We start from the raw sequence: 57,671 nt of genomic DNA, 5'->3' as shown, positions 1-57,671 counted from the left end.
TTGGCAAACACCGCTCCCAGCACCTCCCGATCGACCCGATCACGGTCGAGACGGGCCAAGACGCGAACGATGTGGGCGGTCAGTTTGGCCCAGGACCGGAAGTTACCGTGACCGGTATGGGTGTCGGCGAACCCGATGACCTCGGGGTCGAGCTTCTCCCAGATGGGATGGAACGCCGGGATCACCGTCAGGATCTGTGCGGGGGCCATCCGCCGGAACTCCTGCCACACGTATATCCGGCTCGAGAGCATCGGTTCGCGGGAGAGCGCGTGGTAGCAGTCCCCGCTGCCGACGAACACGATCGCGATGTCGGTGCGCTGGTCGTCCCACAGGTGCCGCCAGTATTCGAAACACTCCCGCGACATCCAGTGCGCTTCATCGCAGACCAGGATTCGGAACTGTTCGGAAAGCACATCTTTGAGCAGTCGGTCGAACTCGATCGGCTTCGGTGGCGGCGCACCACCGATCGCCAGTGCATCGAACAGGGTGTAGCGGATGTCCCGCGGTGTCGGTCGCGCCCGGAACTGCACCCGGCACACCGTGTCCGGTGCGAGCTCACGCAGCGAGGCGTTGACCGACAGGGTTTTTCCCACTCCGGCGTCGCCGTGCACGCACATCATCGCTTTCGCGTCGATCACGTCGGCAAGGTTGTCCTTGGTCGCCATCAGCGCGTCGGTGGCCACGATGTGCGCTCCGGACAGCCCGAGAAAATGATCGCCTGCGGCCTCGTCGGCATCCGGGCGGGGAGTGCGTGGGGTTTGGCTTATCGCGAGTCCTTCGCTCGATCGCCGTGTCGGTCTGCGTGGTCCCGCTCGACAGGACGCCGCCACAACGCCGGCGGCGGCCCCATCGGGATCAGGTCCGGACGGGCCCACCGCGCCATGTCGACATCCTGTTCCTCGGCCAGGGCCGCCGCGACCTCGGCCGCGGTCATCGCATCGAGCCGTGTTGCGGGTTCGGACACCGTCGAGGCCGCGTAACGTATCCGACGCGCTTTCTCGGCGGCGACCAAGTTGGCCCGTACCTGGCGGGACTGGCGGGCGCGGGCCTGCAACACCCGAGCACGGTCCTCGGTAGAGGCGGAATCGGCGAGTACCGCGGTGCCTAGATGGATGCCGGTGGCGGCATCGAACACTTCGATCTCGCCGGTGTGATGTGGCATGTACCGGATCCGCACGCCGGTCCCGACCAGTCTGACCATCCAGTCGGCGATGTAGTGGCCGCCACGGCGGAACGCCACCCCTTTGGTAGTGATCGTGCGGTGGCGGCGGTCGTCTTCGAGGGTGAACATCCACAGTCGGGTCTCGTCGGCGTCGTGGATCGGGGTCGGATCGTCGTCCCAGGACTGCATCGGGGACCGGTCACCGAGGTTGGTGAGGGTGTGTTCGGTGTTCCACCACCGCACCCACGCCAGGACTTCGGCGGTGAACGCTTCGAACGACAGCGGCGGCTGGTCGGGATCGACCGGGGCGCCGTTGATCTGCTTCTGCCGGTGGGTGTAGCGGGGCAGGGCCGCGAACAGCAGCTTCTCGGCTGCACCGTTGATCGTCTCGACTGTGCCTTTCAGGTGCGCACGTAGGCGGGTAGGTCGGGCGGTATGTACGAGGGGCGCGGACAGGTTGCGTTGGTCTTCGACTATGCGCGCCGCTCCTCGGCGTAAAAACGCCGCGCCGACGCGCGATCTCGGATCCCTGTATCTCAGACCGGACCTCACCGGAGCCGTGGTGATGTCCACCCGATGACCCACGGCGTCGATCTGCGCGCAGTCGCCGCCGCATTCGGCCACTCTCGCGCGGTTCAGGACCGCGCTCCGCTCACCCACCCCGAGCGCTTCCGTCACGCCTGAGGGTCTGTCTTTCGAACCCCCGCCTTGCCACCGCTCTGCCAAGCGTTCGCTCCGGACGCTGACACCCAGGGGTCCGACCCACGTAGTCGGGGATAAATCGCAAGATTGCCGCGCGACCTCGCCCGTCCCGGGCATCGCCAGCCCCGTCGGCGTCCACCCATCCGGAAGGCACGCGCTGGGCGGAACCAGGCCTAACCCATCATCGGCGGCACATGTTGGATCGGCTTGCCGATTTTCCATCAGCAGGACTGCTGCCACTCGTAACATATGGCCTCCACTCGGTAGGGTTCGAGCCAGGTCGAGACCTCTTCTGCCACCCGGTCGGCGGTGCCCGCGAGTTCATCGAAATCGGCCGAATTGTCTGCCGATGGGATGCTTGCGAACGACTCCCTGCCGGGCGCAGGTGACGTCCAGTTGGTCTCGTTGTCCTCGGCGGGTGTGGTAGTCGCCCAGGTGTCGCAGGAACATCCGGCGCAGGGGAGGGGGCAGGAAGTCGTGGCCTGTGCGGGTGCGGCTGCCGATTCCTACCAATGGGTACGACGCGGCCGATCTGCCAGAGGGCGATGGTGCTGTCGAGGAACACCTCGTCGACGACGGTGTCCTTGAGACGGTCGAGGAAGGCGTGTGTTGCGGCGATGGCATCGGGTTTGTCGGCGATCAGCGCGGTTTCATCCGCCACTGTGGAACTGCGCGAGGCGCTGGTCGGCCCGACGATCACCTTCTCTGCGGTGATGATCAGGCCGGTGTGCAGGTCCGGGTGGACAGCACCCGCACTACTCGCCTAGAGGAAGTGTGCGAGGGCGGTGGGGGAAGGTGACATGTGCGCGCACTGCCGCGCGGGCGGCGTTGACGATCAACTGGTCTCCGGCGCGCAGCGGTAGCAGGTGCGGGGCGGTGTGGTCGAGGTAGACGAAGGCGACCCGGCGGGGGCCTGGACGGTGCAGGACCGCGGTGATGTGCGGCCAGGGGTGGGATGCCTGCAGGATCGTGCCCATGGTCGGCACGGTAGCGAACAACGACGCGGTTCACGGCGTAGATGACCACCATCGTGTTCCCTGCCGGCGCCGTGCTTTCGCCCCCGGCGGTGGTCAGCCGCTTCGATAATCGCGCGGTGCATATCCGGCCACCGCCCAGATCGCTGCGATCAGCCAGTAGCTATGAGGCAGCAGGCTTTTGAAACACGTCCTAGCATTATCGGTATGCACGCAATCACGATTTCCCAATATGGAGGACCTGAAGTGCTGTCTTGGACGGAGGTTCCCGACCCCGTACCAGGGCGCGGAGAGGTGATCGTCGAGGTGGCCGCCAGCGCGGTCAATCGCGCCGACCTGGCGCAGCGGCAAGGGCAGTACCCCCCCGCCGCCGGGGGCCAGTGACATTCTGGGTCTCGAATGTTCTGGGGTGATCGCAGAGTTGGGACCGGATGTTCACGGTTGGAGGGTCGGCGACCGGGTCGCAGCGCTGCTGTCTGGCGGCGGGTACGCAGAAAAGGTAGCCGTGCCCGACAGTCAACTACTGCCCGTCCCGGAAAGCCTGGACCTGCGGGCTGCGGCGTCGCTGCCCGAGGTGGCATGCACCGTGTGGTCAAACCTGGTGATGGAATGCGGGCTACACGCAGGTCAGGTGCTACTCATCCACGGCGGGGGCAGCGGTATCGGCACTCACGCCATTCAGGTAGGAAAAGCCCTCGGAGCGAGAGTTGCGGTCACCGCCGGATCCACTGACAAGCTCGCGCGCTGCGCCGAGTTGGGCGCTGAGATCCTGATCAACTACCGCAAGGAGGACTTTGTGGAATCACTCCGCAAAGCGACCAGCGGGCACGGCGCCGACATCATCCTCGACAACATGGGTGCCTCCTACCTGGATCGCAACCTCGATGCGCTTGCCATCGGCGGGCAGCTCATGATCATCGGGCTGCAGGGCGGCGGTAAGGCAGAACTGGACATCGGCAAGTTGCTCGGCAAGCGGGGCCGGGTGATCGCGACGGGACTGCGGGGTCGCCCGCTGACCGGCCCATCGAGTAAAGCCGACATAGTCGCGGCGGTAAGAGAGGGACTGTGGCCGCTGATCACTGTGGGCATTGTCCAACCGGTCGTCCATGCGGAGCTATCGATCACCGAGGCGCCACGCGCGCATGAAATGCTGGATTCCCACGACACCGTCGGGAAGGTGGTCCTCAGGGTACGGGGGGAGTAAAGCTGAAGCTTGGACCAAGGCGGACCACTCCGGTGTGAAGCACCTCGGCGAGTCCGGGACTGTCCCCTGGGGACGGGCGGGGCCCGAACCTGCCGGTGATTCAGTCGTGTCCGAAGCCGGCTACGGTGGTCTGCTGTGTGCCAGACTCCTGTCAGCAACAGGAGTCTCGCGATCTTGTCACCATCCCCGACCTAGCTGGCCGCAGCACCCCTCCTGACCGATACGAACTGGGAAACTCGCAGGTCGATGCGCCGTGCCACTGACAGGTCCGGTGGGAGCCCACAATTTTCGAGCGCATCGGGTTGGCGGTGGCCGGACGAGCCGCAGCACACCTCACGGCCGCTGGGGCGTTCGATCTCGCTGCGGCTGGTGCGCGCGACCTGCCGGATCCGCCGGCGCGCTCCGTCGAGGCACTCGGAACGGACGACTTCGCCCTGCGTGAACGGCATCGCTACGGCACCGTCTCGGGAGGCCTGTCACCTGCGCCGGCACTTGGTCGGGCTCCCGGTGGAGGCCCCGGACACGACAGGGCTCTCCACCAGAAACCGGAGGCGATTGCTATTCGGGCCCAACGTTTTTCAGGCCGTCTTCATGATCAGCGAGGAATGACGGGAAGGTGCAGACGGCTCGGGTATGTGCGGTCACGGTGAATCCGATAGGACACTGTCTCGCCGGCCATGATGTGGTACGAGAATTGCACGCCCGGGCGGTCGCCGCTGCTGATGCGCAGCACGAGCTCCTTGCCCTTGACGAACGTATGCGCGATCGGGTACAGCTCGAGGACGTACTCGTTGATCTCGCCCGGAACGACTGGTGTCTCGCTGTCGCGATCGTGCTTGTGGAACGGCTGGTAGTGCTTGGTTCGCGACTCGTCCAGTGTGCGATGGCTGCAGCGCAGATGGCCGTGCGTGACTTCCCACTCGCTGCCGTTCATCGGGTCACGCTCGAAGATCTGCGCCTTGAACCACGAGTCCGTGGCAGAAATGTCAGCGTGCAGGTGCAGGGTGATCGGTCCGGTGACCTCTATGTCGGCCGGCAGTGGGCCTGTGGAGTAGTCGAGCGATGCGATCTCGCTGGTGACGTAGAGCGGCGCCTGAACGTATCCGTCGGGCTCGATCGTGTCGAATTTGGGTGCGGTCGTGGTCAGTCGGGCGTGTGGCGCGAGGTGGAAGTCGGTCCATTCGGTGCGGGCGAGCGGCCACTCGTACTCGTCACGGTACGTATCGTCGCCGCTGACAAACAGGCGGATGGGTGCCTGTCCGTCGACACCGTTGTCGATGCCCTTGATGTAGTGGTCGAAGAAGTCGAGGACCTCGTCGTGGTACTCGTGGTACGGCCGGTCGAGCCAGCCGGGCTTATGGAAGCCGAGCTGTTTCGGCCCCTTGACGCCCTCGAAGATCATGAAAGGCTCACGGACGAACTTCGGCCCGCAGTCTGGGAACTGGGCTACACCACAGAGTACGGGGATCTCGATCTTGCTGAGGTCCGGCTTCCACCAGTACTCATTGCCGTCCCACGCATTGATCATGATGTCGTGCATCACCGTGTTCTTGGTGGGGCAGTCCAACACGCTGTAGAGCAGGTTGTACTGGTTGACCGACGGATCCGCTTTCAGCTCGGCGATCCGGGCGTCCAACTCGGCCTCGTCCCAGAACCGATCCGACTTCGTCTTCGCATTGGTGGGCTGAAATCCGGACCATCCGAGCGTGGAGTGCCGGCCGGTGAACAGTTCGGAGTAGAAGCCGTCCAGCACGCCGCCGTGGTAGCACGCGAGATATTGGTCAGTGGTGGCTTCGAGCGGCGCGATGGCTTTGAGGCTGGGAGGGCAGGACGAGGCAACGACCAACTGGATGGTGCCGAAGTAGCTGATGCCGATCATGCCGACGTCGCCGTTGCACCAGTCCTGGACGGCCAGCCACTCGACGAGGTCGTAGCCGTCGGTCGATTCCTGCTCGGAGTACATGCTCAGGTACTCGCCCTCGGACTGGCCGGTGCCGCGCGTGCATGCGATCGCGTGCGCGTAGCCACGGTCGACGATGTCCTGCGACCAGCCGGCCTCGATGCAGGCGTCGCCGAGTGCCGACGGCATCGGCTGCGGCAACAGCTGACGCTGGATGTTCTTACCGTAGGCCGACATTGCCAGCAACACCGGAATTGGACCCTCGGTGTTCTCAGGCAGATAGATGTCGACCGCGAGGTGAACTCCGTCGCGCATGGGGACCATAACGTCCTTGAGGACGCGGCCCTCGAACTGAATTTCCATCATCGTTTCTTCTCCAGTTGTTTGCTGTTGAACCGTATCGCTAGGGGGGGAATGTGGTCCTGCAGGTCAGGCCGGCCCTACGGTCGCCTGCGACGCGGCTTTCTGAGCGCGGCGTAGTGATGCATAGGTGGCGTAAACGCATACTGCGGCGGCAACCATTGGCAACCCGAAGAGCAGGTAGACCTGCTCGGGCTGCCAATCCGACTGCAGCAGGGAACCGACGAGGATCGGCGAGACGATCGCGACCACACGACCCAACCCGATCATCAGTCCGAGCCCTGTAGCGCGAGCTTGTGGTGAGTACACGTGTGGACCGAAGGCCTGGAAACCAGCAATACCTCCGGTCGTCAGCATTCCGAGAAGCAACGCCACGACGAACGCTGAGGTCGGCTTGTCGAAGACGAACGAGAAGGCAACGAATCCGGCAGCCGAGGCGACAAGGGTCCCTACGAGCGAGGGGCCCGGGACGAACCGAGTCATCAGCGCAGCGAATAGGAAGCAGCCCACGATTCCGCCGATGTTCGCGACTATACCGATCGTCACGCCCAGACTCTCGTCGTCCGCTGCATCGGCAATGATCTTGGGAGTCCACGTGTTGACGAAGTAGAAGCCGCTGATCAGCAGGCCGTAGCCCAGCCACAGAAGGACCGATCGGAACAGGCCGGACCCACGCAAAACCTCGCGGGCAGTGCTTCCGCCGGCCTGAATGCTCATCTCCGGGGTCGGGAGTGCGTCGAGGGTCGGGCGTCCCATACGCGTGAGGATGGTGTTGGTCTGTTCGAGTGCATTCCGTGGTTGGCGGGTCAGGAGGTAGTCCAGGGATTCGGGCAGCAACTTGAAACCGAGTAGCAGCAGCAATAATGACGCCACGGCGCCGAACAGGAATACCGACTGCCACCCGAAGGCCGGAATCATCGGTCCGGCAACGACTCCTGCGAGGGCGGAACCGATCGGGTAACCGGCAGCTTGGATCGCAGTGAGCATGCTGCGCCGCTTGTCGGAGGCGTATTCGCTGACCACGACGATGATGTTGGCGATCATCGCACCGGCGCCGAGGCCCGTGATTACGCGGTAGGCGAGCAGTTCGGGCGGACTGTCGGCGAACACGGTCAAGCCCATGCCGACGGTCATGACGCCTAGTGCGGTGAGGATGACCCGACGCCGCCCGAACCGATCGGCCAGGGGCGCCAACAGCATCGACCCGATCGCCATCCCGATCAGGCTACCGCTCAGGACGATTCCCAGCTCGGTCGGTGCGATGTCCCACTCTCGCGACATCGCCGGTGCGGCGAAGGCGATCACTGTGATGTCGAGACCATCCATGATCAGGATGGCGATGGCAACGACGGTCGCTCTGACCTGGAACGCGCTCATCGGGGCCTGACGAATACTCTTCAATATCTCCATATGCGTGCCCTTCTCTCCGGCCGGTGTCGGCGGGGACAAATGCACGCTAGGGACGGCGATCGGGCGCGTCGAGAAGACGAAGGGAGATTCCGTGCAGGAGAAAATTCTGGATACGGATATTCCGCATTGCGGAATCTTCTGCCGTGTCCGAGTATCCGCAGCCCCATCCTGGGCGGTGGGTCAGGGGAGATCCCCGAGTCGCGCCCGAAGGTGCCGAGCACCCTCCATCAGCGCAGCGGCATAGCGGGGCGTGTCCGGCCGGCGGTACCGCACCGAGGGCATCGCGACCGCAATCGAGCACACGGGCTGTCTTCCTTCGGCAACAGCGACGGCGAAGCTTACGACACCATGCTCGGTTTCGTGGAAGCTGGACGCGTAACCATCCTTGCGGACCGTCGCTAGTCGGCGTTTGAGAGCCGTGAGTGTCGCCAGGCGGGCCGACGACCATGGCGGAAGTCCACGCCGGTAGAGACTTTCCACCTCGTGGTTGGGTAGGTCGGCCAGCAAGGCGCGACCGCTGGCAGTGCAGTAGGCGGGCATTCGTTGACCGATGCGCAGGCCCACGCGAAGCGCAGTCTCGGAGTACTCGAGTCCCGACAAATAGATGACGTCCTGACCCTCCCGTACCACCAGATGCACGGTGGCGCCGACGCTGTTGTGGATGTACTCGAGTACCGGATCCGCGACGACCACCAAATCGTCCCGGGACACAGACGGCACCTCCGGCCCACGGAGGGCAGGTCCGGCAATGTAGCGGCGGGTGCTGTCTTGAGTAGCGAAGCCGCGGCCCACAAGGGTACTCAGCAGTCGATGCGCGCTGGACTCGGCAACCCCGAGGTCCACCGCAGCCTCTCGTACCGACAACACCCGCCCCTTTTGAAGGGCCAGCACCAGTACCAACGCACGGTCGGCGGATCCCACGGCGGGCCTCGACATCCCGGTCATAACTGTATGATTTCACGCCACGCAAAAGATGAAAGAAATGGGATGGTCCACGCTGTGGCACCACCGGTGCTCGCCCAGTGCAGGGTGTTCTCGACATGGCCGCTGGGGCTGAAGCGACGTGCCTATGGTCGACCGGGCCACCCGCTACTGCAGCGGATGGTGATTTACGCGCTCGAACCGAGCCGCAGAACCGGCGAACGCGTGTGGATCGCCGAGAATGCAGGCAGGGTGCGCGCCAGAGAGCGGGCTCGGTTCGGTCACCCATCGATGCTCCTGTTTCGATGCGCAACATCCGCGGACGTTCGATCGCAATTGACGGTCGATACCGCCGTACTGGCGACGTCAGGTATACAACGTCGCCGCCGACACCTCGAGTGCGGCGGCGCTCTCCTCGCCGTTCTTGCCTTCCGCGGCCAACTGGTCGGCTCGGCGCAACTTACGCCCGATGTCCTCCGCCGAGGGACGTTTGCATCCTGCCGTGATCCCTACCGTCCCTTCGTCGCCCTACCGGGGCGATCAGGACTCCAGTTCAGACCGGGCCTACTCCAGGAGAACGCGCCAGGTCGAGCGCTCGCATCGCATCGACTCCGACGAGTTCTACCGGTTTTTCGAAGGTGAGGTCATCGACGACGCCACCCTGTTCGCCGAGCGTCTTCAGCAGTGGAAGACCACTACAACCACGACCGTCCCCACTGCGTCCTGGCCGACCAGGCGCGGTACGAACGCCTCCGACGGAAGGCACAAGACCCACTGTCAGGGGCCTTCAGTTGCACATCGATGATGCCGGCTTCTCCGAGACATACCCGGCTCGAACTCGGAGAGAATACCGGTGACTTTGCACGACAACGGTATTCATTTTGCGACTCAACCGAGACTGTTTACGCTTCCGGGTCGAGCACGAAGGTGTAGGTCACCTCGGCGACACCGTCGGCGTTCGGCTGCGGATCCAGAATGAGCTCGGGCTTGACGGCCGTCGCGACGTCGTCCTCGACCCACTCGCCACCCTGGAAGTACAGCTGGGTGGTGATGGTGCGTTTGCCGGGAGCCTTCACCATCAGGTGCAGGTGGGCGGGGCGCCACGGGTGTCCGCCGTAGGACTTGATGAACCAGCCGGTGGGGCCGTCGGACGGGATCTGGTAGGGAGCCGGCTTGAGCGTGGTGATCTCGAAGTTGCCGTTCTCGTCCACCTCGACGGTGCCGCGCAGGTTCCACTCGGGGATGCCGGGGGCGAACTGCGAGTAGAAGCCCTCTTCGTCCGCGTGCCACAGCTCGACGGTGGCGCCGGGCAGACCGTTGCCCTCGAGGTCGGTGACCTGGCCCTTGAAGACCAGCGGCGGCGCGACCTTGTCCTTCTCGCGCATCGGCATGGTGCACTTCGACGGGAGCTTGGGGCTGTCCGGGACGTAGTAGGGGCCTTCGATGGAGCCCTTGGTGCCGGTGAAGCCCTTGCGGTTGTAGTGCACCTTCTCGATCTCGTGCTCGAGGAAGACGTCGAGCCACAGCGGCCACTCGCCGTATTCACCGACGTCGATGAGCCACTGCTTGAGCACGCGGTACTCGTCGTAGGTCACCTGGTGCTTGTCGACGATACCGGCGAGGGCGTCCAGCAGGTCCTTGTAGATCGCCGACGCGCGCTCGACCGAGGTGTCGGACGTGACCCGTTCGGACTTGAACTTGTCGGTCGCAGCGTTGCCGGACCCGTGGGCGGTGGGGTTCTCCATGGTGGTCATGGCTCTCCTTCGGGGACTGGGCTTTTCGGACGAGTGAGGACGGTGCGACACGGACCGCGAGGGGCATCGGTCTTCATGTCGCACCGACCTGTGTTTGCACTGCGTACTTCAGGGTTGTGCCGCGTACTTCATACCGGCTGCGAATGAAAGACACCGGCCCTGGCCAGGAACCGGTCCAACAGCCGATCGCAGTCACGCGCAGCGGTAGCGGAATTCATCGCGATGTCACGTGCGAACTGTTCAGAATCCACACCGTGACTGCCCAGGTAGAGTTCGAGATCAGGAATGCTGGACGACCACGCCCTCAACCACTCGGGGCTGGCCTCCGGATGGAACTGCACCCCGAGGTGCGGTCCATATGTGAAGGCTTGCACGCCGGCATCATTTTTCGCGATCACCCGCACGCGGTCCGGGACGGTGATCGTGTCATGGTGGAACTCCAGCCACGGCCCGGCCCCGACAAAGTCGGGATCGGTGGTGTGCACTGTCGTAAGACCGTGTTCGGGGTATTTGCTGAGCGCTACCGATCCGCCGACCACACAGGCGAGAATCTGCGCCCCGAAGCAGACACCGAGGATCGGGATTTCGGAGTCAATCGCAGTCCTCAAGTAGCGGCGTTCCCGGTCCACCCATTCCAGAGACTCGTCGTACACCGACGCGTGCGAGCCCATCACCAGGATCATTCGAAACTCGCTCGGTGGCGGAAGCGGTGCGTGTTCGTCTGCGGACTTGATCTCCACCTGCAATCCCCGGCGCTGCAGTGCTGGAAGCAGCGTGCCGAGCGAAGCGCGCCAGTAGCGCTCTTCGATGCCGTGCACGAGTGCCAGGACGTGACCGTTCATCAATGCGGCTTTCGTCTCGGAGGGGTACTCGACGATCCGTCGTCTGTGAGATCCCGGAGGTTGGGCGTCACGTGAGCTCACTGCGCTGGGTCCATTTCGGTTCGAGAAGTAATCAAGGACTTCAAGGGGACGTCTGGGTTCGTGGCGCTCGCCGGGTCGATGGTCTTGCCGTCGGCGAGGCAACGTTTGGCCGCGAGGTGGTCGCGGGGGTTGTCGACCGTGTCCGCTGCGACGAGGTTGCCCGACCGGTAGTAGAGCGCCGTCAGGCGTTCCGCACCGTCCCTACGGACGACGATGTCGTCGTATCCGTCGGATATGCCGGCGATCTGCAGCTTCACGGCCCCCTGATTGGACCAGAACCACGGTACCCCCCGCGGGGGCGGGGTCCGGTTGAGGAGAGTGTGGGCTGCGGTACGGCCTTGCTCCACGGCATTGTTGACCGACTCGATGGCGATCAGACGGTCCAGGCCGTTCGGGTGTGGCTGCACCGTGCAGTCCCCCGCGGCGACAACCGCATGATGACTGGTTCGCGCATGGACATCGACGACGATGCCGCGTTCGCGGACCAGACCGAGCTTCTCGGCCAGTGCGGTGGCCGGCACCGCACCGACGCCGACGAGAACGAGGTCTGCCGGCAGTGATTCGCCGTTCGCCAGCCCCACCGCACCGATACGACCGTTCCGTTCGGCGAACCCGATCACTTCGGTCCCGAGGAGGAACCGGATGCCTTGGGCGGCATGGCGGTCGAGGATGAACGACGATATCGGTTCGGCGACGGCTCTGGCCATGAGGCGATCCGCAGTTTCGACGATGGTGACGTCGAGTCCCCGTTTCCGCGCTGTCGCGGCCACTTCCAATCCGATGAACCCACCTCCCACGATCACGACACGCCGTGCGTGATCGAGTTCGGTGCGCAAGTGCGTGGCGTCGCCGAGCGTGCGCAACAAGACGACACCGGGCAGGTCCGCACCCGGAACACCGAGCCTGCGCGATACCGAACCAGTCGCCAACGCGATCCGGTCGAAGGCAATCTCGGTTTCGTCGTTCAGCACCGCCAGCCCACCCGAGTCGTTCACCGTGGCCGCGTCGATCGTCCGGTCGAGGATCAGGTCGATGCGATGGTCGGTGAAGAACTCCGGCGCGCGGAGTTCGACAGCGACCGGCTCGCCGTCCGCGTAGAGGAACTCCTTCGACAGCGGCGGCCGCTGGTAGGGCGGTACGGGCTCGGCGCAGACCATGCACAGTTCGCCGTCGTAGCCCAGGTCACGCAGCGTCACCGCGATGCTCAGTCCGGCTTCGCCGCCTCCAGCGATCAGAATTCGGTCTGTCATTGCTCGGCCGCTATCGTCAGAACGAGTCCGTCGAGTTCCTCGGTCATGCGGATCTGACAGGACAGACGGCTGCACTGCGTGGCCGGGGTCACGGCGTCCTCCAACATTTCCTCTTCGAAATCCTCGGCAGCACCGACGAGTTCGATCTGCGCCGGATCGACGAACACGTGGCAGGTTGCGCAGGACAAACCACCACCGCACTCACCGACTAGGCCGGGCACGCCAAGCTTCACAGCGGTCTCCATTGCGGATGCGCCAATCTTGGCATCGACCTCGTGTTTGGTTCCGTCAGGACTGATGAACGTGATTCTGGGCATCGAAACCTTTCTTTCTCTTTCCATCGGACTCAAAAGAGTTCGAAGTACTCGCGATGCTCCCATTCGGTGACGCCGTTGACGTAGGTGGATTCATCGGAGTTGTCGGCGAGCCACGCCTCGTACCGGGTGACTTCGCTGCGCTTGATCGTCACCATGTAGTCAATGAAGTCGTCACCGAACTCCTTGCGGAAGAAGGCATCCTGCTCCAGCACATCGATGGCGTCGGCGAGAGTGGACGGCAACTGCGGCACCTCCGCACTGTAGGGATCTTCACTGAGCGATCCTGGATCGGTGCGGTTGACAATGCCGTCGAGGCCGGCCACGGCCTGCGCTGCCATGTACAGGTAGGGATTCGCCGCAGAATCGCCGACCCTGTTCTCCACGTGTGAGGCTGGGTCGTCGGTGCCTCCGATTACGCGCATCATCGCCGCTCGGTTGTCCTTACCCCAGGTCACGCGATCGGGCGCGAGGGAGTACGGGCGGCGGCGCCGGTATCCGTTGATCGTGGGGGTCGTGAACACCGACGCTGCGATGCCGTGTGCCAGGGTGCCCCCGACGTAATGGCAGCCAAGCTCTGAAAGCGGGGCGTCGTTGCGCGGGACCATCAGGTTGTCCCCCGTGCCCGCGTCCACAACCGAGGTGTGCAGATGCCAACCGCTGGCATAGAACCCCTCAATCGCAGGAGTACACATGAAGGAGGCAATATGGCCGTGGCGTTTTGCGATCTGCTTGGTTGCCGTACGGAACAGTGCCGCGGAATCCGCAGCAGCAATGCCTTCGAGAATGTCGAAGGTCGTTTCGAATTGACTCGGCGCCCACTCGTCGTCGAACGACCGGATGGGCAACCCCATAGCGGCCAGCGCAGTCCGGATGGGGCGGATCATGTCGTCCACTTCATCGAGGTGGTCCAGAAGCAGGTAGTTGTAGCCGCGCCCCACTGGGGCGACCGTCGGGGGGTCTGCAGGAGATCCGGGGGCACCGAGCGATGCGGTACCGAGCCCGTCGTCGACGACCTTGGTGAGATACCACTCCATCTCGATACCAGTGACGAGATTGAAGCCGGCATCGGCCATCTTGGCCAGGGCGTTCTTGAGGATAGTTCGGGGTGCAAGCGGGAAAGGTCGCCCGTCGGCCAGGTAGAGATCGCAGAAGACAAGTGCCGTCTTGTCGGCCCACGGCAAGACCGTGAAAGTCGCGGGGTCGGGCACCATGATGACGTTGGGACTGCCACCGAGACCGTCGATTGTGAATCCGCCGTCCGCAGTGAACGGATCGAGAACGATGGCATTGGCGGTATCGAAGAAGAACGGAGCCATCGTGATGGCATTGCCGGACGCGAGAGCCGAGATAAAGGCGGGGACCGTCAGGGACTTTCCGCGCAACAGTCCGTGCTGGTCAGGCCAGGCCAGACGCACGACTTCGATACCTTCGCGCTTGATGGTCGCGATCGCCTGTTCGGCAGCTTGCTCTTCCGCCGCGCCGTAGATGCCGTGCTTTCCTACGAACTTCGCTGTGGACATGATGTCTCCTGGTAACTGGTGAGGATTCAGAGGGAGGAGTCGAAGAAGCGCTCGGCGCCGACGCCGGGTAACGCGGCGAACCAAGCATCGAGGAGAAGTTCCCCCGGACTGGGTGAAGTCAACGCCGTGGCAATTTCGTTGCGAATCGCACCGACATCTACGCTGAATCGGGCGAGCTTGTCGCCTTCGATGGCCAGCAATTCCTCGATGCCTGCAGTGTCCAATTCTGGGTGGAACTGAACGGCCAGCGAGCCCCCGACCCGCCAACTCTGCAAGTAGCAGCTGCTCTCCGCCAGAAGTTCGGCGTGGGCAGGCGGCACCGCAGTGTCAGAGTGGAACGAAAAGTACCGCCCCTGTAGCGGCAACTCGGCTATCGACGAGGTGACGTCGATGAACCCACATTCGAGACCGGATTCACCGGGTATCGCCCGCCCCCCGAGAGCTTCGGCCAGCAGTTGCGAGCCGAGGCAGATGGCGAGAATCGGGACTGCCCGGCGATGTGCGTCCGCGATGTAATCGATCTCGGTCTTCAGGTATGGGTTGCTTGCGGTCTCGTACGCACTTTGCGGTCCACCCAGTACCGTCAGCGCCTCGAGGTTCCCGGGTTCCGGTAGAGACTCTCCGCGGAACGGTCGAACAACCTGGACCCTCCACTCGGCAGACCGGGCGGAGCTTTCGAGGATTCCCATCGAGGGATCATCGACGTGGGCGATAACAGTCATCGTTCGACTCATAGTGGGGGCCTCGCCTCGAGTCTGGTACGCCAGGGCACCCAATGATCGATGCGCGCCAACGTCGCGAGTAGTTCCTCGGCAGCAGCGCGGTCGACGGCCACCCAATCTGGCCCGGGGTTGACCGTGTAAGGGGTGTAGTCCCAAACTTTCAGGTCACGAACGGCTTTGATGAGAGGTCGCGTGGACTCGAGGTCGCGCTCGAACTTCCTCAGACGAGCGTGTGCTAGCGCGAGGTCTCGTCGGAGGGCAAGGATCTCTTTCGCTTGATCGGAGCAGTCGAGCCCCGGCGCGGGATCACGGTTGTCTGAAAATGAGGCACCCATTTTCAGAACACCAGCGTCAGATTCTCGTGGTACTGCTCGGAATCGATGAGATTGATCGACTTGACCCGGATCCGCCATCCCTCGTCTGCCCTGCGGAGGACATGTCCATACCAACCCGAATACGTCTTCGCCACGCCGGCACGGAATTCATGAATAACAAAGTTGGAACGAATCATTCGGATTTCGTCATCGATGTCGGTGGTCTCGATACCGGTGATCAGACGCCGCGTACGCGAGGCCGGGAGCTGACTGTAGGCCAAGCCGGTGCGCAGCCAGTACACGCGATCCGTGAGTCGCCGGTGATCGTCGAAAGCATGACTCACCTCGGTCCGCGGATCACCCCCGCCTGGGTTGACCGGGACCCAGTAGAGACAGTCACCGGTGAAGAGGTCGAGCCAGTCGTTGAATCGACCATTGTCGATGAGACTCGCTTCCCTGGCCAGGAACGACTGCGCTGCGTACCAGTCCTCGAGCGGTGCCGCAGGCCAGTCGTCCAGGAGGATCTCTCGGTACCGATCCAATTCGTCGTACCAGTCGGAATCGACGTGATACGAGAACGCCGATGTATCGGCGTACATTTCGGGGAGGTCAGTGTTCATCGGTTCTGTCCTTCCATCCGGCGCTGCCACTCCTCGTAGTAGCTGCGCATGTGGAGCTCGTCGGTGACGGCGGTGACGATGACTCCGTCCTCCTTGAGGGACTGCCAATCGGCAACGCCGAGTCCTCGATTCATGTAGATCCATTCCGCTTCCGGCGCAGCAAGTCCTCGCTGCGCCTCCTCGAAATTGGCCTGATCGTCGGGTTCACCGAAGGCCGGAAAGTCCTCCTGCGTACGCATGCGCATCGTGTTCACCGCGTCCGGAACTCCGCCGATGGTGGTGGCATGCCACGTCAACTGGGTACGGTCGACCGCCATCGGTTCGACAACCTGGATCTGGTTTCCGATTAACAGCAGGTTCGGGAAGATGCTCAGGTTGATCTGAGCACCGATGGCGAGATCGAGCAGTCGATCAGCGTCATCCCCATGCTGAGCTCGAATGGACTCCTCGAACTTCTCACGCCCGGGCTGCGGCCTCTGGTTGTTCCAGAAACTGCCGGGACCCTCGTAGACAGGGCGCTGGTCGATGACGCTGTGTCCGTTGCCCAGGGAATAGACCTTCATCGAACCATCGTCGGGGGTCTTGCCGAAGTACGACATGTCCTTGGCGTCGCCCATCCGCGAGGCCATCTCGAGTAGCGACCTGTGCGAGAACGATGGATGGTAGCCATCGCCGGCGTTGTCGAATGCGAGTTTCCAGTTTCCCTTGTAGCCCATGCGATAGGCGCCGGACCGAACGAATACCTCACTAGTGGGTGAGCGATCGATCCAGTAGTCCAGCCAGGGCTTCGCATGGCCGAGCCAATCCTCCACGCTGGGCGCCGAGGCGTTCATCGTGCCGAAGATGAATCCCCGGTAACTCTCCACACGAGTAACCACGGTGAGCCCAAACTTCGACTTGTCGAGGTTCGCGTACCCCTGAGCCCAGGGAACACCGACCAGCTCTCCCGTGTTTCGGAACGTCCAGCCGTGGTACGGGCATTGGAAGCTCTTCGCCGTGCCGGATTCCTCGCGGCAGATCGTGGCCGCCCGGTGCGCACAGCGGTTGAACACTGCGTGCAACTCACCCGCCCTATCTCGGGTGACGATCACCGGACGCAATCCCATACGCACGGAAAGAAATGAATTGGGTTCTGGAACTTGCGACTCGTGCGCCAGGTAAACCCACGATCGTCCGCCGAACACCTTCACCATTTCCTCGTCGAACACTGCGGCATCGGTGTAGAGGGTGCGGTGGATGCGATCAATTTGGATGAGATCCGACCAGCGGTCGCCAGCCGGAGTGGTAGCGGCGCCAGCGTCTGGAACGTGGGTGTTGGCACTGTCCTGCAAAGTCATGAAATGTCCTCTTCAGGCTAGGTATTCGTACCATGTGTTACGGAACACTATCATGACGTAACGTATCCAACGTAACAATTTGAGAACGTCCACACCGCCGCGCCGAGGAGACGAGAGCACCCGGGGAAGGAGCGCCGGCCACGCCCTAGACTGATGACATGACGAAAGCTGACATCATCAACGGCACTGTCGCCAAAAGGATTCGACAGGTTCGTCACACCCTTGCGCGTGGGGAACTCAAAGTGGTGGCTACACTCAACAGTTCGTACCCCACTGCAGGCCTCGTACCGGTGGCCCAGCTCGCCGCGCAGGCAGGAGTCAGCGCGCCGACCGCCTTACGGTTGGTCCACAAGCTCGGATTTCGAGGCTATACGGACTTCCAGGACGCTCTGCGCGAAGAAGTGCAGATGCGGCTGTTCTCACCCGTGACTGTGTATCCGCCCGCTGATGAGGATGAGAACAACTCGGTCAACGAGTCGGAACTGATCACCGCAGCGAACTGGTACGTCGACGGAGTGCACGCCACGATCAACAGCATCTCGGCCGACGACCTCGCCAACGCCGTCACGGCCCTCGCTGAACCTGAGCGGAAAGTAATGATCGTAGGCGGTCGGTTTACGACTGTGCTCGCGGCGCAACTTCATCAGTATCTGCGGATGCTGCGGCCCGACGTCGTGTTCGTGGCTCCTACCTCTGCCGAATACATGTCCTCGATGATCGATGTGGGCGAACACACCACCGCCATGCTTTTCGACTACCGGAGATACCAACGCACAACGATCGAGTGGGGTATGGCAGCCGCCGAACGGGGCGCCCAACTCGTTCTGATGACCGACAACTACCTCTCCCCGCTGGCTTCCCATGCCCACTCGGTTCTGACGACGAGCCACGCGGGTCCCGGCCCCTTCGATTCCCTGGCCCACGGCTTCATGATCACAGAACTACTGATCTCCCTCATTGCCAAGAAACTGGGAGACCCTGCCCGCGACCGTTTAGCACAGTTCGAAGAACTGCATCTCGCCGAGGAACGCGATCGGAACTCGACCCTCAAGAAATAATGAGCGGGACGGACGGGGCAGGTGCTGGGGGAGTGTCCGGTAAACGGTGGATCCGGCCTGACATCGGTTAGGGGCGAGATCGGATTTGTCCGGTATGCCGAATGTTGGCATGTTGTGTGGTGTCTTGGTTTTGATCCTCTCGAATCTCGCGTGCGGGCGAGACAATCTGTTGAAGACATCACGGTCGGTCAGACCGAGAGTCGGGCCGGGGCCGGGCAGCGGCCCACCTGCATCCTCACCGTCAGTCCAGTCGGTACGCGCGAGCGTCCAGACCGGATGCCACGATCACGGCCTGCGCCATTCCGCGGTCGCGGCCGACAGGAAGAACTCGTCGAAGAACCTGGTCCGGATGCCCATGAAGCCGGGGAAGAAGAACGGCGTGTCCTCGAGCGGGAACGGGTCCACCAACAACCCGGTGAAGTGCGACTCGCCCGCGGCTTCCACGAACCACCGCGCGAATTCGTCCGTTATCAATGCCTGCAGGCGGTCCGACTCCAGCGCCCGAAACGTCGCCACCGCCGACGCGGTGCGGTGCGGTCCATGCTGCTGACGATGTCCCGGGTGTCTCCATCAGGGCGCATCATCGACGATGCCTCGCAATCGAGGTTGACCTACTCGGCCCGCGCGAGGACGCAGCCTGCCGACCATCCCCGATCGTACGTTCGTCGCCGATCGAGCATTCTTGTCAATATCCGCCCAGCCGCGGGCATGTCCGCGAGGACCCATACGGTCGGATCGAAACCGTTGCTTTCCAACGACATTCCGATTGCGATCTTCCGTCGCAGGTCGCAACCCGGCCGCTGACAAGGACCGCCGTTCGCGGACTGGGCTTCGGAAGAACGTGCTGCGGTCCGGCAGCGGTGTGTCGTTCCGGACCGCAGCACAATCGACCAACCAGCCCTCTCCTACCGATGGGAGGACGTCGCGCGGCCGATCTCTGCGACCTATCCCCGGGATACCCGTTCGAACCCGTTCAGGGTGCCCTGCAGGTAGTCGCCCTCGGCGGTGATCAGCCCGGCCATCTGGATGGTGTCGTTGAGGGTGGTGCCGGGCAGGTCCGCGGTGGTGCGGACCGCGCCGGTGGCGGGGTCGATCGCCGCGTAGGCGAAACCGTCGGTCGCGCCGCCGGTGCCCTTGCGGAGCACGGTGTAGATGGTGTCGTCGACGGTGGACAGACGCGGCACCGCCGAGCTCTTGACGTCGGTGTCCCAGACGACGGTGCAGCCGCCGGGAGTGACGTCGACGCGGGTCATGCCACCGGCGAACGGTGCCGAGTCGGGCACGGACGGGCCCGCGCTGTCCGGCACCGCGGGGTAGGGGTAGCCGTAGGTGCCCGCGACGAACACGCTGGACCCGACGCCGATCGGGGAGTTCTCGCTGCCCGGTCCGCCCTTGGTCAGCACCGGGGTGCGGCACACCTGCCGGCCGTCGGACTCGCGGTACACCAGCAGCGACACCTGGGTGTCGGCGCTGTCGACGATGGCCACGTACTCGTGTCCGGTGCCGGGGCCGAAGTACGTCGGTGTGGACCCGGTGCCCCAGCTGAGTTGTCCGGGCTTGCGGGCGCTGCCGCGGTCGTAGGCGTTGCGCCAGTCGACGTGCGGGGTGCCGTCCGGTCCGGCCGAGAGTTGGTAGAGGGCGTGGGTGGTGGCCACCGAGGTGCCGGTGGGGGAGGTGGAGATGCTGTTCTCGACGCGTTCGCCTGCGGGCAGGTCGATGGCGCGGGCGACGCCGGTGGCGTCGAGGACTCCGACGCGTCCGGCGCCGGTGGCGAACCACACGTTCCCGTTCCAGTCGGAGGCCAGGCCCGTGACGGCGTCATCGGCGGCGATCGCGCCGGACAGATCGACCGACTCGTCGACCGACAGCGACCACTGGCCACCGGTGTTGTAATGCCCGACCTTGACCAGGCGCCGGTTGCCGTCGACCGCGATCAGCCGGTCCCGGTTGTCGAGGTAGGCGTAGACGCCGCCGAGCAGGCTGCCCTTAGGGAGTTGGAGTTCGGCGAGCGAGGCCCCGGCTTCGCGTCCGCCGGTGGATCCGGCGGCGAGCGAACCGAAGTCCGAGGATCCGAGACCACCGGACGATTCCGACGAGCCTGAGCCGCCGGTGTCGATCAGGTGCACGGTGGGGTTGCGTCCGACCATGGTGGAGCACAGGGCCACCACCATCGAGTCCGAGCCCTGCAGCAGGGTCGGGCAGGCGGACGCGAGTGAGGTCGCTCCGACGTTCACCTTCCCCGAATCCGGTCCGGCGAGGTGTACGGTGTCCGACGATCCGGCGTCGCCGTGCATGGTGGAGGTGCCGTTGGGGCCGAGGAACGGGTTCGGCGGGGCGAGCGGACCCAAGGTGGGCTGCGCGGAGGCGAGACCGCCGCCGCCCAGCGACAGCGCGAGAGCCATCACGGTCGCGATGGCACCGGCACGCGCGGGTCTGCTCGAGACGATCCTTCGGCGCAGCGGTCGCAACGACGACAGCGTGTCCTCGTGGGGGAGACGGGCGATCACAGTGGTCACGGAGGGTTCTCTTCTCGTCGTGGGGAAGATGAGCGCCCTGGCTCTCGCGTGTCGGCGTCAGCGCTGTGCCGGGTGCGCCGATCTGCAAGGCGTGGCACATGAATAACAGGGCACATGAGGCGAATAATCGCATCATGCGATACATGTATTTGAACTACGGTGAGAGTAGGAGTAGACATGGCCTCTGGCAAGGGTGAATCGTCGGTGACGTCACCTCCGACCGACCGAGTCGTGTCGATCATCGAACTGCTGTCCGCGCGCGACACTCCGGCAACCTCCGCGGACCTCGCGGATGCGCTCGGACTGAGCAGGTCCACCACCGGGTCGATCCTCGGCACGCTGCAGCAACGGGGGTGGGTCACGCGCCTGCCCGACCTGCGGTACCGGATCGGGCCGGGACTGGCGTCGATCGCCGGGCGGGCGCACAGCACTCTCGATCTGCCCGCCGACGCGTCGGCGCACCTCGAAGCCCTCGCGTCGCGTGTTCGGTGCGGCGCTGCGCTCGCCCTGATCGACGGATCCGAGCTGGTCTTCGTCGCGATGACCGGCGGACTCGGACACATTCCGGCGGGTATCGACGTGGGGATCAGCCTGCCGATGCAGGCGCCGGCCGGAGCTTCCGTCATCGCGTTCTCCGATCCTGCGGCACAACAGAGATGGCTCGACACCGCGCCCCGGGACCGCCGGGGCCGGTACGCGGACTTCCTGAGGGAGGTCGCCACAATCGGCGTCGCCGTCTGGGGCGCGGAGGCGGCCGACATCGACCGCATCGACGTGTTGTCTCAGGTGGTGACCCATCTCGCCGTCAACCCCGCCAACCATCGACTACGAGAACAAGTGCAGGCCCTCATCGGCGACATCAGTGGGTACCCGTACACGGTGGACGCCCTCGAGTCCCCCGAGGCACTGCCGATCAGCTATCTGAGCACGCCGGTGTTCGACGCCTCGGGCGCACCACGGTGGGAATTGCAGATCGGCCCGCTGCGGCCGGCGGTCACCCCGGACGAACGGCGCACGTACATCGAGGAGTTGACCGCCGTGGCACACGTCCTGTCAGGGCGATGAGTACGCGCGGGCCAACGGGGGGTTCGATCGACGGGACGACGAGCGCGGCGATGCCGCACACGAAGGCCTTCACTATGTCGAAGAGATCGAAGTAGTTGCGCCACCACGTGATACGGCCCGATCGGACTTCGAACGTGGCCGCGGCGGCATGGTTGACGACCTTGACGTCGAGCCCCGGGACGGGTCCCTCCGATTGTCTCGACGCACAGGCCGTCTTGCGACGTCCGGGTGCGGTCGGGAACCTCGCCGCCGGTGTGATCCGCGAGAGTTGCGATCCGCGAGGGTAACGATGCGGACACCGCTTCGACGTCCTGGGCGGGGCCGCCGATCTTCGGGCCTTGCATCCGCGACGTCGAGGACACCGACGCCCTCGCGCGCTCACCGGCCTCGTCCTACCCGGAATCCTCCCCGACCGTGACTGGCGCTCGATTCCGGTGCGGCGCAGCCCACTGCGTCCTCGTGGCGGCGCAGCCCCCGCGGACCTCGGCGAATCCGCTCTTGTCATCGGCCGGCAAAGCTTCTACTGTCGGACCGAATACAGATAAACGCATCGATCTATGCGACTATTCGCATTGCAGTGTTCGTGTCAGCTCGAGGAGTGTCGTGACCACACCATCCGCCCTGGACACCGTCGACATCGAGGGGGTCGACTTCGCGTTCGAGGACAACCCGAACATCCACGCCGTCTTGGAGGACCTGCGTTCGAAGAAGCCGTACGCGATCGTCCCGTTCGCCGGCGTGCGCGCGGTGCTGCTGCTCACCCACGAGCTGGTCACCGCCGCGTTCAAGGACGATGACACGTTCCCGGCCTCGGCGATCTACCCCATGACCACCGGACCGGTCCTGGGTAAGACCCTGCAGTGCATGGCCGGCACCGAGCACCGCAAGAACCGCTCGCTGATCTCGCCGCCGTTCCGCCGCAAGGTGGTCGCCGAATGCATCCAGCCGCTGCTCGAGCCGCTTGCGCACGAGCTGATCGACCGGTTCGCCGACCGCGGCACTGCCGACCTGGTCGCCGAATTCACCACCCGCTACCCGGTGCTGCTGATCAGCCGGCTGATCGGGCTCCCCGTCACCGACGAGGCCCAGGTACACAAGTGGGCCCACGACCTGTTCTACTTCCCGTTCGACCCGGACGCCGCGATGCGGGCCTCCCGAGAGTTCACCGCACTGCTCACCCCGATCCTCGCCGAGCGCCGCGCCAACCCCGGCGACGACCTCATCTCCACCCTGGTCACCGAGACGGTGCACGACGACGAACTCGACGGTGCGACGCTCAGCGACGAGGAGGTGCTCTCGTTCCTGCGGCTGCTGTTCCCGGCCGGGGCCGACACCACCATGCTCGCGCTCGGCAACACCCTCTCTGCACTGCTCACCCACGACGACCAGATGGCGATCCTGCGCTCCGATCTCGAGGAGCACGCCCTGTGGGCGGTCTGGGAAGGCCTGCGCTGGGAACCGCCGGTCGGGCTGCTCCCGCGTGCCTGTCCGGAGGCCACCACCTGGAACGGCATCGAGATCCCGGCCCTGACCCCGATGATCTTCTCGATCAACGCCGCCCACCGCGATCCCGCGCAGTGGCCCGACCCGCACCGCTTCGACATCACCCGCCGCAAGACGGCGATACTCTCCTTCGGGCAGGGCACGCACAGCTGCGCCGGGAACTGGCTCGCACTCGCCGAACTCGAGACCGCCCTCACCGCCCTGCTCGAGCGTCTGCCCGACCTACGCCTGCAGGACGGCGCCGCCGAGCGCGCGAAGGTCACCAGCCAGGTCGGAGTCGCGCTCCGAGGACCCAACGAGCTTGCCGTGCAATGGGACCTGTGACCGACGCCCTCTGCGAGGGCGGCCACCGGATCCCGTCGACCTCGCGGCCGAACGGCCGTCAGGTCGTGTCACCACTTCAGCCGTGACAGCCCACAACACTTCGGTCGAGGTGCCCGTGGCGAACGGCATGTCGATCGAGACGGTGCTGTTCGACGCCACCTGAATATCCCATCGCACCGTGAATCGTGTCCCCAACAGGTCGGACACCGTGCCCACAAGAGGATTCCGTTCGATGCGCTACTCCCGCTACCTGCCCAGTCGGGCGGCCGCCGTTCTGATCACCGCCGCGATTCCGATGGCACTCACCACGATGCCCGCGGCCGCCCAGTCCCGGAACCCGGTGACCGTCGTGGTCGACACCAGTGCGCCCGGCCGCACCATTCCCTCCGACTTCCTGGGCCTGTCGTTCGAGGCCAACCTGATGCACGAACAGTGGCTGGCGCCGGACGCGGGGAACGTCTCGAAGCTGATCGCCAACCTCGGCCACGGCAACCTCCGGTTCAGCGCGAACCAGGTCGACAACACCGCCTGGACACCGGATCCCGCCTCGCCGGTTCCGGCCTGGGCCGAGGGCCAGCGGGTGACGCCGGACGACCTGTCCCGGGTCGGCGCGCTGGCCCGGGACATCGGCTGGAGCGTCGACATGGGCGTGAACCTCGCGCATTTCGATCCGGCCGCGGCCGCCGACCAGACCCGCGTCGCCCGCGACCGCATCGGGTCCGCCCTGCGGTCGGTCCAGATCGGCAACGAACCCAACTTCTACGTCCTCTCGTCCGTGACCGGCGGAGGCCAGCGCAAGCCGTACCTGCCGACGGGTTACGCGGACGACGCCCGCATGTACCGGGACGCGATCGCCGCTGCCACACCCGGCGTCGCCGTCGAGGGACCGGACACCGCGGCGGGCGGGACCGGAAGCACGCTGGCCGAGGCCGGGATGAAGGCGGCGCTGGTCGAACCCTGGCTCGATACCTACATCCAACGTTTCGGCTCCGAAAGCCGATCGCTCAACCAGCACTACTACCCCTTCGTCAACACCGAGCGCCTGGGACTGTCGGGGGGCAGCTCCGACGCCGTCGGCGGCCAGCCGACGGTGGACACGTTGATGTCGCAGGACACCTCGGACCGGCAGACGGCGTTCATCCGCAGCCTCGTGGCCAAGGCGCAGCAGGCCGGCCTGCAACCGCGAATGACGGAAACCAACTCGGTCGCCAAGGAGGGCCTGCCCGGGGTGACGAACAGCCTCGGCGGCGCGCTCTGGACGGTGGACTACCTGATGACCGCCTCGCGCGAGGGCGTCACCGGGGTCAACCTGCACCTGCAGCCGAACGACTGCACGAGCTACCCGGTGTTCTGCTTCCCGGACGACGCCGCCCGCGCCGCCGGCCAAGCGCGCCCCAACCCCAACTACTACGCCGCCCTCGCCGTCAGCAAGCTCGTCGGCGGCCGGATCCTGCCGACGACCGTCGACTCCGGCGGCAAGCGCGTGTCGGCACTGGCGGTCCGAATGCCTGACGGCACCATCAAGGTCATGGTCGACAACCTCGACCGCGGTGCCGATGCCGCCGTGGTGGTCGAGATCAAGGGTGCGTCCGGGACTGCCGGCGTGCAGCGGCTGACCGGCGGCGCACCGGAGTCCACCACCGGCACCACCTTCGCCGGTGCCGTGGTGGCAGCCAACGGCACCTTCACCCCCGCCGCGTCGGAATCCGTTCCCGTCGGCGCCGGTGAGTACCGAGTCGACGCCGGTGCCGCCAGCGCGGTTCTCCTGACCGCACCGGCACCGTGACGGGCGATTCTCCGGAATCGCAGTGGAGCTTCGGGTGACGGTGGGGACTGCCTGCCCCCTTGTCGTTCGTCATGGGTGGCGGCACCTGTCGTTAACGTGATGCCTCGGCCTGGAAGCACCAGGGGGGCATCGAGATTCGAGAAGTCCTTCGACCTCGTCGTGCGCAGCGTCGGCAGGGTAAGTCCGATCCCATACGATGCGTATGCCGCAGCGCAGCAGGCATTATCGCCACCTTCGCCGACGAAATCTCCGTGACCACGGACGCCATCGTGATCTCGATTTCGCATTCGGTCATCGCGGTCGACGGACGATGGTGGGCCTCGGTTGTCACCACGACCGACGAAGGCGGCGATCCCTGACCGCGTCGTTGTCGACCTGTACCCCCTATGGGCTATAAGGAGCTATAGAAGGGGCTGTACCGTCCGCGCCCCCCCATAACGGTCGAGCGGCCGAGGAGATCCATGTTCGGGGCCGGTGCTGTCTGCATCGGCTGGTCCTTCACCTCGCAGGTGCCGGCGCCCAGGGGCCGTCGCGTGTGCGTTGCCATTCGACGGGGCGGCCGTCGACTCGGACCAGGCGCGGGTCGAGCCAGAAGGTAGCGTCGGGATCCCATCCGGCCAGGGCACTGGCCCCGGTGTGGGCGGATAGCGGGAGCGCCAGACCGGGTGTGGTGAGATACCCGAGGACGGTCAGGTGCACCGCGTCGTAGTCGGCGCTCACCGCTGCCCAGTCCGGCAGGTACCACTGCAGATGCTTGCCGGTGGCCTCGTACCAGTCGGAGCGCCGCGACGCCGGCACCGCGAGGGGATACGCGTCGACGAGGATTCTTGACCGAGGCTCGCAATATCGTGCTGCTCGGACCACCGGGAACGGGCAAGACGCACTTGGCAATCGGACTCGGGATCGTGGCTGCCCGGCACGGCGTCCGGGTGTTGTTCGCGACCGCCACCGATTGGGTCACCCGGTTGACCGAGGCCCATCGGCAGGGTCGGCTTCCGGAGGAGGTGACCCGGCTGCGCCGCTACGGGTTGATCGTTGTCGACGAGGTCGGCTATCTGCCGTTCGAGCAGGACGCCGCGAACCTGTTCTTCCAGCTCGTCTCCTCCCGCTACGAGCATGCCTCGCTGATCCTGACGAGCAATCTGCCGTTCTCCGGCTGGGGTGGGGTCTTCGGTGATCAGGCCGTCGCCGCCGCGATGATCGACCGGATCGTCCATCCACGCCGACGTCCTGACCCTCAAAGGTGCCAGTTACCGCCTTCGAGGACGCGGAATCGACACTCTTCGCAGCATCAGAACGGAGAACCAGGCAGACTAGCCACATACCGACACGGTGGTCTCGTTTTCCACCGTCGCATCGGCTCGAATTCAAGCGTTGTCGACACGAGCGGGCCTCGGCTTTCATTTCGATTCAAGACCGAGGCGGTCTCCAAAGGCAGCCCGTTCCTGACGGGGCCGATCAAGACGATCGAGGATATCGAGTTCGCCACGATGGGGTGGGTCGACTGGTTCAACACCCGCCGGCTGCACAGCACCCTGGGCTACATCACCCCTGATGAGTTCGAGGGGATCTACTACGCTCAGCTATCGGCCCTCCAACAGCAGTTGTCGCCAGCATGGGGGCGGCAAGGAACCCGACACGGTTCATTCTGTTCCGCGTCACCGGCGAAGTCCTCACCCGCGCGGGGCAATCGGATCTCGAAGGCGCTTCCCATGCGGCAAGGGCACCAAGACGCCGCCGGAGTTGCCGGGCACGCAGACGAACGCGGTGTCGACGAGTATCACCACAATCGACGTGAGGGATTTCCGCCGTGGCCGGTTCCGCAGGCGATCTCGATGCACGCGGCGCTGATGGTGACCGGACCTTTCGCGATCTTCGCATGGTTCGAGGATCGCATGGACCCCGGTGCGCCGATCGGTTCCGGCCGCTGATGCGCCGGCTGCTGAGGAAGCCTGTTGAGGCAAGGCCCACAAGGGACAGGCGCCCTCCAGCAGTAGGATCCGGCAGCGGCACAACCGAAGTCGGACGGGCTTCGGTGATCTAGTCGACCGTCACGGTCAATGAGGGCTTGTCGCCATCACGGCCGTCGGTCTTGCCGAGGTAATCCCACATGTCGTCGATCATCGGTTGCAGCAGCAACTGGCCGAACTGGCTGACCATCACCCCGATCACCTGTGTCGACTCCGAGCGACGTGTTGAGGCGACACCACGTGCACGGAGCTTGGAGATTTCGCTGCGGCTCAGTTCCGTCAGACGTTCCAACAGTTGGCTGGCCCCGCCTGGTTCGAGAATCGATCGCCGTACGTAGTCCATCACCTCCGGGTGAGTCCGGAGCATCTGTCGGACCGCCTCGTCACGCGCTGCGGCTATCTGCGCCGGGGTGCCCTCGTCAGGCGCCTGCGCGATGGCTTGCACGTGGTAGTCGACGACGAGTTGTTCCACGGCGGCGCGTAGGCCGTTCTTGGTCTTGAAGTGGTGTTGCACCAGACCGACGGTGACTCCGGAGGCGGCGGCAACGGCCCGCATCGAGACCCGGTCTTCTCCGTACTTGGCATACAGATCGAGCGCGGCGTTGCGAATCCGCGCTTTGGCGGTGAGGTCGTCGTCGTTGGCGCGAGGGTTGGTCATAGATATCGGCCTCCTGTCCCGCAAATGATAGCGTGAGACAGTATGCTGTACATTTGTACCGTCCGCGGTACAATCGTACCGTTCCTGCGGTGTCGTCGCAGCACCGCGAAAAGAATGTCACTCGTGGTCCACGCAGCGGAAGTCGGCACCCGTCGAATCGAGTCGGCAGATTCCACGTCTATCCGAAGGAGATCGAGAACATGATCGCAACACATCCAGACGTCGCAGTAGCGGTCGTGGGCGTCTCGGACGAAACACGGGGCGAGGCGGCCCTGTGATGAACGATGAACTGGCCGACTTCACCGACAGTGTTCGGGGCTTGGCCCGCAGCCGCTTCCTGGACGGATACATGGCGCGCACCAAGTCCGACGTGTACTCGCGCGACACCCTGAAGACCCTCGGGAAGAATGGCCTACTCGGATTGTGTGTGCCCGAGAAACATGGCGGTCAGGGAGCAGGCTTCCAGGCTCTCGGCATCGCCTGCGAAGAGATCAGTTACGCCGACTCCGGCTGCGGCTACCAGGTGTTCGCCACCAATGTGATGGCCGACTTGCTGGTCAAGTTCGCCGCACCGGAGGTCGTCGACCGCTGGCTCGCGCCGGTGATCGAAGGCGACGTGGTCTGCGTCATCGCGCTGACCGAACCGGGTTCCGGCTCCGACGCCCAGGCGTTGACCTCGAAGGCCGTGGCCGTCGAAGGCGGCTGGGAGCTGTCGGGCGAGAAGACGTCGATCACTCAGGCGCCCGATGGCGAACTCGCGATCATCGTCGCGAGGGAAGGCGCGCAGATCAGCGCTTTCGTCGTGCCCATGGACTCGCCCGGGGTGTCGGTCCAGCGATTCGAGGACCCTGGCTTCCGCGCAGTCGGCCGCGGATCGATCACGATGGACCGCGTCTTCGTGCCACACTCTCATCGACTCGGGCAGGGCGGCAAGGGTTTCGGGCTGATCATGGGCGAGTTCGATCTGACGCGCACCCTGATCGCCTTCATGGTGGCGGGGATCGCCCAGCGGGCTATCGACCTGACGATCGAGTACATCAAGATTCGTCACAGCTTCGGGCAACCGCTGAGCCACTACCAAGGTGTCACCTTTCCGATCGCCGAGCACCTCACTCATCTCGCAGCCATCCGGGCGCTGGCGCGCGAGGCGCTGGACGCCCGTACCGAAGGCCGGCCGCACACCGTGCAGGCGGCGATGCTCAAGTGGTGGGCTCCGCAGGTCGGTTTCCAGGCGGTACAGGACTGCGTGGTGCTCCACGGCCACCTCGGATGGTCGGAGGAGATGCCCCTGCAGTCGCTCCTGCGTGACATCTCCGGTTTCCAGATCGGGGACGGCACGCCCCACATTCAGAAGCTGATCATCGCCCGAGCCGCCATCGGCAACGAGGTCATGGGCCGACCGGCCACCCGACAAGGACCGACCGAACAAGAAAAGGGCGAAGCATGAAGATCGACAACTCCGTGGCCATCGTGACTGGTGGCGCATCCGGGCTGGGCGAAGCGGCAGCGCGACGACTGCTCGATCTCGGAGCACGCGAGGTTGCCGTGTTCGATCTCGACGACGAGCGTGGAGCCGCCCTCGAGTCCGAGCTCGGCAAAGGCTACCGGTACCACCGAGTCGACGTCAGCCGGCTCGACCAGGTCGAAGCCGCCGTCGCAATGGTTGAGAAGGAGCAAGGGGCCGTTCACATCGTTGTGAACGCCGCGGCAATCCCGGCGCCGGCCAAGTTGCTGAGCAGCCGGGGGCCTCTCCCGATGGAGGTGTTCGACAAAGGCATCAAGGTCAATCTGTACGGGCCTGTCCACGTGATGCGCAGTGTTGTGCCTGGGATGTCGACGGCCGAGCCGACGCCCGACGGTGAACGCGGCGTCATCGTCAACGTGTCCTCGGGTGCGGCATGGGAGGGTCAGATCGGCCAGGTGGCCTACAGTGCCTCCAAGGCTGCTCTCGTCGGTCTGACCATGCCGCTCTTCCGTGAGCTCGCTGCATACGGAATCCGCGTAATGACGGTGGCGCCCGGTGCCTTCGACACGCCGATCTACGACCGGGTCCCGGCGGCGCTCAAGGAGGAGCTTGCCGCCCAGTCGTTGTTCCCCAAGCGGATGGGTGACCCGGCGGAGTTCGCGATGCTGATCGAGGAGATCGTACGCAACCCCATGCACAACGGCCGCTCGATTCGCCTGGACGCCGGCATGATCCTGAACCCGTCGTAAGCCCACCCCCGGCGACCTCGGTTCCACTGCGGGAGAATCTGTCCGGGAGACCGACGCAGGTCCCACGTTGATCGCCGGCTGCACCGACTGCTTCGCCGACGACCACGAGACCCGTAGGCCGCGGGGCGAGAGTGTTCGGGCAGCTTGCTTGCAGTGGCACCGAGCCGCCCGACGGGCGCGCCGATGCGGTTCGAGATCGCCCCCCTGTGACGCGACATACTCGCCTTCCGCCTCCTTAGGGCTCCGAATCGCAGCATCTCGGACGCGGGAATCAGGCCGCGCGTGGGCTGCCGTCGGCTGTGCGGGACCTCGACATTTCCGACCTGCAGTCCCGTGTTCTCCTCGCGGGTCCACGACGCCGTGTCACGAGCCGGACGATCATGGAAGAACTCGGCGTCACGCGCATCGCGACGGTCCACGTGGAGAACGTACGCGCCGGGGGATCGACCGCAATTCGCAGTCTCTACAGGAATATTGCCGCAGACTCCGTCGATATCGGGGTCGTGTCCATGACGACGAGTCCGATCGCCGGGATGCTGATTTCCCTGCACAAGGACGACCTCGACGGGCAACTCGGCTTCAGCATGCCGGTGCCCTTCGCGCTGCGGGGCGCGCGAGCTGACGGCGGCTCACGGTACGTCTCGCCGGATCGTCATCGGTCTCGGATGATCACGACTTCTGACACGCCGATCTCACCACGTTGGGGCTCGGCGCGAGCCGCTCCGGGCCCGGAGCGGACCGGTGTGTCTCCGTCCGATGTTGTCGCGCGAGTTGCACGACGCGTTCGAGCGAAGAGACCGGACATTACGCGGCTCTCGGGCTGTGCGCGGGGGTCGACGACGTCGAGCTGCCTTGCTCCGGTGTCACGTCGCGGGGCGCTCGGGTGCGGGTGCACTTCGGCGGTGGGCGGGTCGCGGAGTCGCCTGCCGGCCGCATCGGGTGTCCGGATCATGTGCGACGTCACCGAAAATTTCCGTCCACCCCTTTACATCCGAATAGTTAGCTGTACGCTCGTATAGCAGGAAGGAGTTATTCATGTCACATCACGGCCCTCTGCACGGTGTGCAGGTCGTGTCGCTCGCAATCAACTTGCCGGGACCCCTCGCTGTCGCACGGTTGCGAGCGCTGGGCGCCGCGGTGACCAAGATCGAGCCGCCGACCGGCGATCCGCTCCAAGCAGTGGTCCCGGCCTGGTACGCGGAACTCGCCGAGGGGCAGCGGGTGATGACTCTCGACCTCAAAGATCCGGGCGATCGGGCGGTGGCGGCACGCGAGCTGGCGAACGCCGACCTGCTGCTCACCGCCCAGCGCCCCTCGGCCTTGGTCAAGCTCGGCCTCAACGAGCTGACTGCGGCCAATCCGCATCTGTCGCACGTCGAGATCGTCGGACACGACGGGACCGCAGCAGAGCAACCCGGACACGATCTCACCTATCAGGCCGTACACGGCACACTGCAGCCGCCGACAATGCCGACCGTCCCGGTGGCCGACCTCCTCGGCGCCGAGCGTGCCGTGTCGGCCGCCCTTCTCTCCCTGCGAGTCGCCTCGGAAACCGGTGCGGGACAACACGAAAGAATCGTCCTCGAACAGGCGGCCGCTGATGCCGGCGCCGCTGTGCGGCACGGCCTGACCGGGGCAGGGGCGCCGCTCGGCGGCGCACATCCCGGTTACCGGATCTATTCCAGCGCCGACGGGTATGTCGCCCTGGCCGCGGTCGAGCCACACTTCTGGGCGCGTACCCGCGAGGGTCTCGGCGTCGAGGGCACCCACGAAGAACTCGAACGGACCTTTGTGTCCCGGCCGACGCGTGAGTGGGAAGAACTCGCGGAGCGTCTCGACATTCCCCTGATCGGAATCCGCAATCCGGCACAACGCAATTCAGTACAGCGAAACGTGGTACAAGGAGCCTTGCAATGACCATTCGTGACGCCGTGATCGTCGGCGCAGTCCGAACCCCGGTCGGTCGCCGCGGAGGGGTGCTCAGCGCATGGCACCCGGTGGATCTCCTCGGGCAGACGCTGCGGGAACTGGTGGACAGGACCGGCGTCGACCCTTCCGCGATCGAAGACGTCATCGCCGGATGCGTCATTCAGCACGACGTGCAGTCGGCAAACCTGGGACGGCACGCGGTCCTCGCCGCAGGCCTGCCCGAGTCGGTCCCTGCGGTGACGATCGACCGGCAGTGCGGTTCGGGTCAGCAAGCGGTCAGCTTCGCCGCGCAGGCGGTGATGGCCGGCTCGCACGACCTGGTGATCGCCTGCGGTGTCGAGTCGATGTCGCAGACGCCGATGCCGGCGGCATTCCTACCCGGCGCACCCCTCGGCCCGCAGTACAGCCCACGCGAACTCGACCGCTACGCCGGCGGACTGGTGGCGCAAGGTGCGGCGTCGGAGCTGATGAACCAGAAGTTCGACCTCAGCCGGGAAGCGTTGGACACCTTCAGTGCTCGCAGTCACGAGCGCGCGCATGCGGCGACCCGGGCCGGAAAGTTCCGCGACCAACTGGTGCCGATCACCGCCGATCCCGCCGACCCGAACGGGCCGACCATCGACGCCGACGAAGGCATCCGCGAACACATCGACCCGGCGAAGATGGCGAGCCTCAAAGCAGTCTTCGGCACCGACGGCCGGACCACCGCAGCCAACTCGTCACAGATCAGCGACGGCGCGGCCGCACTGCTGATCGCCGACCGCGAGTACGCCGAACGCAACGGCCTCACCCCACGGGCCCGGTTCCGGGCATTGTCGGTCGCCGCCGCCGACCCGATCGTCCAGTTCACCGCGATTCTCGAAGCCACCCGCAAGGCGCTGAGCCGCAGCGGGCTGACCGTCGAGGAGATCGACCTGTTCGAGGTCAACGAGGCGTTCGCCGGAGTGCCGCTGATGTTCGCGCAGGAGTTCGGCGTCCCCGACGACAAGCTCAACGTCAACGGCGGATCGGTCGCGATCGGGCACCCGCTGGGATCGACCGGGGCCCGCATGCTCACCGATCTGCTGTGCGAACTGGAACGCAGCGACAAGTCGCTCGGCCTGCAGACCATCTGTGAGGCCACCGGGACTGCGAACACCACCATCATCGAACGCATCTGAGGACGCCATGAGCCACGAGGTCGTGAAAGGCCTGCCCTCCACCCACGGTGATCACTATCAACTCAACACCACCACCATCATCCGGCACGCGGCACGTACCTATCCCGAACAGGAGATCGTGTACCGCACCGAGGGCGGCGGGTGGGATCGCTACACATACGCCGATGCATACGCGCGAATCCAGCGGTCCGCCAATGCGTTGCGCTCCCTCGGTGTCGGTCCCGCCGATGTCGTCGGAGTCCTCGACTGGAACAACAAGCGGCACTACGAACTCTACTGGGCCATCCCCGGCCTGGCCGCGGTGATGCTGCAGATGAACCTTCGCCTGGTGCCCGAGGATCTCGCGTACGTTACCGGGCACAGTGATGCATCGGTCGTACTCGTGGACGAGTCGCTGCTTCCGATCGCCGAGGCGTTGGCGCCGCACACACCGAACGTACGGACGTGGGTCGTCATGACCGACAAGCCGATGGCCGATATCACCACGACACTTCCCGATGCGGTGCACTGGGAGGATGTGCTCGTAGATGTCGAGCCGGAGATCGACTGGCCGGTCATCGACGAAACCTCCACCTACAGCGCGTGCTACACCACAGGTACTACGGGCAGGCCGAAAGGGATCTACTACTCCCATCGCGGTATCTGTCTGCATACCCTCGCCGAAGCCGTCGGACTGGGTATGAGCAGCGACGACGCGGTCATGCTCATCACACCGATGTTCCACGGCTCCAGCTGGGGGTTGCCGCAGGCTGCTACCTACAGTGCCGCGAAGATTGTGCTGCCCGGACGCTACGTCGCCGAGGACACCTCCGTCCTGGTGGACGCGATGATCGCGGAACAGGTCACCGTCGCGAACGGTGCGCCGGCCATCTTCCAGCCGATGATGAACCACATCAAGACACTTGCCGTCGCGCCGGACTTCTCCCGTACACGGCTGTTGTCCGGTGCCACCGAGCCGCCGCTGTCATTGATGCGCGACTTCCACGACATCACCGGGGCCGATGTCATCCACGCCTACGGCGCCACCGAGACAACTCCGCTGGTCGCAATAAACCGGGATCTGAAACCTTCGCTGCGTGGAGTGATCTCCGACGAACAGAAGTGGGATCTCAAGCGGAAGCAGGGTTTACCGGTCAACGGCATCGACATCCGGATCGTCGACGCCGACGGCAACAATCTGCCGCACGACGGCAAGAGCCAGGGCGAGATCCTGCTGCGGGGACCGTGGATCATCGAGAGCTATCACAAGCTCGACGACGACACCGACAAGTTCCTCGACGGGTACTGGCGTAGCGGCGATGCCGGCACCATCGACCCGAACGGCTACCTGAAGATCACCGACCGGATCAAGGACGTGGTCAAGTCGGGTGGCGAATGGATCTCCTCGATCGACATGGAGAACGCACTCGTCGCCCATCCGAAGATCGCCGAGGCGGCGGTCATCGGCGTCCCGCACCCGAAGTGGCAGGAGCGTCCGGTAGCACTCGTCGTGACGACCGACGGGCAGGAACTCCCGCTGGAGGAGATCCACGAATTGCTCGCCGGGGCATTCGCCACATGGCAACTGCCCGAAACCGTCCTCTATCAGGACCGACTGCCCCGCACCAGCGTCGGCAAGCTCGACAAGAAGACCATGCGCGCTGCGCACGCCACCATCTACGAGGACGCCCGATGAACCCTGACAACGCCCCGCTGCGCGCGACCCGCGACGGCCACCTCCTGATCCTCGAGATCAACCGGCCCAAGGCTCGCAACAGCCTGAACGAAGCAGTGCTGACCGCCTTGAACACCGAACTCGCGGCGGCTCGGCACGACGACGACATCCGTGCCATCGTGCTCACCGGCGCCGACGGGATCTTCTGCGCCGGAGCCGATATCACCAATTTCGATGCCATTCGCGACCAGCCGCTACTCGGCGACCGAGCCGCGCTCGGTGGCACCATCTGGGCCGACCTGGGCCGGTTCCCCAAGCCGATCATTGCTGCGGTCGAGGGACTCGCACTGGGCGGCGGCTGCGAGTTGGCACTCGCCTGTGACATCGTCATCGCCGGCGAATCCGCCAAATTCGGCGTCCCGGAAGTCAAGCTCGGCGTGATTCCCGGCGGCGGCGGAACCCAACGGTTGGTGCAGGCTGTCGGCAAGTCCAAGGCAATGGCCCTGCTGCTCACCGGCGACTTCCTGCCTGCACAGCAGGCGTGCGTCGCCGGCATCGTCGCCGAAACGGTCCCGGACGGCACCACCCTCGACGCGGCGGTCGCTATGGCGCAGCGGATCGCCGCCAACTCGCCGCTCGCGGTGGGTCTGGCCAAGGACGCTGCCCTCCAAGCCCTGGAAACTTCTCTGACGCAGGGCCTGGAGCACGAGAAGCGCAACTTTCACGTTGCCCTGCAATCTACGGACAGCCGTGAGGGGCAGGCCGCCTTCCTGGCCAAGCGCGCTCCCGAATTCACTGGAAAGTAGAGCCGATCATGAGTGAACTGTTTCCCGACTACCGCTCCCCGTGGGAGACCGACGATCAGGCGCTGTTGCGTAAGCACGCTGCCGAGTTCTTCCGTAAGGAAGCGACCCCGAACCAAGAACGCTGGGCCCGCCAACATCAGGTCGACCGCGAGTTCTGGACCAAGGCCGGTGCCGCGGGACTGCTGTGCCTCGACATCGCCGAGGAGTACGGCGGCGGGGGCGGCAACTTCGGTCACGAGGCGATCGTCCAGCAGGAAATCGCGTACGCCCACGACACCGCGTTCGGGTTCTCCGTGCACTCGACGATCGTCGCGCACTACATCGCCGCCTACGCCACCGAAGAGCAGAAGAAGCGCTGGCTGCCCCGGTGTGCGAGCGGCGAGAGCGTCCTGGCGATCGCGATGACCGAACCCGGGACCGGCTCGGACCTGCAGGCAGTGCGGACCACCGCGGTGCGCGACGGCGACCACTACGTGATCAACGGGTCCAAGACGTTCATCTCGAACGCGTCGCACTGCGATCTGCTTGTCATCGTCGCCAAAACGGACCCGACGCAAGGTTCCAAGGGCATCTCGCTACTGGTCGCGGAGACGGAAAACCTTCCCGGGTTCGAGCGCGGACGGGTGCTGGACAAGATCGGCCAGCACGGCCAGGACACCCGCGAGTTGTCGTTCACCGATATGCGGGTGCCGGCAGAGAACCTGCTCGGCGGCACCGAGGGCCAGGGTTTCTACCAGCTGATGAATCAGCTGCAGCGTGAGCGGCTGATCCTCGGCGTCGGCGCTGTCGCGGTGGCCGAGGCCGCAGTGGCCGAGACGATCCGCTATGCCAAGGAGCGCCAGGCTTTCGGCAAGCCGATCATGGACTTCCAGAATACGAAATTCGTTCTTGCCGAGTGCAAGACCGAGGTCCTGGCAGGCAAGGCGCTGATGGACCACTGCATCCAGCAGTATGTCGACGGCAACCTCGATGCGGCGACCGCGTCGATGGCCAAGCTGTGGGGCAGCGACAAGCAGTGCGAGATCGTAGATCGCTGCCTGCAGATCTTCGGCGGCTACGGCTACATGATGGAGTACCCCATCGCGCAGATGTACGCGGCGTCCCGCGTGCAGAAGATCTACGGCGGCACCAACGAGATCATGAAGGAACTGATCTCCCGCACGCTCTGAAACTACTGTTCGACAAATCTTCCCGACAGGAGAATCACATGCAGATCGCAGGAACCACCGCACTCGTCACCGGCGGAGCCTCCGGGCTCGGACTGGCCACCGTCACCGCCCTGGCCAAGTCCGGCGCGCGGGTGGTCGTCATCGACCTGCCCACGCAGAACACCGATGCGCTGACCGCTCTCGGCGACGCAGTGCAGTTCGCACCCGCCGACGTCACCGACGAGGCGGCGGTCACCGAAGCTGTGGCCCTGGCCAACAGCGAGCAGTCCCTGCGGATCGTGGTGAATTGCGCGGGTACCGGCAACGCCATCAAGACCGTCGGCAAGAACGGACCGTTCCCGCTGGCCGACTTCGAGAAGATCATCAACATCAATCTGGTCGGCACCTTCAACGTCATCCGACTTGCCGCGCACGCGATGTCGCAGAACGAGCCCGTCGACGGCGAACGTGGCGTGATCGTCAACACCGCATCGGTTGCCGCCTTCGACGGCCAGATCGGGCAGGCCGCCTACACGGCGTCCAAGGCCGGAATCGTCGGCGCCACGCTCCCCATTGCGCGTGACCTCGCGTCCCTGCTGATCCGGGTCGACACCATCGCACCGGGCATGTTCCTGACTCCGATGGTCAACCTGCTGCCCGAGGCCGCTCTGGACTCGCTCGGTAAGCAGGTTCCGCATCCGAGCCGGCTCGGCGACCCCTCCGAGTTCGCTCAGTTGGTCGAGGCGATCGTGACCAACCCGATGCTCAACGGCGAAACCATCCGCCTCGACGGCGCCGTGCGAATGGCACCCCGGTGACAGTCGCCGACGCGACCCACCTCGGCCGTGCGGATCATCTGAAGTACGCAGAGGACCTGACCATCGGTCATGACTTCAGCCTGGGCTCACACACGGTGACGGAGGCGGAACTCGTCGACTTCGCCACCCGGTGGGACCGTCAGTGGTTTCACATCGACAAGCAGGCGGCCGGACACGGCCCGTTCGGTGGCCTGATAGCCAGCGGACTCCACACCCTGGCCATCCTGCAGCGGCTGACGGTCGAGTCTGCGGGCCGGCACTGGGCGACGATCGCCGGCCGCGGCATTCGGGATGTGCGGTTCCGCAGTCCGGTGCGGCCGGGCGACGTGCTCACCGGCAACGTTGTCATCTCTGACATCGTGTTCGACAACCGGGGACGGGCCCTCGTCACCACCGACTGCAGAGTGGTCAACGGCGAAGGCCAGGTGGTGCTGACCGTTCTGATCGATGCCTACCTGCACGCACGCAGATTTCAGTCCTCCACCACCTGAGCATATTCGAATGCGGAGTCATCCATGTCAGAGGCATACATCATCGACGCGGCACGCACCCCGGTCGGCCGCCGCCGCGGCGCACTGTCCACCGCGCACCCGATAGACCTGGCGTCCCATGTGATCGGAGCACTCGTCGAACGTCACGATTTCGACCCCGCATCGGTCGACGACGTGATTCTCGGCTGCCTGGACAATATCGGGCCGCAGGCCGGCGATATCGCCCGCACCGCAGCGCTCGCTGCGGGTCTGCCCGAGACAGTGCCGGGCGTGACCATCGACCGGCAGTGCGGGTCTTCGCAGCAGGCTGTGCATTTCGCCGCGCAGGCCGTGATGAGCGGCACCGCCGACCTCATCGTCGCGGGCGGGGTGCAGAACATGAGCCAGATTCCGCTGATGTCCTCGGTGACCGTGGCCGAGGCGTTCGGCGTGCCCGACCCCTACTCGGGATCGAAGAGGTGGCAGGCCCGCTACGGCGACGAGACGATCTCGCAGTTCCACGGTGCCGAGATGATCGCCGAAAAGTGGGGCATCGAGCGGGAGGCAATGGAGCAGTACGCCCTCGAGAGTCATCGTCGGGCGCTGCAGGCAATCGCCGACGGACGCTTCGTCGCCGAGATCGTCCCCTACGAACAGATGACAACCGACGAGGGTCCGCGCGCCGACACCACACCGGACAAGATGGCTGCGCTGCCGAGCCTCACACCGGGAGGGCGGTTGAGCGCTGCGGTCGCCAGCCAGATCTCGGACGGCGCGTCGGGCATGCTCATCGCCTCTGCCGAGGCGGTGCGCCGCCACGATCTGGTTCCGCGGGCCCGTATCCATCACCTGACCGTGCTCGGCGCCGACCCGATCATGATGCTCACCGCGCCGATTCCCGCCACCGAGCGGGCACTCGAACGGACCGGCATGCGCATCGACGACATGGACGTGTTCGAGGTCAACGAGGCGTTCGCCCCCGTCGTCATGGCGTGGTTGCAGGAGACCGGCGCCGACCCGGAACGGGTGAACCCCAACGGCGGCGCCATCGCCCTCGGTCATCCGATCGGCGCCACCGGCACCCGACTGATGACCACCATGCTGCACGAACTCGAACGCACCGGCGGACGCTACGGGTTGCAGACCATGTGTGAGGGCGGCGGACAAGCCAACGTCACCATCATCGAACGGCTCGGTTGATCCGATGCCCTCGACTGCCATCCGAACCGCCCTCACCGGCCGCGTTCTTCACATCACGATCGACCGGCCCGCGCGCATGAACGCCCTCGGCGTCGACGACCTGGGCGCGCTCGACACCGCGATCGGTGGGGCCGAAGCAGCCGGTGCGCGGGTGATCGTGCTGACCGGTGCGGGAAGAGCGTTCTGTACGGGAGCAGATCTGACCGCGGTTCGGGGCGAGGCTCCCGAGGTGATGATGGATGCTGCGAACCGGGTGATCCGCGCCATCGTGTCCTCCCCGGTCCCTGTCGTCGCCGCGGTCAACGGTCCGGCGGTCGGGTACGGGGTGGCGCTCGCGTGCGCCGCAGACCTCACCTACGCCGCCGAAAGCGCGTACTTTCTGTTGTCGTTCACCAGCATCGGGTTGATGCCCGACGGCGGTGCGACCGCGCTCCTCGCCGCGGCGATCGGCCGGGCCCGGGCTACCGAATCGGCGCTGCTCGGGCAGCGGCTTTCCGCCACCGACGCTGCCCGGGCCGGCCTGGTGGCCCGGACCCTGCCGGATGACCGGCTCGCAGCTCACGTCGAGGCCGTCGCCGAGAGGTTGGGAGCCGGGCGGCGTCGAGCCCTGGAATTGACCAGACGGGCGCTCGCCGCGACCACCCTGGGCCACCTCGATGACGCCTTCGAGCGTGAACGAGCCGGACAGATCGAACTCTTCACCACACCGGATTTCGCCGAGGGCGTCGAAGCCGTCCTCACCAAACGACGCCCCACGTTTTCCTGACATCACTCGCCGACCAGAGGAGAGAATCATGGCAACCCTTGGTGGACAATTGACCCTGAATGCGCGTCGTCACCCGGACCGGCCCGCGTTGATCTTCGAGGGGGTCGAGCGCAGTTACGAGCAGCTCGACCGGGAGGTCAACCAGTACGCGAACGCGTTGCTGTCCCTCGGGGTGCGCAGGGGTGACCGGGTGGCGGTGCTGTCGCCGAACTCCGATCGTTTCATCCTGGCGATGTACGGCGCCTTCAAGGTCGGCGCAATCGTCTCTCCGTTCAACCCGCGGGCAACGGCCCGGGAGTTGACATACCTGCTGGAGGACTCGGGCGCGTCGGTGCTGCTGTTCGGTGGCGATACCGTCACGGCGGTGCGGGGGCTGGCCATGTTGGAGCAGACACCTGCTGCTCAGGCGCTCTCGCTGGACGGCGCAGACGGCTTCGACGATGTCGTCCGGCTGGCGTCCACCATGCCGCACGATGACCCGCAGGTGGAGGTGCGCGAAGACGACGACTGCATGATCATCTACACCTCCGGCACCACCGGGAAACCGAAGGGTGCGCTCTTCGATCACCACAGGTTGCTGTGGGTCGGTCACGCGGTGTCCGCGATCGGCGTCAATTCCTTCGACCGTCACCTGCACGTGGCTCCGATGTACCACTGCGCCGAACTGGTGCTGTTCGTGCTCAGCGGCTTCTCGATGGGCACCACTCACGTCGTGCTGCCGGCATTCGAACCCGCCGCGGTCCTCGATGCTCTGGAGCGTCACCGGATCACGGTCTTCCTCGGTGTTCCCACCATGTATCAGATGATGTTGACGGTCCCCGACATCGCGCGGCGCGACCTGTCGCACTGGCGCCTCGGCTTCTTCGGGGCGGCACCGATGCCGCCGACTGCAGTCACGGCTCTTCTGGCAACCTTCCCGGGCGTCGGCTTCTTCCAGCTGTGCGGGCCGACGGAGGGTGGTCCCACCGGCATCTACTCCACACCCGAGGAGGTCGCTGCTCGTCCCGATGCGACAGGGAGGTGGCCGATCACGAATGCGGAGGTCCGGCTGGTCGACCTGGACGGCAATGATGTCCAGGAAGGGGTGGCCGGCGAGATTCTCCTGCGCGGCGAGACTGTCATGAAGGGGTATTGGAACAAGCCCGAGGCTACCGCCGAGGCCATCCGGGACGGATGGCTGCACACCGGCGACCTCGCCGTCCGCGACGCCGATGGTTTCATCACCATCGTCGACCGCCTCAAGGACATGATTATCACCGGTGGGCGCAACGTCTACTCGATCGAGGTCGAGAACGCTCTCGCCGGCCACCCGGACGTCCAGGACGTTGCCGTTGTCGGCCTGAATCACGACACATTCGGGGAGACCATCGTCGCGATCGTGACGCCGGTTGCCGGTCGTGACGTGACCCTCGATGGGTTGCGAACGTACGCAAGCGAATACATTGCGGACTACAAGCTCCCCCGCGAACTGATCATCCGCGACATCCCCCGCAATCCGTCCGGCAAGATCCTCAAGCACGTTCTCCGCAGTGAGATTCGGGACGACTCCGCGCAACGCGCGTAGACCGGCGGACGACTCCGGCACATTCGAATTCCCGGGAACCTGCCCAGGAACATGGACCGTGTTGCGGAGGGGGAGCTGTGCCTCCGGCGAGGAACCCGCTCGCCGTTCTCGGCAGGGGTTCGGTTCGGCCGCAGGGCTGTGGCTCACCGTCCGGCGTCGACCGCTTCCGCGGTCTTGTCCGGGTTGTTCCAGTACCTGAGCATCACCGAGTGCCCCGGATGCACAGTTCCCCCGGTCTGCCCCCATGTAACGGTCGATCTCGTTGCCGGACAGACGATCGTGACCTCGAGGTGCGGTCCGAGGCGGCCGACGGTGGAGACCAGCCACCGACCGTGCGCTCGCCCGGCGCCATCTTGTCTGACCCTGGTCTCGGGCGCGGTAGTTGGCGATCAACGACTGTCTCGAACACCTCCGCGGCATCGCGTCAGGACTCCGCAGACTCGACCACTACATCTTTGCGGTCACTGATCCACTTCGGTCGGCTTCGGGATCGAATCAACGCGCCTGCAATCCGGAAGTCGCGAACTCGGTTGTGGAAGAGTCGATTTCGATTCGACACAGGAGGCAAGCTCCGGTGGTTCGTGCGTACGCTGAACTAGTCGGGAGACAGGTCTGCAGCCTCGTGAGCCGCCCGCGGCGATCCTTACCGAAGTGCCCATTGACGTCTCTATCGACCGATAGTAGATTTTTCGACCAGCGGTCGAACAGCGACTGTCGACGAAGGAGAGCGGCTTGAACACCCCCATGTATGAGCGCGATCACGAGACCCTGACGGACCGCCTTATCGCGGCGCGAGAGCTCCATCCCGAGCGAGAAGCCTTGGTTTGTTATCAGAACGAGGGCAAGCAGGTTCGACGGCTCACCTACGACCAGCTCTACGTCCGCGCCATGGAGATCGCCAGGGGTCTGAGCGCGCGGGGTATCGAGCATGGGGACCACGTCGTGGTGTGGCTGCCGAACAGCATCGAGTGGGCGTTGTTCCAGCAGGCCACCGCGATGCTCGGCGCAGTCCTGGTGCCGGCGAACTCCTTCTACAAGAAGTCCGAGTTCGAGTATCTCCTGGAGCAGTCGGACGCCGTGGCGCTCGTCTACACGCCCCGGTTCCTCGATCTCGACTACGAGCAGACCCTGCAGAGCCTGATGCCCGAGCTTGCCGAGGATGCTGCCGAAGGTGGATTCCAGAAGTTCCCGAAGCTTCGCGCCGTGCTGTGCCTCGGAGACCCGTCCTTGGCCGGTGCCGAGACACTCGGTGAGCTGGTGGATGCCGGGCGAGCTGTCAGCGAGGATGCGGTTCTCGAGTCGGCCAGGCGGGTCAAGCCCTCCGACACGCTCATGATCATGTACACCTCGGGCACCACGGGAGCCCCGAAGGGCTGCGTGCTGTCCCACGCGAACCTGCTGGAGAACGCGTGGCACTTCGGCGAGGCGATGGACCTCGACGACCACAGCAGATACCTCATGCCAGTTCCGTTCTTCCACAACGGCGGCTCCGTGCTCGGTCTGCTGTGTGCCCTGCAGAAGGGCTCCACGCTGATCTCGATGGACCGCTTCATCCCCACCTTGGCGCTACAGATACTGGCCGACGAACGCGCCACGCACATGGGTGGTGTCCCCACCATCTACATCACGTTGCTGCACGATGCGACCCTGCCGACATGGGATCTGAGTGCGTTGAGGATGGGGTTCATGGCCGGAGCGCCGTGCCCGGTGGATACCTGCAAGGCCGTCGAGGAGGCCTTCGGGTTGACGGTGATTGTCGGGCTCGGCATGACCGAGAGCTCGCCCGTGATCACGATCTCCACCAAAGACGACCCATTCGTGCAGCGCGTCTCCTCGGTAGGGCGCCCCACGGGGTGCGAAGTCAAGGTCATCGACCCGTACTCCCAGCTGGAGGTGGAGCCTGGTGTCGATGGCGAGCTCTGCACTCGAGGGCCCAACGTCATGCAGGGCTACTACCGGATGCCGGAGGCGACGGCGAACGCGATCGACCAGGACGGGTGGCTGCATACCGGGGACATGGTCCGATTGGACGAAGACGGCTACTACTACGTCACCGGCCGTTTGAAGGATCTCTACATCGTCGGCGGAGAGAACGTCGCGCCGGCCGAAGTGGAGGCGGTGATGCGCACGCACCCCGCGGTGGAGGACGCGTCGCTGGTCGGCGTCCCTGATGAGAAGTACGGGGAGGTAGGCCTTGCGGTGATCAAACTGAAGCAGGGCTCCGTGGCGACAGAGTCGGAGTTGATCGCGCATTCTCGTAGGAGTCTGGCGAGCTACAAGGTGCCTCGTTACGTTCAGTTCGTTCCCGAATTCCCGCTGACCCCGGCGGGCAAGATCAAGAAGTTCGTGCTCCGGGACCAGTACATCGATGAACTCAGGATCACCGGACAGTGACCGAAGCCAAGGTCTGTCCACGCGAGCAGGCTCCCGCATGGAGAGACGTCAAGAACGTGTCGTCGTCGGCTCGCGTGCTCTTCCTCGAGGGCGAGGACCCGCGCATGGTGCGGGCCGCCGTCGCTGCGGGACAGGCGGGGATGTGTCGACCGGTCTTGTGGGGGCCCGAGGCGCAACTGAAGGACACTGCCCGTGCCCTCGGCCTGGACATCAGCTCGGTCGAGTTGCTCGACGTGAACGCCGACCTGCTGCGCGACCTCCAGCACGACGCGTGCGGCAACCCGAGCCACGTCGCTGAAGATCCCGAATTCGTGACGAGCCGTGCCTATGCCGGCGCCATGCTCGTCGAGTCCGGATGGGTCGACGCGGCCGTGGGTGGCGCTCGGGCGAGCAGTGCGGACATACTCCGCGCCGCGATGACGTGCATCGGACTCGCGCCGGACAGGAGCACCGTCAGCGGGGCGATCTTCCTGGACACCCAGCGATCGGACATCGGTTCGTCGGGGACTCTCGCGTTCGCTGACGCCGTGGTCACGCCGTTGCCGACAGTGGAGCAACTCGTGGACATCGCGGCGGCCACCGCGAAGTCGTGGCGGTCTCTGATGCTGACCCAACCGCGGATCGCCTTTCTCTCCTTCTCCACCAAGGGCAGCTCCGGCTCCCGGCACGTGGACCGGGTCAGGGAAGCAGTTCGTCTGTTCCGACAGAAGTATCCCGACGAGCTCGTCGACGGTGAACTGCAGTTCGATGCGGCGGTGTCCAGCAGTGTTGCGGCCCGAAAGTCCGTGACAGGGACCGTCGCAGGCTCAGCGAACATCCTGGTGTTCCCGAGTCTCGATTCGGCCAACATCGCCTACAAGGTCGCCGAACAGTTCGGGCAGGCCCACGCGCGGGCGATTCTGCAGGGGCTCGGAAAGCCGTTCGCGGACGTCTCCCGCGGCTGCACCGTGGACGACATCGTGAGCACGGTGGGAATGCTGCTGTACGACGCACTGCACACGCGAGAAATCGACATGCCACAACAAAGAGGAGCCATGAAGTGAAGACGGTGAAGGTCGCGAACGGTCAAGCTTTCTGGGGAGACAGCCCCTCGGCGCCCATCGCTCAGGTCAGAGGCGGTGACATCGACTATCTGACCCTCGACTACCTGGCAGAGATCACGATGTCGGTGCTGCGGAAGCAGGCGGAGCGGGATCCCGATGCGGGGTACGCCAAAGACTTCGTCGTGCTGATGAAAGAGATCATGCGCGAGTGTCTCGAACGAGACATCAAGGTGGTCGCCAACGCCGGCGGGATCAACCCGGAGGCCTGTGCCCGGGCACTGCTGGCCGTGGCCGAGGAACAGGGAATCACCGGCCTCCGGGTCGGCATCGTCACCGGCGACGACATCATGGGGCAGCTGGACGACCTGCGTGAGCGCGGGGTGTCGCTGCAGAACATGGAGAGCGGCGCGGAGTTCGACACCGTCGGAGACCGGGTGGCCAGCGCAAACGTGTATCTGGGGGCCGAGCCGATCGCTCGTGCTCTCGCCGAGGGCGCCAACGTCGTGATCACCGGACGATGCACCGACCCCGGGTTGGTGCTGGGACCTCTCGTGCACGAGTTCGGTTGGCAGTGGGACGACTGGGATCGGCTCAGTGCGGGCACCATCGCCGGCCACATCATCGAGTGCGGAGCGCAGGCCAGTGGCGGGAACTTCCAGGGCGGCTGGGAACAGATGTCCGACCTGGCGCACGTCGGCTACCCGATCATCGAGGCCGGTGCGGACGGCACTTTCGTCGTTACCAAGCACCCCGGCACCGGTGGAGCGGTCACGACCGCGACCGTGACGGAGCAGCTGCTGTACGAACTCGGTGACCCGGCGGAGTACCTCTCGCCGGATGTCACCGCGGACTTCACGAGCATCCGACTGCGAGAGGTCGGCAAGGACCGCATCGAGGTGTCCGGGGCACAAGGCCGCCCGCCGACGGAGTCGCTGAAGGTGTCGATGGCCTACCCGGACGGATTCCGTGGCTCCGCGATGATCACGTGGGCCTGGCCGCAGGCGATCGCCAAGGCGGAGCTGGCGGACTCTATCCTCCGGACCCGCTTGGACGAGCTCGGCCTGTCCTTTCGCCAGATCCGCACCGACCTCGTCGGCTACAACTCCGTGCACGGCCGGCTGACGCCGCCGTCATCGGACCCGTCGGAGGTCGTCCTGCGGGTCTCGGTGTGGGCGGACGACGCGCAGACCGTGAACCGGTTCGCAGCGGAAATCGCTCCCTTGGTAATGGGTCCGCCCGGATTCACCGGGCTGCTCGCCGGCGGCCGGGTCCAGCCCAGCCGGGTGATGGCCTACTGGCCGACCCTGATCCCCAAGACCGTTGTCGAACCGATCGTCACCATCAAGGAGCGGATATGAGACTCATCGACATTGCACACGCCAAGTCCGGCGACAAGGGCGATTCCGTCAACATCGGACTCATCGCCAGAGACCCTTCGCACTACGAGTGGATCGAACGAGTGGTGACCGCAGAGCGCGTGGCGGAACACTTCGAAGGTATCTGCCTGGGGGAGGTTCGCCGCTATGAGCTGCCGAACCTCGGCGCGCTCAACTTCATCCTGGATTCGGCTCTCGCAGGTGGGGGCACGTCCTCGCTGCGGGTGGACGCTCAGGGCAAAGCCATGGGCGAGGCGCTGCTGCTCATGGAAATCGATGCCTGATCGGAGCCGCGCGCACGTGGTGGCGGGGTGTCCTCGATGCTGGTTCGGGACTGTGTCCAGGCGGGAAGGCCGCCTGCGGTCGCCATGAGAACGAGGGCATGACATGAGCGAGGATGCAAGTGGGGAACGCAAGGCGCTGCGACAGGCCCGGCGTCGTACGGAGATTCTGGCTGCGGCTGCAGAGGAGTTCGCCGCCGTCGGCTACCACGAGGCGAGCCTGCGGCGCATCGGTGAAAGGGTCGGTCTTTCCAAGGCCAGCCTCTACTACTACGTGTCGTCCAAGAGCGAGCTCCTGGCGGAGCTGCTCGCGGAGGAGACCGAGTCCCAGCCCATCGAGGTCGAGCAAGGCGAACCTGCGGAACGGTTGCGTACGTTCGTCCACACGCACCTGGACCGCGTGCTCAACACGGTGGCGGGCCGGTCGTTGGCCGAGAACAGCGCAGTGCTGATGTCCAAGTCCGCCGAACCCAGCCTGATCGAGGCGCGGCGCAACTACGAGGTCGTCCTGATGTCGATCCTGCAGGCCGGCATCGACTCGGGCCAGTTCAGAGACGTGCCACTGCGTCCCGCGGTCAAGTTCATCTTCGGCGGCCTCAATTCGCTACCGCAGTGGTACGAGTCCGACGGCAACCTTCCCCTCGACCGAATGGTCGACCAGATCATGGCGATCCTGCTGGACGGTTTCCTCGCCGAGTAGCCGCTGTCGCGCTGGGCATTCTCGGCGATTCACGCGACACGAACGAAGCAGAAATGAGATCGAAAATGATGCACGTACTTCCGGATAGCGTGGATTCCTCCACGAGCGCCTTTCAGCAGAACCAAGAGCACTTGCTCGACAAGTTGGCGGAGGTCGACGAGGTTCTTGCTGCCACGCTCGCGGGTGGCGGTGAGAAGTCCATCGCCCGGCATCGTGCGCGCGGGAAAATGCTTGCCCGCGAACGCATCGAGCTCCTGCTCGACGAGGACACGGCGTTCCTGGAACTGATGCCCTTCGCGGGCTGGCACAGCCAGTTCACCGTCGGGGCCAGCGTGGTGACGGGAATCGGGGTGGTCGAGGGCATCGAGGTGATGATCATCGCCCACGACCCGACCGTGCGTGGCGGCACCCTGAACCCGTACAGCTTCAAGAAGACTTCCCGGGCGATGGAGATCGCGAAGGAGAATCGGCTGCCGATCGTCACGCTCGTGGAGTCGGGGGGCGCGGACCTTCCCACCCAGGCGGAAGTGGCCATTCCAGGCGGCCGGATGTTCCGCGATCTGACCACTCATTCCGCGGAAGGACTGCCCACGATCGCGCTGGTCTTCGGCAACGCCACCGCTGGCGGCGCCTACATGCCGGGCATGTCCGACTACGTGGTCATGGTGCGAGAGCAGTCCAAGGTCTTCCTCGCCGGCCCACCCCTGGTGAAGATGGCCACCGGAGAAGAGTCCGATGACGAGTCCTTGGGCGGAGCGGAGATGCATGCCCGCACCTCGGGGTTGGCCGATTATCTCGCCGAGGACGAGATGGGCGCGATCCGCATCGGCAGGGAGATCGTGCGGCGGTTGAACTGGCGCAAGCTGGGGCCGGGACCGAGTGAACCGGCCGACGAGCCGCTCTACTCCGCAGACCAGCTGCTGGGCATCCCGTCGTACGACCCCAAGGTGCCGTTCGACCCGCGAGACGTGCTCTCCCGAATCGTCGACGGGTCCAGATTCGATGAGTTCAAGCCGCTGTACGGGACTTCTCTGGTGACGGGCTGGGCGTCCATCCACGGCTACCCGGTCGGCGTGCTCGCGAACGCTCGCGGGGTGCTGCTCAACGAGGAAGCCGAGAAGGCTACCCAGTTCATCCAACTCGCCAATCAGATCGACACCCCGCTGCTGTTCCTGCAGAACACGACGGGCTACATGGTCGGCGAGTCCTACGAGCAGCGAGGGATCATCAAAGACGGCGCCAAGATGATCAACGCGGTCGCCAACAGTCGCGTGCCGCATCTCACCGTGAACATCGGTGTCTCCTACGGGGCAGGCAATTACGGCATGTGCGGGCGCGCCTTCGGGCCCCGGTTCCTCTTCTCCTGGGCTCAATCCAAGACCGCGGTCATGGGGCCCCAGCAGTTGGCGGGCGTGATGTCGATCGTCGCCCAGCAGTCGGCTGTCGCCAAGGGCCTTCCGTACGACGAGCAGTCGAACGCGGAGATGCGTGAGTCGGTGCAGGCTCAGATCGAGCGTGAGGAGACCGCCCTGGCCAACAGCTCGAGGGTGTACGACGATGCGATCATCGATCCGCGCGACTCACGCACCGTCCTCGGTATCTGTCTTTCCGTCGTCCATAACACCGATATTCGTGGTCAGCGTGGCTACGGCGTCTTCAGGATGTGAGCGCAATGAATTCCATCAACCTGCTGCTGGTCGCCAACCGCGGCGAGATCGCCCGCCGGATCTTCCGCACCTGCCGTGAGATGGGCATCGCCACGGCCGCCGTCTACTCCGACGCCGACGCCGATGCCCTCCACGTCGCGGAGGCGGACGTGGCAGTGCGTCTGCCCGGCGTCACACCGGGGGAGACCTACCTCGACCCCGATCTCCTCGTGGCTGCGGCCCTCGCCGTGGGCGCGGATGCCGTGCACCCTGGCTACGGGTTCCTCTCCGAGAACGCCGTCTTCGCCCGTGCCTGCGCCGACAACCAGCTCACGTTCGTCGGACCTCCGCCCGAAGCGATCGAGGCAATGGGATCCAAACTCACCGCGAAGGCGATCATGGCCGACGCCGGTGTCCCGACCCTGCCGTGGGCGGACGTCTCCGACCTCGACGAGGACACGCTGCACAAGGTCGCGGAGGACATCGGCTACCCGTTGTTGGTCAAGGCATCGTCCGGTGGAGGCGGACGCGGCATGCGCCAAGTGCGCGACGAGCACGCCCTGGCCGAAGCGGTCGCCGGGGCCAAACGAGAGGCCGAGGCCTCATTCAGCGACGCGACCGTGTTCCTCGAGCGGTTGGTCCTCCGGCCTCGCCACGTCGAGGTCCAGGTGCTCGCCGACTCCCACGGCGGCGTGGTCGCACTGTTCGAACGCGACTGCTCGATCCAACGTCGCTATCAGAAGATCATCGAGGAGAGCCCCTCGCCCGCGGTCGATGATGCGCTGCGCGAGGAGATGTGCAGCGCTGCGGTAGCAGCCGCCCGAGCCGTCGGCTACGTCGGTGCGGGGACCGTCGAGTTCGTGATGGACCGCGATGGCCGCTACTACTTCCTGGAGATGAACACGCGCCTGCAGGTCGAACATCCCGTGACCGAGATGGTGACCGGCCTCGATCTGGTCCGCCAGCAACTGCTGGTCGCCATGGGAGAGACGCTTCCCGACGCGGTGACCTCGGCGGTCCTCAGCGGCCACGCCGTGGAGGCGAGGCTCTATGCCGAGAACCCGGCGCAGCAGTTCCTTCCTCAGATCGGGACGCTCGAGACGTTCGACTTCGACGAGGTCCCGGGAGTCCGGATCGACAGCGGTGTCCGGAGCGGGTCAACCGTCAGCCAGTACTACGACCCGATGGTGGCGAAGGTGATCTCCTGGGCGCCCACTCGTACCGAAGCGATCCGCAAGCTCGCCACGGTGCTGGCCGGCGCCCGCATCCACGGCCTGGTGACGAACCGGGACCTGCTGGTCCGGACGTTGCGTCATCCAGAGTTCCTGGCGGGCGAGACCGACACGGATTTCCTGGTCCGGCACGCGCCCGAAGAGCTGGGCAGGCCGTCGACCGACCCGTCGGCGATGACAGCGCACGCCGTGGTGGCAATCCTGGCGCTGCTGGCCCGGAAGCGGGCGCGCGCGACGGTACAGCAGAACATCCCCGCGGCCTGGCGGAACAACCGCTCGCAGATGCAGACGGTGACGTTCCGGACGGCCGACACGCAGTACACGGTCGACTACGTTCCGTGCGGTAGTGAGCTTGTCGCGCGGGTGAACGGCGAGAAGGTCCCCGCGGTGCGCATCTGCACGCTCGCCCCCGAACGAGTGGTCCTGGAGATCGACGGGGTCCGCACCGCGTTCCACGTCGCCATCTCGGGAGACGCCGACACGTCCTGTGTCGTCCATGTGGACAGCCGGTTCGGCTACAGCAGCCTGGTCCGCGAGCCACGGTTCAGTGCGCCGGTCACGGCCGAGGCTGCCGGCTCGCTCACGGCCCCCATGCCGGGCAACGTCGTACGCGTCCTGGTCGAGGCCGGGCAGGCGGTCGCCGCCGGACAGCCGCTGGTGGTACTCGAGGCCATGAAGATGGAGCACACCCTCGTCAGCCCCTACCCGGGTCTGGTCCGCGAGGTCACGGTCGACGAGGGCGCGGGAGTGCGCGACGGCCGGGTGCTCGTGATCCTGGAGCAGCAGGACGAACGAGCCGAGCCGTCTCGGTGAGGACGAATGTCGAGACCGTAGGAACGACTGTCACAAAGGAGACATCAGGTGGATTTTCGCGAAACTGAGGAGCATCTCGCACTGCGCGAGGCGGTCGGACGGCTGGGACGGTCGTTCGGGCACGAGTACTTCGTCGAAGCGTCGAGGTCCGGCACGAGCACCGAGCTGTGGCAGGCCGTGGGGAAGCACGGCTTCCTCGGGGTGAACCTGTCGGAGGAGTACGGCGGCGGAGGCGCCGGGATCTACGAACTGCAGATCGTGGCAGAGGAGTTGGCCGCCGCCGGCTGTCCGCTGCTCCTGCTGGTGGTCTCGCCTGCCATCTGCGGCTCCATCATCCAGACCTTCGGCACCGAGGATCAGCGGGCGCGCTGGCTTCGCGAGATCATCAGCGGCGAGTCGATCATGTCCTTCGCCATCACCGAGCCCGACGCGGGCTCGAACTCGCACAACCTGTCGACCACGGCCAGGCGTGAGGGCGGCGACTACGTGCTGCGTGGCACCAAGTACTACATCTCCGGTGTCGACGAAGCAGACAACATCCTCGTCGTGGCCCGAACCGGCACCGACGACGCCGGCCGGGGTCAGCTGAGCCTCATCGTGGTTCCGACGGATGCCACCGGCCTGACGAAGACCGAGATCTCCGTGGAGATGACCGCGCCGGAAAAGCAGTTCACGCTGTTCTTCGACGACGTCCGCGTGCCTGCGGACCACCTGATCGGCGTGGAGGGAGACGGCTTGCGTCAGGTCTTCCAGGGCCTCAACCCCGAACGCATCATGGGTGCCGCCGTCGGCAACGGCATCGCGCGCTACGCCCTGAAGAAGGCCGCCGACTATGCCCGTGAGCGGCAGGTGTGGGGGGTGCCCATCGGTTCTCACCAGGGCGTGGCCCACCCGCTCGCGAACGCGCGCATCAACGCAGATCTCGCGAGGTTGATGACCCAACGGGCCGCGTGGTTGCACGATCACAACGACCCGCTCGCCGGGGAGTCGGCGAATATGGCGAAGTACGCGGCTGCCGAGGCAGGGATCGCCGCTCTCGACCAGGCCATCCAGACGCACGGCGGCAATGGGCTCGCCACGGAGTACGGATTGGCCACCCTCTGGGGACCGATGCGACTCATGAGGACCGCGCCGATCAGCCGCGAAATGATCCTCAACTACGTTGCCCGGCACAGCCTTCAGCTGCCCAATTCCTACTGAGGAGCTCGCATGACACAGATCGACCCCCGGATCGACACGGCAGCGAACGAGGTCACCTACGAGGTGGTCAACGGGGTTGCCTGGGTGACACTCAACCGACCCGAGGCACGGAACGCTCTCAACGCAGCGACACGCGCCGGACTCTTCGAGGCCGTTCACCGCTTCAACGCGGACACGGAGGCCAAGGTCCTCGTGCTCACCGGCGCGGGCGATATCGCGTTCTGTGCGGGCGGTGACCTGAAGGAGATGGCGGACCACGGCGTCACCCTGCCGCCACGGGACTTCCTTCCGTACTTCGGTCGCACGATCACCGTCGACAAGCCGACGATCGCGGCGGTGAACGGCGTCGCCTACGCCGGCGGCTTCCTCCTGGCCCAGATGTGCGACCTGGTCGTCGCCGCAGACCATGCCCGCTTCGCGGTGACCGAGGTCAAGGTCGGCCGCGGGTCACCGTGGGCCGCTCCGCTGCCCTGGCTGATCCCCCCACGTGTTGCCATGCAGCTGCTAATGACAGGTGATCCCATCGACGCCGCACGGGCCCGCGAGATCGGTCTGGTCAACGAGGTCGTGCCGGCCGAGCGGCTGCGCGAGGCGACGCAGGAACTGGGCGAGCGGATCGCGAGCAACGCCCCGCTCTCCGTCGCCGCCTCCAAGGCTATGGTCTACGCGGCGGCCGATCTCGGCTGGCACGACGCTCTGGACAAGGCGGACCGGATCTGGCAACCGGTCTATCTCAGCGCCGACGCCCAGGAAGGGCCACGATCCTTCCGCGAGAAGCGCAAGCCGCGGTGGCAGGGGCGCTAGTTGTTGCGGGTCATGACGTTGTAGACACCACCAGGGGCTGACGAAGGCGGACGGGCCTTCCGACGGCAGGATGGGAAGTACCACCAACTCATCCGCCGATCGAAAGAACCCGTCCGTGCTCCACCGTAACGCCCCGCTGTCCGTCGAAGGTCGCCGTCCTCTCGTACAGCGCTGTCAGACTCGTCCGCTGTCCCATGTCGCCGCCGAGATGGGGATCTCCCGGGCCTGTGCCAGCAAATGGATGGCCCGCTACCGCGAACACGGTGAGCTCGGCCTGCTCGATCGGCCCAGCGTTCCGCACCACCAGCCCACGGCAACATCGGCCGAGACCGTGGCGCGGATCGAGACCCTGCGCCGGAGCCGCAAGTGGTCCGCAGCCCGCATCGCCCACGAGCTCGCCGCCGACGGCATCACCATCTCGGTACGCACCGTCAGCCGACACCTCGCTCACCTCGGCTTGAACCGGCGCAGGTTCCTCGACCCGAACGGCGAGAACAACCGCCGGCCACGCCGGATCATCGCCCGCTGGCCCGGGCACATGGTGCACGTCGACATCAAAAAAGTCGGCCGAATCCCCGACGGCGGTGGCTGGCGGGTCCACGGCAAGGGCTCGGATCAGGCCAAGAAAGTCGAGCGCGCCAAGGCCGCCGGGGCCCGCGCCGGCTACGTCTACCTGCACTCGGCGGTCGACGGGTTCTCCCGCCTCGCCTATACCGAGGCCCTGGCCGACGAGAAGGCCGCCACGGCAATCGGGTTCATGGACCGGGCGAGAGTGTTCTTCGCCGCTCACGGCATCGTGCACATCCATCGGGTGGTCACCGACAACGGGTCGTGTTACCGGGCGAAGGACTTCGCGAAGGTGCTCCATGGTGGCCGGCATCAGCGGATCACCCCGTATACGCCGCGTCACAACGGGAAGGTGGAGCGCTACAACCGGATTCTGGCCGAGGAGTTCCTCTACGCCCGCGTCTGGGTCAGCGAGCGGCAACGCGTCCGGGCGCTACAGGTGTGGAATGTGCACTACAACTATCATCGGCCGCATACTGCCGTCGGTAATCGGCCGCCTGCGAGCAAACTCCGGACCGGTGTCACCAACGTCATGGCCTCATACAGCTAGTCCTCTGGCTCTCGAGCCCGGATTCGAGGGAGCGCGTCGAGGTTGCGTTGGTCTGGGTCAGCTGCAGCGTGAACGGCTGATCCATTGCAGAACACGAATTCTTTCTCGCCGAGTGCAAGACCGACGTTCGGTCGGAAAGACGTTCATGGACCACTGCATCCAGCGGCACCTCGACGACGCTCTCGAGCGCGAGAGGGCTGGGCAGATCGAGCTTTTCGGCGCACCGGATTTCGTCGAGGGCGTCGACGTCGTCCTCACCAAACGACCCCCACATCTGCTTAGTACTGCAGCCGCAGTTTGTGATGTCTTCGAGCGTAGTGACATAGGCGTGCTCGGGCCTGGTGCATGCGCCGCCACAACGACCAACGCCAGATGTGTGCGGGCGAATGACGGACCGGGTCGACGATGCGGTTGAACAGTCGTCGGATCTCGTTGACAGAGAACGAAATCAGCAGTGCATGCCGCCCCTCGGGTGGTGGGCTCGGTGCGGCGGTGTCCGCTTCGGAACCGGTTACGCAGCCCCTTTTTCTGCGTCGCGGCGCAGGATCGTCAAGAAGGCGGCTGCGGCCATCGACAAGGTGATGTGGCGGTACCAGGCGGTGTAACCGCGGACCTGATAATGATCCAGGCCGGTCTCGTTCTTCGCGGTCTGGGAGCACTCCTCGATCGCCCAGCGGCTGCCCGCGACGCGGACGAGTTCGTCGAGCGTGGTGTCGGCGGCCCCGAAGCAGATGTAGTAGGCGATCTGCTCCGGGTCGGTCCGCGAGCGACGGGCCAAAAGCCAATGACCCCGGCCCCGTTCGCGCAGCGGGCGGATGTCGACGGTAGCCCAATCGTAGATCCGGGGACCATGCGCACCGTCGCCGCAACTCATCGGTTGCCAGACCGCCTCGTCGAGCTCGGCGATCACGCTGTGGGCGCGGCGGCGCTGCAGCCGCATCGTGACCACCATCTGCGACTTCGGTACCGCCAACACGTGTGCCATCCCGCGGGATTCGAGCCACAGGCGCAGCTGGCCGGCCTGCCCGTAGGCCTCGTCGGCGGTGACCCAGCCGAACGGGAGGCCGGCATCGAGCGCACGTTCGATCATCGACTGGGCCAGTTCGGGTTTCGTCGAAAACTCGATGCTGTCGTCGATGCCGGCGTCCCGGCACCGCTGCCGGTCCTCGGTCCAGGACTTGGGCAGATACAACTCCCGGTCGATCAACGCCCGACCCGCCGGCGAGGCGTACGCCAGGAACACCCCGACCTGCGAGTTCTCGATCCGCCCGGCAGTACCGGAGTACTGTCGAGCCACCCCGGCGGAGGTGCTGCCCTTCTTCAGAAAACCGGTCTCGTCGACGATCAACACCCCGGACGTAGGCCACCATTCGCCGCCGCGACTCCACCCGGGAGAACCGCGGCGCGAACCGGCCACAGAACGCCGCGAACCCCGACGACCACTGCTGCACCTGAACCTGCACCACACAAGATCAACTACCAGACCGGCTACCGGATCACAAACTGCGGCTGCAGTATTAGAGCATGTCTCTTATGGCCTAGATCGTTTGTGCGGCATAATGCACTGCCGTGGTCGATGCGTTGTCTTCCCGGCTGGTACCGGATGCGTTGTGGGAGGTCGTCGAACCGTTGCTGCCCGGATTCCGGGCGCGGCCGTAAGGCGGCGACCCCTTGGGCATCGGTGACGGCGACCGCGTGGGGACACCATGATGGGGTAGGAACCCCCGGTCCGCAGCACCCGGCGCAGCGTGCGGTCATTGGCAGGTCGTCAAGCTCGAGGATTCTCTGCGCTTCGGCAACGGCGAAATCGATGCATGCCACAGTGAATCGCCCCGGGTCTGTCGGAGGCTCTCGAACCTGTGAAGGATGGAAAGCATGGCAGCACCACGGAAGTACTGCGTTGAGCTGAAGGAAAGATCACCTGCGGTGATGGAGCCGAGACTCCGCGGCCGGCGGATCGGGTGCAGCGGCGGTTCGTCGCCGAGGCACCCAACACGTTGTGGGTAGCGGGCCCGACCTACATTCGTACGCATTCGGGCTGGGTGTACGCCGCGTTCGTACTCGACGTGTTCTCCCGGATGATCGTCGGCTGGCAGGTCTTGACGTCGATGCGCACCGATCTGACCCTCGATGCCCTGGATATGGGGTTGTGGGCGCGCCGACGAGCAGGGCAGGACGTGGCCGGGCTGATTCACCACAGCGACCGCGGAGTCCAGTATCGAGCGGTGTGCTACACCGAGCGTCTCGATGAGTGCGATGCGGTGTCTTCCGTTGGATCCAAGGGTGATTCGTATGACGACGCGATGGCAGAAGCGTTCAACTCCCTGTTCAAGGTCGAGTGCATTCGCAATCCTGTGATGCGCCCACATGGAGGATGGCGGAGTGTGGGAGATGTCGAGTGGGCGGCTGCCGAGTACATCGATTGGTTCAATCACCGCCGCCTGCACGGCGAGATCGACTACGTCCCGCCATCCGAGTATGAGGCCGCCTACTGGTCGAACCACGCAGCGTCCGACTACCGTGAGACCCCGATCCTCACTGAGGTCGGAACCAGATAACCGAGTCTCCGCCGAACCGGGGGCGATTCACTTCGTTGTTTCCGGAGAGCCCGGGCGGTCCTCGCCGGTTGGGTGCGGTGGTGGGGGTGCGGTGGGGTGCTGTTTTCGGCGTGTTTATGAAATATGTTGTGGCTCAATTTTTATCGTGAATCATGTTGTTGTGCAATATTTTATCAATGTAATGCGCATGTTGATTTTGTGATACCTGGTTATGTTATTGGTGTGTAACGGATTTAGTGGTTGTTTGTGTTCCTGCTCGGCTGGTGCTGTCTTGGGGTGTGGGTATGATGGGAGAATGATGTCGGGACGGGGAGTCAGCAGTGCGGCGGTGGTGTGTGCGACGCGCCCGGTCTGTCGATGCTCTCAGGTGTGGCATGTAAGGTGACGATGAAAAATATTGGTGCACATGAAATATTGATTTCTAGCGGAGCGCAGCGACGCAGGCGACGGCAACGTGACTGGACTCCCGTCGAGCCGCGTAGCGGCTCCCGAGCGGGGAGCGTAGCGA

47 protein-coding genes and 5 pseudogenes (1 of these 52 running past the window's edge) are annotated in these 57,671 nt (G+C 65.1%); 31 read left to right on the top strand and 21 right to left on the bottom strand.

What is annotated here, in order from left to right; genetic code table 11:
* The 3 genes from EQ874_RS22005 to EQ874_RS23070 form a co-directional block, all read right to left on the bottom strand.
* Positions 1–683 carry the 5' portion of an ATP-binding protein gene (locus EQ874_RS22005; RefSeq protein ID WP_242496890.1) on the bottom strand. The gene continues 22 nt to the left of window position 1, outside the view, so 683 of the gene's 705 nt are visible here — the first part of the coding sequence; it begins with the start codon at positions 681–683; its stop codon lies off the left edge, out of view.
* A gap of 80 nt (positions 684–763) precedes the next feature.
* Complete coding sequence (locus EQ874_RS22000; protein WP_165369314.1) at positions 764–1,840, bottom strand: Mu transposase C-terminal domain-containing protein; 1,077 nt, start codon at positions 1,838–1,840, stop codon at positions 764–766.
* Positions 1,841–2,619: 779 nt separating this feature from the next.
* Positions 2,620–2,841, bottom strand: a complete 222-nt coding sequence (locus tag EQ874_RS23070; RefSeq protein ID WP_207213606.1) for a hypothetical protein — start codon at positions 2,839–2,841, stop codon at positions 2,620–2,622.
* 204 nt (positions 2,842–3,045) lie between these two features.
* Between EQ874_RS23070 and EQ874_RS21990 the strand changes: the two are divergent.
* Positions 3,046–4,042: pseudogene (locus EQ874_RS21990) on the top strand (NAD(P)H-quinone oxidoreductase).
* A gap of 595 nt (positions 4,043–4,637) precedes the next feature.
* On the opposite strand, the gene EQ874_RS21985 reads toward EQ874_RS21990, so the two are convergent.
* The 11 genes from EQ874_RS21985 to EQ874_RS21930 all read right to left on the bottom strand — a co-directional run bounded on the left by EQ874_RS21985 (position 4,638) and on the right by EQ874_RS21930 (position 17,390).
* A complete protein-coding gene (locus EQ874_RS21985) occupies positions 4,638–6,257 on the bottom strand; it encodes a CocE/NonD family hydrolase (protein ID WP_165369313.1) in 1,620 nt (539 codons plus the stop codon).
* Positions 6,258–6,371: 114 nt separating this feature from the next.
* Positions 6,372–7,679 carry an MFS transporter gene (locus tag EQ874_RS21980; RefSeq protein ID WP_207213605.1) on the bottom strand — a complete coding sequence of 436 codons (1,308 nt, stop codon included), beginning with the start codon at positions 7,677–7,679 and terminating at the stop codon, positions 6,372–6,374.
* 213 nt (positions 7,680–7,892) lie between these two features.
* Positions 7,893–8,423, bottom strand: coding sequence for an IclR family transcriptional regulator C-terminal domain-containing protein (locus tag EQ874_RS21975; RefSeq protein WP_242496889.1), 531 nt, complete (start codon positions 8,421–8,423; stop codon positions 7,893–7,895).
* A gap of 1,112 nt (positions 8,424–9,535) precedes the next feature.
* Complete coding sequence (catA, locus tag EQ874_RS21970) at positions 9,536–10,387, bottom strand: catechol 1,2-dioxygenase (RefSeq protein WP_129978184.1); 852 nt, start codon at positions 10,385–10,387, stop codon at positions 9,536–9,538.
* A gap of 128 nt (positions 10,388–10,515) precedes the next feature.
* On the bottom strand, positions 10,516–11,229 hold the full coding sequence (locus EQ874_RS21965; protein WP_129978183.1) for a type 1 glutamine amidotransferase: 714 nt from the start codon (positions 11,227–11,229) through the stop codon (positions 10,516–10,518).
* A 77-nt stretch (positions 11,230–11,306) separates the two neighbouring features.
* On the bottom strand, positions 11,307–12,560 hold the full coding sequence (locus tag EQ874_RS21960; RefSeq protein ID WP_129978182.1) for an FAD-dependent oxidoreductase: 1,254 nt from the start codon (positions 12,558–12,560) through the stop codon (positions 11,307–11,309).
* Positions 12,557–12,877, bottom strand: coding sequence for a 2Fe-2S iron-sulfur cluster-binding protein (locus tag EQ874_RS21955; RefSeq protein ID WP_129978181.1), 321 nt, complete (start codon positions 12,875–12,877; stop codon positions 12,557–12,559). The genes EQ874_RS21960 and EQ874_RS21955 overlap by 4 nt, the downstream gene beginning before the upstream one ends.
* A 29-nt stretch (positions 12,878–12,906) precedes the next feature.
* Positions 12,907–14,397, bottom strand: a complete 1,491-nt coding sequence (locus tag EQ874_RS21950) for a glutamine synthetase family protein (RefSeq protein WP_129978180.1) — start codon at positions 14,395–14,397, stop codon at positions 12,907–12,909.
* A gap of 26 nt (positions 14,398–14,423) precedes the next feature.
* The gene (locus EQ874_RS21945; RefSeq protein WP_242496888.1) at positions 14,424–15,119 is read right to left on the bottom strand and encodes a type 1 glutamine amidotransferase; all 696 of its coding nucleotides are present in this window, start codon (positions 15,117–15,119) and stop codon (positions 14,424–14,426) included.
* Positions 15,120–15,456: 337 nt separating this feature from the next.
* Positions 15,457–16,083, bottom strand: a complete 627-nt coding sequence (locus EQ874_RS21935; protein WP_242496887.1) for an aromatic-ring-hydroxylating dioxygenase subunit beta — start codon at positions 16,081–16,083, stop codon at positions 15,457–15,459.
* A complete protein-coding gene (locus EQ874_RS21930; protein WP_129978177.1) occupies positions 16,050–17,390 on the bottom strand; it encodes an aromatic ring-hydroxylating dioxygenase subunit alpha in 1,341 nt (446 codons plus the stop codon). The genes EQ874_RS21935 and EQ874_RS21930 overlap by 34 nt, the downstream gene beginning before the upstream one ends.
* 158 nt (positions 17,391–17,548) lie before the next feature.
* Between EQ874_RS21930 and EQ874_RS21925 the strand changes: the two genes are divergently transcribed.
* The gene (locus EQ874_RS21925; protein ID WP_129978176.1) at positions 17,549–18,448 is read left to right on the top strand and encodes a MurR/RpiR family transcriptional regulator; all 900 of its coding nucleotides are present in this window, start codon (positions 17,549–17,551) and stop codon (positions 18,446–18,448) included.
* A gap of 285 nt (positions 18,449–18,733) precedes the next feature.
* On the opposite strand, the gene EQ874_RS21920 is transcribed toward EQ874_RS21925, so the two are convergent.
* Both EQ874_RS21920 and EQ874_RS21915 read right to left on the bottom strand, forming a co-directional pair.
* Complete coding sequence (locus EQ874_RS21920; RefSeq protein ID WP_255163167.1) at positions 18,734–18,964, bottom strand: class I SAM-dependent methyltransferase; 231 nt, start codon at positions 18,962–18,964, stop codon at positions 18,734–18,736.
* A gap of 428 nt (positions 18,965–19,392) precedes the next feature.
* A complete protein-coding gene (locus EQ874_RS21915) occupies positions 19,393–20,850 on the bottom strand; it encodes a hypothetical protein (protein WP_129978201.1) in 1,458 nt (485 codons plus the stop codon).
* Positions 20,851–21,141: 291 nt separating this feature from the next.
* On the opposite strand from EQ874_RS21915, the gene EQ874_RS21910 reads away from it, so the two are divergent.
* The gene (locus EQ874_RS21910; protein WP_129978175.1) at positions 21,142–22,029 is read left to right on the top strand and encodes a helix-turn-helix domain-containing protein; all 888 of its coding nucleotides are present in this window, start codon (positions 21,142–21,144) and stop codon (positions 22,027–22,029) included.
* Here the strand turns inward: EQ874_RS21910 and EQ874_RS21905 are convergent.
* Positions 21,959–22,534 (bottom strand): limonene-1,2-epoxide hydrolase family protein, encoded by a 576-nt coding sequence (locus tag EQ874_RS21905; RefSeq protein ID WP_129978174.1) that lies wholly within the window; start codon positions 22,532–22,534, stop codon positions 21,959–21,961. The two genes, EQ874_RS21910 and EQ874_RS21905, sit on opposite strands and share 71 nt — an antisense overlap.
* 98 nt (positions 22,535–22,632) lie before the next feature.
* Here EQ874_RS21905 and EQ874_RS21900 point away from each other — a divergent pair, with 98 nt between their 5' ends.
* Both EQ874_RS21900 and EQ874_RS21895 read left to right on the top strand, forming a co-directional pair.
* Positions 22,633–23,856: a cytochrome P450 gene (locus EQ874_RS21900; protein WP_129978173.1), complete on the top strand. Its 1,224-nt coding sequence runs from the start codon at positions 22,633–22,635 to the stop codon at positions 23,854–23,856.
* Positions 23,857–24,088: 232 nt separating this feature from the next.
* Positions 24,089–25,642: a glycosyl hydrolase family 79 C-terminal domain-containing protein gene (locus EQ874_RS21895; RefSeq protein ID WP_129978172.1), complete on the top strand. Its 1,554-nt coding sequence runs from the start codon at positions 24,089–24,091 to the stop codon at positions 25,640–25,642.
* Between the two features lie 498 nt (positions 25,643–26,140).
* Here the strand turns inward: EQ874_RS21895 and EQ874_RS21890 are convergent, their stop codons facing one another.
* The gene (locus tag EQ874_RS21890; protein ID WP_207213604.1) at positions 26,141–26,440 is read right to left on the bottom strand and encodes a hypothetical protein; all 300 of its coding nucleotides are present in this window, start codon (positions 26,438–26,440) and stop codon (positions 26,141–26,143) included.
* A gap of 26 nt (positions 26,441–26,466) precedes the next feature.
* On the opposite strand from EQ874_RS21890, the pseudogene istB reads away from it, so the two are divergent.
* Positions 26,467–26,959 (top strand): annotated as a pseudogene (istB, locus tag EQ874_RS21885) (IS21-like element helper ATPase IstB); the annotation flags it as partial.
* Between the two features lie 395 nt (positions 26,960–27,354).
* Complete coding sequence (locus EQ874_RS23440; protein WP_347400881.1) at positions 27,355–27,573, top strand: hypothetical protein; 219 nt, start codon at positions 27,355–27,357, stop codon at positions 27,571–27,573.
* A 109-nt stretch (positions 27,574–27,682) separates the two neighbouring features.
* Here the strand turns inward: EQ874_RS23440 and EQ874_RS21875 are convergent, their stop codons facing one another.
* On the bottom strand, positions 27,683–28,270 hold the full coding sequence (locus tag EQ874_RS21875) for a TetR/AcrR family transcriptional regulator (RefSeq protein ID WP_129978171.1): 588 nt from the start codon (positions 28,268–28,270) through the stop codon (positions 27,683–27,685).
* A 277-nt stretch (positions 28,271–28,547) separates the two neighbouring features.
* Between EQ874_RS21875 and EQ874_RS21865 the strand changes: the two genes are divergently transcribed.
* The 12 genes from EQ874_RS21865 (at position 28,548) to EQ874_RS21810 (ending at position 41,999) form a co-directional block, all read left to right on the top strand.
* Entirely contained in the window at positions 28,548–29,717 is a 1,170-nt protein-coding gene (locus tag EQ874_RS21865; protein WP_129978170.1) for an acyl-CoA dehydrogenase family protein, read from the top strand.
* Positions 29,714–30,484, top strand: a complete 771-nt coding sequence (locus EQ874_RS21860) for an SDR family NAD(P)-dependent oxidoreductase (protein ID WP_129978169.1) — start codon at positions 29,714–29,716, stop codon at positions 30,482–30,484. The genes EQ874_RS21865 and EQ874_RS21860 overlap by 4 nt, the downstream gene beginning before the upstream one ends.
* Positions 30,485–31,519: 1,035 nt before the next feature.
* Positions 31,520–32,401, top strand: a complete 882-nt coding sequence (locus tag EQ874_RS21855; protein WP_129978168.1) for a CoA transferase — start codon at positions 31,520–31,522, stop codon at positions 32,399–32,401.
* Positions 32,398–33,573, top strand: a complete 1,176-nt coding sequence (locus EQ874_RS21850; RefSeq protein WP_129978167.1) for a thiolase family protein — start codon at positions 32,398–32,400, stop codon at positions 33,571–33,573. Before EQ874_RS21855 ends, EQ874_RS21850 begins: the two co-directional genes overlap by 4 nt.
* Before the next feature lie 7 nt (positions 33,574–33,580).
* The gene (locus tag EQ874_RS21845; protein WP_129978166.1) at positions 33,581–35,248 is read left to right on the top strand and encodes a long-chain-fatty-acid--CoA ligase; all 1,668 of its coding nucleotides are present in this window, start codon (positions 33,581–33,583) and stop codon (positions 35,246–35,248) included.
* On the top strand, positions 35,245–36,033 hold the full coding sequence (locus EQ874_RS21840) for an enoyl-CoA hydratase-related protein (protein ID WP_129978165.1): 789 nt from the start codon (positions 35,245–35,247) through the stop codon (positions 36,031–36,033). The genes EQ874_RS21845 and EQ874_RS21840 overlap by 4 nt, the downstream gene beginning before the upstream one ends.
* Before the next feature lie 8 nt (positions 36,034–36,041).
* Positions 36,042–37,202, top strand: a complete 1,161-nt coding sequence (locus EQ874_RS21835; protein ID WP_129978164.1) for an acyl-CoA dehydrogenase family protein — start codon at positions 36,042–36,044, stop codon at positions 37,200–37,202.
* A 38-nt stretch (positions 37,203–37,240) separates the two neighbouring features.
* Positions 37,241–37,999 carry a 3-hydroxyacyl-CoA dehydrogenase gene (locus EQ874_RS21830; protein WP_129978163.1) on the top strand — a complete coding sequence of 253 codons (759 nt, stop codon included), beginning with the start codon at positions 37,241–37,243 and terminating at the stop codon, positions 37,997–37,999.
* A complete protein-coding gene (locus EQ874_RS21825) occupies positions 37,996–38,490 on the top strand; it encodes a MaoC/PaaZ C-terminal domain-containing protein (protein WP_129978162.1) in 495 nt (164 codons plus the stop codon). Before EQ874_RS21830 ends, EQ874_RS21825 begins: the two co-directional genes overlap by 4 nt.
* A 24-nt stretch (positions 38,491–38,514) precedes the next feature.
* Positions 38,515–39,669: an acetyl-CoA C-acetyltransferase gene (locus tag EQ874_RS21820; RefSeq protein ID WP_129978161.1), complete on the top strand. Its 1,155-nt coding sequence runs from the start codon at positions 38,515–38,517 to the stop codon at positions 39,667–39,669.
* Positions 39,670–39,673: 4 nt separating this feature from the next.
* The gene (locus EQ874_RS21815; RefSeq protein WP_129978160.1) at positions 39,674–40,435 is read left to right on the top strand and encodes an enoyl-CoA hydratase; all 762 of its coding nucleotides are present in this window, start codon (positions 39,674–39,676) and stop codon (positions 40,433–40,435) included.
* A gap of 28 nt (positions 40,436–40,463) precedes the next feature.
* The gene (locus EQ874_RS21810; RefSeq protein WP_129978159.1) at positions 40,464–41,999 is read left to right on the top strand and encodes a long-chain-fatty-acid--CoA ligase; all 1,536 of its coding nucleotides are present in this window, start codon (positions 40,464–40,466) and stop codon (positions 41,997–41,999) included.
* A gap of 146 nt (positions 42,000–42,145) precedes the next feature.
* Here EQ874_RS21810 and EQ874_RS21805 read toward each other — a convergent pair.
* Positions 42,146–42,319: pseudogene (locus EQ874_RS21805) on the bottom strand (AMP-binding protein); the annotation flags it as partial.
* A gap of 412 nt (positions 42,320–42,731) precedes the next feature.
* Here EQ874_RS21805 and EQ874_RS21795 point away from each other — a divergent pair.
* From EQ874_RS21795 to EQ874_RS21750, 10 genes are all read left to right on the top strand, one after another.
* Entirely contained in the window at positions 42,732–44,393 is a 1,662-nt protein-coding gene (locus EQ874_RS21795; protein ID WP_129978157.1) for an AMP-binding protein, read from the top strand.
* Positions 44,390–45,436: a phosphate acyltransferase gene (locus tag EQ874_RS21790; RefSeq protein WP_129978156.1), complete on the top strand. Its 1,047-nt coding sequence runs from the start codon at positions 44,390–44,392 to the stop codon at positions 45,434–45,436. Before EQ874_RS21795 ends, EQ874_RS21790 begins: the two co-directional genes overlap by 4 nt.
* A complete protein-coding gene (locus tag EQ874_RS21785) occupies positions 45,433–46,794 on the top strand; it encodes an acyclic terpene utilization AtuA family protein (protein WP_129978155.1) in 1,362 nt (453 codons plus the stop codon). The genes EQ874_RS21790 and EQ874_RS21785 overlap by 4 nt, the downstream gene beginning before the upstream one ends.
* Positions 46,791–47,096, top strand: coding sequence for a hypothetical protein (locus EQ874_RS21780; RefSeq protein ID WP_129978154.1), 306 nt, complete (start codon positions 46,791–46,793; stop codon positions 47,094–47,096). The genes EQ874_RS21785 and EQ874_RS21780 overlap by 4 nt, the downstream gene beginning before the upstream one ends.
* A 103-nt stretch (positions 47,097–47,199) precedes the next feature.
* Positions 47,200–47,793 carry a TetR family transcriptional regulator gene (locus EQ874_RS21775; RefSeq protein ID WP_129978153.1) on the top strand — a complete coding sequence of 198 codons (594 nt, stop codon included), beginning with the start codon at positions 47,200–47,202 and terminating at the stop codon, positions 47,791–47,793.
* Positions 47,794–47,858: 65 nt separating this feature from the next.
* Positions 47,859–49,460, top strand: coding sequence for a carboxyl transferase domain-containing protein (locus EQ874_RS21770; RefSeq protein WP_129978152.1), 1,602 nt, complete (start codon positions 47,859–47,861; stop codon positions 49,458–49,460).
* Between the two features lie 5 nt (positions 49,461–49,465).
* The gene (locus EQ874_RS21765) at positions 49,466–51,484 is read left to right on the top strand and encodes a biotin carboxylase N-terminal domain-containing protein (RefSeq protein WP_129978151.1); all 2,019 of its coding nucleotides are present in this window, start codon (positions 49,466–49,468) and stop codon (positions 51,482–51,484) included.
* 48 nt (positions 51,485–51,532) lie between these two features.
* Positions 51,533–52,684: an acyl-CoA dehydrogenase family protein gene (locus tag EQ874_RS21760; protein WP_129978150.1), complete on the top strand. Its 1,152-nt coding sequence runs from the start codon at positions 51,533–51,535 to the stop codon at positions 52,682–52,684.
* 9 nt (positions 52,685–52,693) lie between these two features.
* Positions 52,694–53,488 (top strand): enoyl-CoA hydratase/isomerase family protein, encoded by a 795-nt coding sequence (locus tag EQ874_RS21755; RefSeq protein WP_129978149.1) that lies wholly within the window; start codon positions 52,694–52,696, stop codon positions 53,486–53,488.
* A gap of 115 nt (positions 53,489–53,603) precedes the next feature.
* On the top strand, positions 53,604–54,605 hold the full coding sequence (locus tag EQ874_RS21750; protein WP_129978148.1) for an IS481 family transposase: 1,002 nt from the start codon (positions 53,604–53,606) through the stop codon (positions 54,603–54,605).
* 511 nt (positions 54,606–55,116) lie between these two features.
* Here EQ874_RS21750 and EQ874_RS21740 read toward each other — a convergent pair.
* A pseudogene (locus EQ874_RS21740) lies at positions 55,117–56,068 on the bottom strand (IS701 family transposase).
* 106 nt (positions 56,069–56,174) lie between these two features.
* Between EQ874_RS21740 and EQ874_RS23065 the strand changes: the two are divergent.
* Positions 56,175–56,261: pseudogene (locus tag EQ874_RS23065) on the top strand (IS5/IS1182 family transposase); the annotation flags it as partial.
* A gap of 260 nt (positions 56,262–56,521) precedes the next feature.
* A complete protein-coding gene (locus EQ874_RS23060; RefSeq protein ID WP_255163182.1) occupies positions 56,522–57,163 on the top strand; it encodes an IS3 family transposase in 642 nt (213 codons plus the stop codon).
* Positions 57,164–57,671: the final 508 nt, after the last annotated feature.

Source organism: Rhodococcus sp. Q1 (assembly GCF_004153645.1).
Classification (GTDB): domain Bacteria; phylum Actinomycetota; class Actinomycetes; order Mycobacteriales; family Mycobacteriaceae; genus Rhodococcus; species Rhodococcus gordoniae.
This window is presented reverse-complemented; position numbering and strand designations above follow the sequence as displayed.

Bases quoted from the DNA above. Each gene is read 5' to 3' on its own strand.
- EQ874_RS21910 (WP_129978175.1), top strand. From the start codon at position 21,142: ATGGCCTCTGGCAAGGGTGAATCGTCGGTGACGTCACCTCCGACCGAC.
- EQ874_RS21960 (WP_129978182.1), bottom strand. From the start codon at position 12,560: ATGACAGACCGAATTCTGATCGCTGGAGGCGGCGAAGCCGGACTGAGC.
- EQ874_RS21860 (WP_129978169.1), top strand. From the start codon at position 29,714: ATGAAGATCGACAACTCCGTGGCCATCGTGACTGGTGGCGCATCCGGG.
- EQ874_RS21955 (WP_129978181.1), bottom strand. From the start codon at position 12,877: ATGCCCAGAATCACGTTCATCAGTCCTGACGGAACCAAACACGAGGTC.
- EQ874_RS21775 (WP_129978153.1), top strand. From the start codon at position 47,200: ATGAGCGAGGATGCAAGTGGGGAACGCAAGGCGCTGCGACAGGCCCGG.
- EQ874_RS21815 (WP_129978160.1), top strand. From the start codon at position 39,674: ATGCCCTCGACTGCCATCCGAACCGCCCTCACCGGCCGCGTTCTTCAC.
- EQ874_RS21905 (WP_129978174.1), bottom strand. From the start codon at position 22,534: ATGACAAGAGCGGATTCGCCGAGGTCCGCGGGGGCTGCGCCGCCACGA.
- EQ874_RS21850 (WP_129978167.1), top strand. From the start codon at position 32,398: ATGACCATTCGTGACGCCGTGATCGTCGGCGCAGTCCGAACCCCGGTC.
- EQ874_RS21980 (WP_207213605.1), bottom strand. From the start codon at position 7,679: ATGAGCGCGTTCCAGGTCAGAGCGACCGTCGTTGCCATCGCCATCCTG.
- EQ874_RS21895 (WP_129978172.1), top strand. From the start codon at position 24,089: ATGCGCTACTCCCGCTACCTGCCCAGTCGGGCGGCCGCCGTTCTGATC.
- EQ874_RS21810 (WP_129978159.1), top strand. From the start codon at position 40,464: ATGGCAACCCTTGGTGGACAATTGACCCTGAATGCGCGTCGTCACCCG.
- EQ874_RS21855 (WP_129978168.1), top strand. From the start codon at position 31,520: ATGTCACATCACGGCCCTCTGCACGGTGTGCAGGTCGTGTCGCTCGCA.
- EQ874_RS21820 (WP_129978161.1), top strand. From the start codon at position 38,515: ATGTCAGAGGCATACATCATCGACGCGGCACGCACCCCGGTCGGCCGC.
- EQ874_RS21865 (WP_129978170.1), top strand. From the start codon at position 28,548: ATGAACGATGAACTGGCCGACTTCACCGACAGTGTTCGGGGCTTGGCC.
- EQ874_RS21925 (WP_129978176.1), top strand. From the start codon at position 17,549: ATGACGAAAGCTGACATCATCAACGGCACTGTCGCCAAAAGGATTCGA.
- EQ874_RS21915 (WP_129978201.1), bottom strand. From the start codon at position 20,850: ATGGCTCTCGCGCTGTCGCTGGGCGGCGGCGGTCTCGCCTCCGCGCAG.
- EQ874_RS21945 (WP_242496888.1), bottom strand. From the start codon at position 15,119: ATGACTGTTATCGCCCACGTCGATGATCCCTCGATGGGAATCCTCGAA.
- EQ874_RS21875 (WP_129978171.1), bottom strand. From the start codon at position 28,270: ATGACCAACCCTCGCGCCAACGACGACGACCTCACCGCCAAAGCGCGG.
- EQ874_RS23440 (WP_347400881.1), top strand. From the start codon at position 27,355: ATGCGGCAAGGGCACCAAGACGCCGCCGGAGTTGCCGGGCACGCAGAC.
- EQ874_RS21835 (WP_129978164.1), top strand. From the start codon at position 36,042: ATGAGTGAACTGTTTCCCGACTACCGCTCCCCGTGGGAGACCGACGAT.
- EQ874_RS21950 (WP_129978180.1), bottom strand. From the start codon at position 14,397: ATGTCCACAGCGAAGTTCGTAGGAAAGCACGGCATCTACGGCGCGGCG.
- EQ874_RS21965 (WP_129978183.1), bottom strand. From the start codon at position 11,229: ATGAACGGTCACGTCCTGGCACTCGTGCACGGCATCGAAGAGCGCTAC.
- EQ874_RS21770 (WP_129978152.1), top strand. From the start codon at position 47,859: ATGATGCACGTACTTCCGGATAGCGTGGATTCCTCCACGAGCGCCTTT.
- EQ874_RS23070 (WP_207213606.1), bottom strand. From the start codon at position 2,841: ATGGGCACGATCCTGCAGGCATCCCACCCCTGGCCGCACATCACCGCG.
- catA (WP_129978184.1), bottom strand. From the start codon at position 10,387: ATGACCACCATGGAGAACCCCACCGCCCACGGGTCCGGCAACGCTGCG.
- EQ874_RS21765 (WP_129978151.1), top strand. From the start codon at position 49,466: ATGAATTCCATCAACCTGCTGCTGGTCGCCAACCGCGGCGAGATCGCC.
- EQ874_RS21840 (WP_129978165.1), top strand. From the start codon at position 35,245: ATGAACCCTGACAACGCCCCGCTGCGCGCGACCCGCGACGGCCACCTC.
- EQ874_RS21780 (WP_129978154.1), top strand. From the start codon at position 46,791: ATGAGACTCATCGACATTGCACACGCCAAGTCCGGCGACAAGGGCGAT.
- EQ874_RS21755 (WP_129978149.1), top strand. From the start codon at position 52,694: ATGACACAGATCGACCCCCGGATCGACACGGCAGCGAACGAGGTCACC.
- EQ874_RS21845 (WP_129978166.1), top strand. From the start codon at position 33,581: ATGAGCCACGAGGTCGTGAAAGGCCTGCCCTCCACCCACGGTGATCAC.
- EQ874_RS21830 (WP_129978163.1), top strand. From the start codon at position 37,241: ATGCAGATCGCAGGAACCACCGCACTCGTCACCGGCGGAGCCTCCGGG.
- EQ874_RS21985 (WP_165369313.1), bottom strand. From the start codon at position 6,257: ATGCGCGACGGAGTTCACCTCGCGGTCGACATCTATCTGCCTGAGAAC.
- EQ874_RS21930 (WP_129978177.1), bottom strand. From the start codon at position 17,390: ATGACTTTGCAGGACAGTGCCAACACCCACGTTCCAGACGCTGGCGCC.